The sequence below is a fragment of the Stenotrophomonas sp. Sm6012 genome (assembly GCF_030985895.1).
Lineage (GTDB): Bacteria > Pseudomonadota > Gammaproteobacteria > Xanthomonadales > Xanthomonadaceae > Stenotrophomonas > Stenotrophomonas forensis.
The window spans coordinates 1-40,432 of the sequence record NZ_JAPTFX010000026.1; the positions used below are offsets into that span (position 1 = coordinate 1).

The following is a 40,432-nucleotide window of genomic DNA, read 5'->3' on the forward strand; positions in this document are numbered from 1 at the left end:
CCCCCCCCCCCCCCCCCCCCACTACCGATAATGGAGTCCGCGTATTCATAATGGGCGGCAGGCAATAAAAAAGCCCGCTTGCAGCGAACTGCCAGCGGGCTCTGCTCCCTCCCCCACGTCGGGATGCAGGGCCATCGTGCGGGCTGCGAAAGCACTTTGCACGCTGCACTGCAAAACAAAACCGGCCGGTTCGGGTGACCCCGGTAGGGAAAAGCCATTCCACGAAGGTAGAACCCCCCGTACGGATGAGGATGGCCGATAATCGGGTTTCCCCCCAGAAACACTGTCGTCATGTCTGTTGATCGCATCGCCAACGCGCGTCTTCGTGACCGCGTGGTCTCCGCCGAGACCGCAGCCGCGCTGATCCAGCCCGGTGAAACCGTGGCCATGAGCGGCTTTACCGGCTCCGGGTATCCCAAGGCCGTTCCCGTCGAACTGGCGCGCCGCATCGAAGCGGTGCATGCCCAGGGCAATCCCTTCCAGATCAAGCTGATGACCGGCGCCTCCACCGCGCCGGAACTCGATGGCGCGCTGGCCAAGGCCGATGGCATCGCCATGCGCATGCCGTTCCAGAGCGACCCGGATGCGCGCAACCGCATCAACGAGGGCAAGCTGGATTACATCGACATCCACCTCAGCCACGTCGCCCAGCACGTGTGGTTCGGTTTCTACGGCGAGATCGATACCGCCGTGATCGAAGTGTCGGCCATCCGCGAGGACGGCTCGCTGGTGCCCTCCACCTCGGTCGGCAACAACAAGACCTGGCTGGACCTGGCGAAGAAGGTGATCGTCGAGGTCAACGAATGGCAGCCGGCCGGCGTCGACGGCATGCATGACATCTACTACGGCACCGCGCTGCCGCCGCACCGCAAGCCGATTCCGCTGGTGAACGCCAACGACCGCATCGGCGACACCGCGCTGCGCTGCGACCCGGACAAGATCGTGGCGGTGGTGCGCACCAACGGCCCGGACCGCAACAGCCCGTTCAGCCCGATCGATGCGACCAGCGAGCAGATCGCCGCGCACCTGATCGAGTTCCTCAAGCACGAAGTGAAGAAGGGCCGCCTGCCGCCGAACCTGCTGCCGCTGCAGTCGGGCGTGGGCAACATCCCCAACGCGGTGCTGGCTGGCCTGGCCAAGAGTGGTTTCCGCGACCTGGCCGCGTTCACCGAGGTGATCCAGGACGGCATGCTCGACCTGCTGCGCGATGGCGTGCTGAGCTACGCCTCGTGCACCGGCTTCGCACTGAGCCCGCAGGCCAACGAGACGTTCAAGGAGCACATCGATTTCTACCGCGAGCGCATCATCATGCGCACGCAGGAAATCTCCAACCACCCGGAACTGGTGCGCCGCCTCGGCTGCATCGGCATGAACGGCATGATCGAGGTCGACATCTACGGCAACGTCAATTCGACGCACGTGATGGGCACGCGGATCATGAACGGCATTGGCGGTTCGGGTGACTTTGCCCGCAATGGCTTCCTGTCCGCGTTCCTGAGCCCGTCCACCGCCAAGAACGGCACCATTTCGGCCATCGTGCCGATGGCCAGCCACGTCGACCACACCGAGCACGACGTCTCGGTGATCGTGACCGAACAGGGCCTGGCCGACCTGCGTGGGCTGACCCCGCGCAAGCGCGCGCAGGTGCTGATCGACAACTGTGCGCACCCGGATTTCCGCGCGCAGCTGCAGGACTACTTCGACCGTGCCAGCCGCGAGAGCTACGGCAAGCACACCCCGCACCTGCTGCCGGAAGCGCTGTCGTGGCACCAGCGCTGGCTGGATACCGGCACCATGAAGGGCTGAGGCCCGGGGACCGTGGTAGAGCCGGCCGCTGGCCGGCTCTACCTTCACGCGGTACGCAGCGCCGCCAGCGATTCGGCCTGCAGCCGCTCGTAGATCTCGAACTCGTCATTCACCGCCGCGCCCAGCGCCTGCTCGAAGGCCTCGCGGTTGGCGTGGGCGGCATAGGCGCGCTGTTCTTCGCCGCCCAGGTTCGACTGGAAGATGCCCGCGGCGCTGACCGGCAGGAAATCCTCGTAGACGATCGGGTCGGCAGTGGCCAGGCCGGTGGCCACCAGCACTTCGGCCGGCAGGTCGGCCACGCGTTCCGGCGCGGCGCGGCCGGCGTCGGTCAGCTGGTAGCGGTAGTAGCCCAGACCTTCCTGGCGCAGTGTGTCATGGTCATCCGGGAAGCTGGCGAACACCGCCTGCAGGCGCTGGCCATAGTCGCCACCGGTACTGCCTTCGCCACCGGCATCGCGTGCCTGCGACAGCAGCTGGTCGTACAGCGCGCGCCCCTTCGGGGTCAGCGCAAGCCCGCGCTGCTCGATCTCGCCGAAGCGCGCGGTATGCGTGCCGGCATCACCGCCTTCGCTGTCCGGGAAATGCACCGCTTCTTCCAGTGCCTTGAAGCTGGTCTGGCGCAGCAGGATCGGGCAGGCGCGGCGCGGCGGGCCTTCGATCACCGCCTTGGCGGCCATGCCGTGCTCGATCATCGCCGCCTGCGCCGCGTCGATATCCAGCGTGCGCGGGGTCAGGTGGTTGATGTGCGGGCCACGGAAGCTGACCACGTCGGCCACCAGCCGGTGCGCCTTGTTGAGGGCGTGGTAGGTCGGCAGGTCGACAGTGGCGTCGCCATGCCAGCGGAAGGTTTCCAGCGCTTCTTCGACAAAACGTTCGGCGTCTTCCTGCGACAGGCCACCGTCACGCTCGGCCTGGTCGATCAGTGCCAGCGCGCCCTCGGTGAAGATGCGGCGGCGTTCGAGGATGCGCGCAGATTCGGCACGCAGCGCTTCGTCTTCGATCAGTTCCAGGCGCAGCAGCGAGGTGAACACACGGAACGGATTCTGTGCCAGTGCGGCGCCGGTGAGCGGCCGGAACGCGGTGGAGTGCACCGGCACGCCGGCCACCGACAGGTCGTAGTAGCCGACCGGGAACATGCCCATCACCGCGAACAGGCGGCGCAGCGTCGCCAGTTCCTGCACGGTGCCGACGCGGATCGCACCGTGGCGCTCCTCGTCCAGGCGCGCGCGCTCGTCATTGCGCTGCAGCTGCGCGGCCAGCGCCGGGTCCTGCTCCAGCACCTGCGCGTTGATCCGCTCCACCAGTTCCACCAGCGTGCCGTACAGCGGCACTTCGGTGCGGTACATGCGGGACATGGCCTGGGCGAACAGGCGGCGGATCACATCAGGCGAAACGAAAGAGGCGCTCATCAGTCACTCGATTACGGGAACGGGGAACAGCTCGAACCCGTATTGTCGCCGGAGCGTGCGGCGGCGGCGATATGCAGAGCAACATGACCGCATGCGGGTAGTGCCGGCCGCTGGCCGGCAATTCCTGTCCTATGCTCCAGGCACCCTCTGGATGCCTGGAGCATAGGACAGGAATTGCCGGCCAGCGGCTGGCACTACCGCTTCAGCTGGCGCTTCAGCGTGGCATCCAGGGTAATCGGCCGGTCCCAGTGCTGGTAGCTGGCCACGATGGCATGGCGCACGGCGCGGTAATGCAGGTTGTCCGGCGTGCGCGGCATGCGCTTGACCACCGCCTCCCAGCCGCCCTCCGGATTCTGGCTGAAGGCGCGCACGCTGTCGCGGCAGGTCTGGCCGCTGGCCTTGGCCCAGAAACAGGCGAAATAGATATCCCCGGCCTGCCAGCCGTGGGTGGTGAACAAGGCGCTGATGTAGCCGCGCGGCACGCCGGCATAGCGCGATACCTCATCGAGGAAGGCGTCGGGGTAGCGTTCGGCGTAATGGTTGATGTCCTGCAGCTGGGCATCCACCCAACTGTCACCGGTTTCCACGGTGTAGGCCGCCGCGCGCGCGGCGGTCTGCTGGGCCAGCACGGTGGCCGGCGCCAGCAGCAGGGACAGCATCAGTGCGCGCAGTCGGACGTTCATGCCCCGATTCTGCCGCAGCCGCCCGCCCCTGTCAGGCCGCCGCAGCCGCCTTGGCCTCGATCGCGGCCAGCGCGGCCGGCCAATCGTGCGCGGTATCGGCAGTGACCATGCGCGGTTCGTCGTCGGCCACGCCGTGCTGGGTCTCGTGGGCCCAGGTCACCGCGTACGGGGTATGCACGCCCCAGCCGCCAAGGGTCACCACCGGCTCGATATCCGAACGCAGCGAGTTGCCGACCATCACGAAGCGCTGCATCGGCAGGTCGAATTCGGCCAGCACGCGCGCGTAGGTTTCCGGGTCCTTCTCCGAGACGATCTCGATGCGCGGGAACAGCTCGCGCAGGTTGGCCACCTTGATCTTGGCTTCCTGATGGAACATGCACGTCTTATATGTCGCTGATTTTGCAATCATTTTAGAGTACAGTTCCGTAATCGGGGCAAATCTGGGGCAATATCGTGGCACGTCCTTCCAAAGCCGTGATGGCCGCCAAGGCCAAGTCCAAGGCGCTACTGGCTTCTGACTGGCAGTCATCCGTTCCCGGCGTGTTCTTTATAGCGGTTGGCGAGCCCCGATGGGCTGCCCGCATCCGGTGGCAGAAGGACAATGCTGTCTATCGCGACAAGACTCATGTCTGGAAGCTGTCGATCAGCCCCAAGACCGGTGGCTATACCGAGAAGGATCTGCTCCATTGGCAGAAGCAGGCGGAAGCTTGGGCCGAAGCCGAATGGCTTGCGTTGGAGAAGTCCAAAAAGCAGTTCTCACGAAGCGCACAAGCCAGCTCATGGACGCTGGAAATGCTGCTGACGAAGTACCTGGAAGGCCTGGACGACGAGTCGATCAAGTATCGCTCGTGCGCCTCGGATCGCTCGCGCGTTCGCGTGCTGCTGGGGATCGCCGAGAAAGGCGCCAACGCCCACAACAAGGCGTTCGCTCCCGTGCTGGGTAAGACGATGGACGAGCTGGCGCCCACAGACTTCTATACGGAGCGTCCGAAATCCCATCCCCGGGCCATCCTGCTCCACTACAAGGGCCGCAACGGACAGCCTCCCAAGAACAACGCCTGCATCAAGCTCATTCAGACCATCCGCACGGTGATGGGCCACGCCATCCGTGAGTGGGGGCTGGACTTGGACCTGACCAAGGTGCCCTTGCCACCGATCGCCAAGGATCCTGGCCGGGACGAGACCCTGACCGAAGAAGAGTTCGGCTGGATCATGGACGAGATGAAAGAGTGCGACCAAGCCACGCGGGACGTGGTGGTGATGAACCGCCACTCGGCCATGCGTCGTAGTGAGGCGGTCAAGCTGGACTGGGAGCGCGTGACTGCGGACAACACTGCGGCGAAGCTCACGAACACCAAGAGCCGACGGGTCAAGGGCAAAGATCTGCTGCGTGAGCGCACAGTCCCTTTCGCCCCTGCCGTGGTCGAGATGCTGGCGCGTCGCCGAGAAGCCAGCGATACCCAGGCTGGCGCCGTGTTCCTGACGGCTGCCGGCAATCGCATCTGGCCAGACGCCGTCACGAAGGCCTGGGAGCGTGCTCGCCGACGCGCCGCCCGAAAGCACAACCGCCCGGACATGCTGAACAAGCGGCTGCACGATCTGCGGCACACCCGCATTACGGAGCTGGGCGAGGACATGCCCGCCGCAATGATCGCCAAGATGTCGGGCCACGACGACTTGGCCTCCTTCATGAGGTACTTCAACCCGAAACCGGAGGCCATCCGGCGCAAGATGGCGGAAGCCGACCGCAGGCGCCTGGCTTCGGGCGGTACGGGAGGTCCATCGGCGGTAGAGACCGCGGTGGCGGTGTTGTCGGAGCTGTCGCCAGAGGAAATGGCCCAGGTCATGGCCATGTTGTTCACCAAGAAGGCCGCGGCGTAGGCCCTACTTCTTGTCGATCCACTTCTCGATCAGTTCGCCAATCCGTGCCTGCTCTTTCGTGGGCAGGCGTCCCACCATCAGGATGATCTTGGCCAAGGGGTCGGATGTGGCATGGAAGTAGGCCACCGGCAGGCCTAGAGCCTCAGCGATCTTGGCCAACGTCTGCTGATCGGGCTCGTGTTTCCCGGTCTCATATCGGCTAACCCGAGGCGCCCCCGTATTCTGGTCGTCCAAGCCCAGCACCCTCCCCAAGTCCGCCTGTGTCAAACCAGCCGCCAGCCGTGCCGCCCGAAGGCGACGGCCGAATAGCGTGGCGGGAGACTTGGGCTGCATGGCTGGACTGCGGGAAACGACCACATAGCCTGACCCAGACCCCCGGTTTAGGTCATTTGCGATTATCGCAAATTGCATGCGACCATGCCCCCGAGCCACTACCACGGGGGTACCATGAAACCAGTCGCTCTTCCCATACTGTTGATCTGCGCCCTTTCCGCCTGCAGCAAATCAGGAACCACTGCTCCCGATACGGATGCAACGCCCGAACCAGCAGTGGACACGGCGCCATCCGCGCCCACTTCATCCAAGCCCAACCCGGAAACTCCCGCTGATCAGTTCGTGATCATGGACACCGCCTTGGACTGCTTGGGGATATACGCCAACCTCGCACCGGCCGAAGGTAAGGAGCGCGCGGTCATCGAGTACGCACGTAAAGAAGACCCGACGTTCCGCAACCTCGAGGGGTTCGCTCGCGCCGACAAGATCAAGGCGATAGACGGGGCATATGAAGCAGCGGTGGCTCCCATGAAGGGCAAGACGCTCTTCACCTTCACGCGCCAAACGCGGGACGACTACCGCGAATACAACATGGAGACGAAGGCATTCTTCGACTCCACTCATATGACATGGGCGAGCGACGACCCGATGATGGGTTCGTCCGAGCCCCCTGGCTTGACCTTCACCGATGGCGATGGCCATTGCGTTCTGCAGCTCGTGAACACCGAAAACTGGAAGGCCCAGTTCAAGGTAGAAGACGAAGCACAGGCCCGAGCAGCCGATGCCGCCCGACAAGCGGGCAATGGCCATGTGAAGTTCTACCTGCAAGCGGTACAGGCCGATGGCGGAGAACTGGATTGGCCGCGAGTACGCGCAGAAATCGTTCGCGTCGAACTCGTGGACAAAGCCGGAAACATGCTGGCTCGCGCGCAACCTTCACTCTGATCAGGAGCCGTCATGAAGAGCATCCTTTTCCTGGCCATGATGGCCATGAATGCCACCGCTTGGGCACAATCCAACGAACAACTGCAGCGTGAGAACGCAGAGTCGCGAGCGCAGCTGGCCCAGCAGGACGGCCAACAAGCGCAGCCACTGGCCTATTCCATCCAATCGGTTCGCAAGCAAGAAAAGCCCAATGGCGCTTCGCACTTGGTTATTACCGTCCAGGTGCGCAACCAGAGCCGCGAGCCGCTGGCATTGAACTACTTGTCCCGCTCGACCAACCTGGTCGACAACCACGGACTGTCGTATAGCCCCACGCAGAACTACGGCAAAATCCATGGCATCCCGGTGGCCAAGAACACAGCCGATCCGTCCGTTAATCTACCCGTAGGCGGCTCCCTTACCTTCGTCATTGACGCGACGAATTACTTGAAGAACGGAGAACGCATGGGCTCGGAGTTCGATCTTCATTTCACGTTGGGCCACTTCGGCCACGACGCCAAAAGGCAGATCGTCAAATTGCGTGACTTCCCCGCCTCGTTCACTCATGTGCCGATCCGATAAGGACTGCTTGACCAGAAAGCTTCGTTACGCACTCTGTTAGGGCGGCGGGCCCACCTCGCCCTCGCCGCAGGGTCTCTATGCGGCCCCACCCCCGGTTTGCCGGGGGTGTCTTGTTTTGGGGTTGCCAAAACGCGCGCGCCTTTTACCGTGAGGGAATGCCGACCTATTTTCGCGTTCCTTTCAACGACAAGAACCACGCCAAGGCACTAGGCGCACGCTGGTGCCTGGATCACGAACTCTGGTATGCGCCGGATGGCTTCCCTACCATCGATGCAGCGCTGGCCGAGCATTGGCCCCGGATCACGCCCTTGCCTCCCGTGGAACACTTTCCGGTCGAGGATCGGGCATTCGGATCCAACCCAAGGCTTGCGGTAGACCTCATCCCCACCACCTGTTGGTACACCAGCGTCCGGTCATGCGTGGAGCCCGACGACTGGAAGCGGATCAGTCTGGGCGTGAAGCTGCGGGCGGGTCGTAAGTGCGAGTTGTGCGGGACACCGGCTAACCGAGAGCAGGACATCCACCTGGAGGCGCATGAGCGGTTCGACTACGTGGACGGCACCCAGGTCTTGAAGCGACTGGTCTGCACTTGCAGCCGCTGCCACCACGCTATCCATTACGACCTCGCTGAGGCAATAGACGAAGAACAGGCCGCCCGCGAACACCTGCGCCTGACAAACGGCTGGGACGACGCGTCCCTGGACCAGCACCTGCGGAAAGCCAACGCGCTGTGGAAAGAGCGCTCAGGCCGGCAGTGGGAGCTGGACCTGTCCATCATCGAGAACGCCGGCATTACGGTACGGCTGCCTGAGGCCGACAAGCTAGCCGAAAGGGCCGTCCACTTCCACAGGGTGCGCTCACCCGGCTCCACGCTAGACGAGTTCCTGGCCGCTCTGGGCTTTCCCGAATGAGCCAGTGGGTGCGAAGAACCCACTTCCAGAAGCGCACCCGCCACCTCTACGCGCTGGTCTTCGACCAGGAGCGTGCCGTGTACATCGGCCAGACCATCAACTCCAAGCAACGCGCAAGCCAACATCGGGCTGCGGCAGGCGGTTGGCTGAGGCCACATCGAATGGTTCTATTGGAAGCGATCGAAGGCACCTATGCAGATGCCGAAGAGCGCGAGTACGTGTGGCGCTGGGTCGCCCACATCAAAGGCTGGAAGGTCTATGTCCAGCCGCCCAACTTGATGGTGGATTTGGGCCGACGCATGGGGCTACTACGCCGCCTGGAAGCATGGCGGACCCGTTGGATGGTGGGATGGCCGGTCAATCGCCCCTGATCGCCTTCTCGAAGAAGCTGGGTTCCGACTTCGAATTTGGCTTGGGCTGGCGTTCCTCCCAGGTCAAAGTGCATCCGAACCGTTTTGCGCAGTCGTGTTGGGCGTACTTGGCTTCGGCGCGGACTTTCGCCTCAGCACGATCCCTCATCGCGGTGCCGATATGTTCGATTTGAAATACGCGTGGCGGTTCTGGCAACTGGCAATAATGCAGCTCCAGGTCGAAGACGCCGTCGTTGCGATGCTGGATTACGGCTCGGCACATAACGCCCCCTTTGGCTTGGATCGGCAGAAAAAGAAGGGGGCCTTGCGGCCCCCATCCCCTGGTGTTGCCAGCCGTCAGAACATTCTGAGGACATTGAACACCGTCAGCAGAAGTCCGACAGGCAGACCGAGTTCCAGTGCAAATTTGCGACTGAATCCTCGACGGCTTTGCCAGCTGGCTGACACGCTCAATAGAACCATATAGGCCTCCTTGTGTCGTGCTGCCCCGGCCCATTGGACGCGCCTTATGGGGCTCAGCCAGTCGGTGAGATTTTGTCTTTAAACGGAGACAGGGCCTCACCAACCACGCGCCGTTGCCCATAGACTCTCACAACAGGATGGGTCGGGAAAGCCCTGCCCCGGGCTACCGCTGCATCCCCTGCTGGCGACGCAACACCTGGTCGTAATCCTGTTCCATTGTGGGTGGACGGACGTTGGCCCGCTCCTGCCACAGGCCTTCCTGCGTGGCGTTCTGCTTCAAGTGATCGACGCCCAGCTTGTTGTGGATCTGGTCCAGCTCAATCTCTGAACCGTACATACGGAAACGCCCTCCCTTGAGTCGGGTGAAGGCCACCAGCGCAGACTGGTTGTCCATCATCTTGGCGTTGGCGAACAGAAACACGTCATCGACACCTTGCCCCTGGGCGTCGTGGACGGTGCGGCAGTAGCCCGCAGCCAGATGGCTGTATTCAGCCGTATCCACCGCCACGGCGAAACTGGGCTGGCCGCTTCTGGCCACCCGAAGGTTCAGCGCCAGCGAGCCCTTCTCTGTGCGGCCAAGCCCCTCCACCGTGGCCAAGTCGCCGTTGTTCACGCCTAAGGCTTGGTCGTTCTTGGTGAAGCGCACACGCTCGCCCAGGGCCACGCTCATGTCGAACTCGCGATCGCCATGCCGCCCGAGGAACGTGTGATCGTCCCCGGCCAGCTCGTTGCGCGCGCGTAGCTCCTGGCGCACCCGGAGCGTCAACGCCTGAATGTCTGCGTGATCGGAGGCCATCAGAAGCTTGTTGTCGAAGGCGTAGTGGCTGTTCAACCAGTCGGACACGCAAGCGTCCATGGCCTGGTCGCGGGTGTCGAACCCATCGATGCAGCCGCGGTCTTCCAGCTTCTCGTAGATCGTTCTGCTCTTCTCGAACACCTCGCCCCTGGACTTCGGCCCGCGGTTATCCAGGATGACTCGGCCGCGTTCGTCCCGGTCGTAGAGCAGGAATGCGATATCGCGGTCTTCGGCGTTCTTCTGGCGCCGGATCTCGGTCAACTCGGCCTGGCCCAACTTCCCCGATAACAAGCTCATCCCGCTGCCGCAACCAATCGGTTGGAGTTGTCGGGTGTCTCCTTGGGCGAGTACCTTCCCTCCTAAAGAGTCTACATATCGCATCAGTTCGCGCACTTCCCATGTGGGCACCATGCCGGCCTCGTCCAGCACTACCACTGACTTGTTGGTGAGCGCCGGCATGGTGGCGGTCAGCGGCTTGCCGCTTTCCAGCCGGGACAACAGCTGCTTGATGTTGATGGACTCCATTCCAGACTCTTCTTGCAACTTGCTAGCGGCCTTGTTGGACACGCATACACCGATCAGTTGCTGGCCGTTGGCCTCGAATGCCCGCTTGTAGACATCGGATATCGTGGTCTTTCCGCTACCAGCCACACCGGCCAGAACCGCATGCCCGCCGGTTTCGGAACACAGGTGGTACAGCCCGTTGGTTTGCTCTTGCGACAGCGTGAAGCCCTTCTCCTTCTGATAGTCGGCAATCGTCTGGGCCAGGACGGCCTTGGGCACCCGAACGCTCTGGTCGTCCTTGCGCTCCTCTGCTCGACGCACCACTTCCTGTTCCCAGTCCACGACCTCCGACCATGCGAAGCGCGTTTCGGTGTAGCGACGCGAGAGCATCTCGCCCTGGTCCATGGCGTGCTGCCGCTCAGGCGCGATCTTGACCATGGTGTCCCGCAGCCGCTGCACGTCTTCCTGCATGGCTTGTGGGCCATCTCCAGCCCGCGCCCGGAAGACTTCCCACTGAATGTCCACGTCTCTGACAACCGCCTTGCTCTCGTGGAGCTTGGCCATGATCTGCTCATCGGTGCGGCGGGGTGCCTGAACGTCCATCCGGCCCAAGTAGTGCTGGATATCGACCTCCACACCTTGGCCCTTGATCGACTCCTGCCACTGGGCAAACAGCTGCTCGGGCTCTGGCTCATCCTTGGCCTTGCGGGTCTGGCGCCACGCCTGGTCATGGGACATACCTGTGGCCATGGCCTCATAAATCTGGCGCTGCCGCTCGGAGAACATCAGCTCGGTGTCGCGGCTCACACCAGCCACACGCCACGACCGAATGCCGGTGTCCTGCCCTTCCTTGTTCAACTGGGCGTCCTGCTCAATGCCAAATCCCAGCTTGCGCATGTTCTCAGCCAGATGGGACTGGTAGACAGCGTCAGCAGCTTTCTGGTGGCGATAAAGCTCGCTGCTCTCGAAGGTGGCCCATTTTCCGTCTTCGCCTTGGGCCACACCGAACAAAATATTGTGGGTGTGGAGATGGAACCCGTTCTCCCGCTCAGTTGTGTGGTCACACGACACCCAGATAGGGCCGTTCACGCCGATGTAGTTTTTGCTGCCCTTGCCGCGGCGCGTCTCCATGGCACCTGTCAGCACTTCCATGGCCTTGTCGTTGGCGTCGCGGTGTGCCGCAAGGATGGCGCCGCGCATCTCGGGATCGGAAATGGCGAACATCATGGACACGGACTTGTTCGGACTGAACTTGCAGTCGTACCCCACCTGGTGGCCACCTTCCCACTTCGTGATGGGCTGGCCGTTCTTGTCCAATCGGGGCTGACCGTTGCGATCGAGCTTGACCTTTTGCTCGGGTAGAACACCTGCGTTCTGGCACAGGGCAGTCTTCTGGCCGTCAGGGGAGTATCCAGCGGCCAGTTCCAGCATCTGATCCTTGGTCACCGCCTGGCCGGTCAGGTTGAAATACTCAGCGCCGTGGCCACCCCAGCGCAGAGTGCCCTTCTCCATGCCCTTCTGGCCCACGTAGTAGCTCGTCAGCCGCTTGGTCTTCCACGCATAGTCCAGCATGGCGTCGCCGTACTTGTTGTGGCCTTGCGAGTTCAGGTCTTTGACGTTGAGCATGACTTCCAGTGTCTCGGGAATGCGCGATTTGACAACTACATCCTCCGGGCTAACGCGCCAGACTGGCCGCTCGTTCGCACCACGACAGACCCAACCAACTGGGTGAGCCGGGAGCGGGCGTGGAAGACCAAGATGTTCAGCACCTCATTTAGGTCTTCGAAGTACCCCATGTGGTTGTCCAGACCCAGGCTGTCTTCGGCGATCTGGCGCCGCACATCGTCCACGGGTCGATACCCGTCGTGGTCGAACAGTTCGGGGTTGGCTCCGGCCGCCAGAAGCGCTCGTACCACTCGGTGGTGGCCGGTGACGGCTGCATAGTGAAGGGGCGTGCGGCCCCGTTCGTCGGGCAGGTCCAAGGCGCACCGCGCACGCAACAAGAACGCAGTCTTGTCGTCCACGGGCTTATGCCAGAACGATGAGCCACTCAACATGACTTCGTGCAGCACGGTGCGGCCAAACTTGTCCTGGGCACTGACGTTGGCCCCGCACTCCATCAACTGCTGCATAGCCCGGATGGAATGTGGGTCGGGGGCTCGGAGCGCATGGTGTAAGGGCGTTCGTCCGTCGATGTCCCCTGCATCCAGTGGAGCGCCCGCCTCGCACAACAATCCGATGGCCTCCAGGTTGGCCCGCTCGGCGGCGATGTGGAGCGCCGTTCTGCCTTGAAGGTCGGTAATGGCCAACCCTGTTCTGAGGTCGGCCAGCAGCGTGCGCAGGTATTCGGTTGACCGAAAAGAGACGGCAACAATCAGGGGTACGCGGCTGGATCGTTCCGAGCCATGGAAGATGTCGTTGGGGTCGGCACCTTGGGCCAGGCGTTCCCGAAACTTCGGGAGCGGCAGAAGATGGCCGGTGGGTTTGAACAGCGACATGGAAGGCCTTGGGGAAGAAGGACCCTTCCATGCAAGCAGGCAAGCCGATTTCGGCAACCCCTGATCTTGCGAACTCAATGGCGAAACAAGTTCTCGATCTCTTCGCCCGAGTACGTCTTGCCCATGGGCTTGTCTGCCCACGTGTTCATCATCTTGTCTTCGGGGCGCTCAGGCTCAAAGCCCGCCGGCCGCTGCGTCCACCAAGCGGGCACTTGGCCAGCCCGTCGGTCGGGCAACTTCTGTCCAGGGAAGTCCAGCATCAGCACATCGCCTCCCTGCTGAACCAAGGCGCGAATGATGAAACCTGGATCGTTCCGCTTGGCGGGAGAGAAGCGCCACCACCAGCGCTCGGTCTTGCGGAAACCCAGTTGGTCGGTGAACTGCGATGGGTACACCACAGGCTTGCCATCATTGGACAGGCGGGCGCCGGGGCCGTGGTCCATGCGGGCCACGTTGTTGCTCCCCATCAAGCGTGATAGCTCATCGCGCGTTTCACCCATCTGGATCTGGCAGATCACATGGGTGCCCACCATGCCTTGTAGCGCCTTGGTCAGGTGTTCGCCGTACAGCGACGGTGCGCGCAGCTGCGCCAGGTCCTGGGCGGCCAGCACGCACACGCAGCCCTTGGATCGCCCTTTGTCCACCAGTGGCTGGAAATTGATCTTGCCGATGGACGCCAGTTCATCGAGGAAGAAGCCCAGGAAGCGCCCTTCTTCGTTGTCGGGCAGCTGAGGCGAAATGATGGCAGGCACGGCCACGTTGACCATCGCTGCGATGTAAGCCGAAACCAGCCCCGCGTCGGGGCCGCTTTGCAGGATGACCTTCTTCGGGCCGTCGTATCCATCCATGGCCCAGTCGGTGATGGAGAACAGCCGCCGTCCCTTCAGCCATGCGGCGTTCCAGTCGGCTTCTTCCTTCTCTCCTGGCCATGGGGTCTCGGGCGTCAGGTCCTTGCCCACCTCGTAGTCCGGCCAGGCCCGCGCCAGATCGTCAATGACGCGCGTATAGCCCTGCAGGGTGGCCAGCACGTTGAAACTGGTCTGGGAAGTAGGATCGGAAATCAGCCCATGGGCCTTGCGGTAGTTCCTGTCCAGCACTGGAGCCATGTCCTTGGCCTTCATGGACACACGCTGCGCCAGATCCGTCCAGGTCCACCGCTGGGGCTTTTCGTTTTGCAACGACAGCACCACGCCGAGCAGGATTTGCCTGGCGGCCTGTGTCCAGAACTTGCCGCTCCCGCTATCTTCCGGGATCAGGCTGTCGGCGAACGCGGCGGCCTGGGTGGCGGTGCGTACATCGCGGGCCACCCACCACACCCGGCTACGACGGTCGAACGGCGAGCAAATCGATGCGGGAAACTTGCTCGTCAGATCGCCTTTGACATCGTAAATCAGGCACTTGGCCTCGTCGTGCCGGAAGACCTGGCGCAGGAGCGCCAGCAGGATTTGCGTCTTGCCGCTACCCACCGACCCGTACATCAGGATGTGGCGCGACAGCTGCTTCTTGGACAGCCACAGGTCGGGGTGCAGGTACATGCCGAACGTGTCTGTTTGGCGCTTAGTCTCGGAGGGTGAGCGTCGGCGCGCCTCGCGGACGGCCTCTTTCCCTTCCAGGAGCTTGGGGCCAGAGACTACCCACTGGTTGGCACGCGGGATAAGACCCGTCCACGCCAAGCCGCTTCCCGCCGCCAGGCCTACGGCGGTGGCCACAGCCAGCGTAGACCAGTCGGACAGCCACTGGGGGTTGTCGATCCGGGAGTAGAACGCAGGATCCAGCGTCAAGGCGCGGACGATATCGCGCACGCCCATCCCCCACCCCGCAACGGGGAGGAAACCTACCGCGCCGCCCAGCAGGCCATAGACCAGGCCCAGATCCCAGCGTCGAACTGGAACCGATGGGTCAATGTGCTTGCCGAGTGGGCCGAAAGCGTCGTAAACGGGAGGCTTCATCTACAACAGGATGAGCAGGATGGCTGTCCTGTCTAGGCCTGCGCGCACTACTATCGAGCTACCACGGGGAGGATTCGATTTGACCTTGATTTTGATAGGCCATGAAGTTGGCCGCACGGAAGTTCGCCAGCAGTTTCTGCTTCAACACGAAGAGCCCGGGCACCAGGGCCTGTTTGCCATTTCCGACAGCGCGCTGACGGCAAAAATGACGAGTGAAGAGGGCGGCGTGAACTACACAACGTTGTTCACGGGCATTCGGAAGGTCCATGAACTCAAGATCCAGGTGGGGCGACCTGACATTCTTCGCAATGGCCACTTCACCAACAACTTCTACGAAGCCTTCAGGGCCCCAGCCTTCCTGGCGTTTGCTGGCAACGCGAATGAAGCCCAACATGTGCTGGCCTTCATTCGTGAGGACCTGGAGAACCTCCAGTTGAGTTTCAGATTCGATCAGCAAACAGGCGAACCGAAGCGACACATCATCATTCCCAGACGTGCGGACAACCCGATGAACGAGAACGGATACGCGTGTTCGGAGGACACTTTTGATCCCGACCAGGTCCAGCACTTGTACACGGCAGACCTATTCGTCTCCATCGTGGCCCAGGCCATTCAGACCGCACTGCAGTCCTCAATTGAGTACAACCGCACCAACAATTACCCGCCAACCTTATCCACGTATGCTTTCGGCATTTGGTGTCCAGTCTCCCGGCAGCACAAGCTTTATCGGCTTATCCCACGTAGCAAGCTGGTCGATGGCAGATTGACCTTCGATGCCACCCCGGAAGTCGTCCCGGAAAACGAAGTTTTGGCGCTCGGCACGGAAATCGTAGTGAACGCTCTCCCTATCCAGGAAACCTACGACAAGGCCTTAGCAGATGGGGAGTCGCCAGCCAAAGCGATGGCCGCACTTTTAGATCAGGTAGTTGACAAGCAGTTTGCTGAGTTCAGTGGACGTCCCGTTGATCGACCCATAACCCGCTACCACCTCAAGGAAGACTTGTTCCGCGAGCTTCGTTAGTAGCACAGGGTCCAACGCTCGCCCGCAGCCTCGGCCAAGGACTGTTGTCATATCCGCCAGATCAGGCATGCCGTCAATTCATAGAAATCAGCCGATATCCGGCACACCATGGTTGAAATGGTTACGCGCCGAACTTGAGAAGACGCAGCTTCGGCGCTGGATCCGGCCTCTCAATCTTGTACATCTTGTTCAACTCGCTGGCATGCATATGCAACATGGCCTCGAAGTCGGCCATGGTGTACCCCAGATCCTCGGCATGAGCACGCAAGATGTCATTGAACGCCGTGGATTGTTCGGGAGCGAAATCGACTTCGACAGGCTCTTTCATTCGATACCCAAGCTTACTCATCTGCCGCCACAAGTAGGTGCTTTGCATGTCGGTGATGCAGCCCAGCGCCTTGGCACGCATAAGTAGCGCCCCCATGGAGACCTTCCAGATTGGCTTGAGGGCAGCGAGCCTCGGCAGGGTAATGCCATGCATCAAGTCACCGCGGATGTCCTGCGCGGGCATCAAGAGTTCGGAGGCGAACACATCCGCCTCGCGCTCCATGTCCGGGCTGGGCATGCGATGCATGATCGCGTGTGCCAGCTCATGCGCCAACGTGAATCGCTGGCGGTCGCCAGGCATGGCCTGGTTCAGAAAGATGCACGTCGGAAGACCCGGCGGCTGCAGCGTCAAACCGAACACGCCGATACTCTCGAACTCACACGGCAACACAATGCACCCGGCTCGCTCCACCAGGGCGGTCAAGTCGTGGAGCGGCCCGCTGGGGACTCCCCAATGGCGGCGCACCAACTGCGCCACACGAGCAGCATCGCCGTTGTAGTCATCGATATCGAAGCGCGGCAACGTGAGTTCCGGCTGATAGTCCATGGACGACAACAGCCGACGAAGATGGAGCAGGCGAAGATTGATCTCCGCCTCCAGCTTGTCAGTTGCCTTGGCACCCACGCTGGCGTTCTTCCGGTAGTTGATACTGACCGGCACGCCAAATACGGGGTCCGTCTCATAAAAGAGAGACGCAGGGAAGGTGAGCGCTCGGGCCAAGGATTCGATTAACTCGGCCCCCGGCTGCATAAGACCGGCCTCACATTTGGAAATGGCGGCCTGGGTAACCCCGGCCGCCTTCGCCAACTGGACCTGACTCATGCCCCTCGCCTGCCGTGCCACCTTTATCAAGGCTGCATTGGCAAGCGGAATAGTCATGTCTCGTTCTCTGTCTTCTTATCGCGCTCGGATTTTACGCGGATCTTGATCGTCTTCGGAGTAGGAGCAGGAGGCGTTGGGCCCGCCGGAGACGTGATCGACACCACATTCCCACCCTCATCCTTGCGCAGCAGCGAGCTACACCACAGCACCCTGCCCTGATCTCGAGCTACCAGCAGGATGTCCTGTACGGCAGTCTCCAACTTGTTCAGGACGTACGTCACTTCAAGTCGTTGCACAGGGGGGATACCCGGCAGGTCTTCCTGCTGATCGTGGTAATCCAAAGCTGTTTGGGTGGGGTAGTTGCTCGTGAGCCCGCTCGCGTCGCTTTTCTTGAGGCGGAAGACCAGACCATCGATGTGGAACCAGCAGCTCTGGTTCTTAGGAAGGATCTGGACACTCGGATCATTGGCGAAAGCCGTCTCCGCTCCACAAGCCAGCTCTTCCCAGATGTAGTTGGCCCGGCTACGCCTCCGCTTCCAGCGGCCGCTTTTGCCGCTAGCCATCCAGTCAGCCCATGCCCCCATCATGACCCGCACGATACGGGCCATGTAGGGTGTCAGTCGCGCTTCGACTTCGGTTTGGGTGAGCATGGCCGACCTTTACATTTGGACGGCGAAATATAACCACATCTATAACTTGTCATGCAAGTCCCCCGCGCGCGACGGCCTCGCAATCCTTCAACCCATTGTTTCTTAATGCCATTTTTCTAGCGGCCAGCGCCCGCCTGCCAAGCTGGCAAACAGAGGGGCCTCCTGGCTGAACCACACCAGGTCTGTTCGCACGGGGCAGAACCCCTCGGCTTGGATGTCGAACATCGGGTTCAAAGCCTCGGACGCCTCCGGCTTCCATTCCGGCTTGGCGGGCAACTTCGGCTGCCACGGCCAGCGGAAGCGGTGGCGAACCTTGCTGCCGGAGCAAGAGGCGATAGCCTCGTCCAGTCCAGCCTGGTCGCCCTCGATCCATAGCACTGCATTGTCCAGACCCCGTTCGTTCAACTGGTCCATCACCGCATAGGAGACGGCAGGACAACCCTCGGAATGTCCTGCCCAGCCGGAGCGAACATAGCTAGCCGGGTGAAGCACCACCGCCCGCTCTCGCGCCGCGTCGTTGAAGCCGACCATCAGGCCATCCAGCCGGCGGCGGGTGCTGCCGTCTCTCGTGTTCTGGTACGCCTCGGACACCGCGTACAGCCCCACGCTGGTCATCAGTGAGCCGGGTGTGTTCGAGAACACGGATGCCCGTCCTGAGCGGTCAGGATCAGAGCCACGGCCGTGCGCCACTTCCGTGCGCAACACCACTTCGGACATGCGCGGATCGATGGCCCACAAGCGTTGGGCCGAGCTGGGCAAGCGCATATCGGCGACGATCAGCAGTGTGGGGTCGCGCCCCAGCTTGCGGGAGCACTCCAACGCCTGCTCGGCATGTGCGCGTGTGGTGCGCGACATGCCTTCGATGTGCTGAGGTACCGCCGCCTGGGCGTGGCCTCCTACCATCAGCGCTGCAATCAACGCGGCCCGGGCGATCATTGCTGGTACGTCCGCCGCTGTGTTTCAACCTGGGCAGGCGCTTCCTGCCGTTGGCGACGTTCCTGCTGCTGTGCCTCCTGGACATAGGCGTGGTAAGCGTTCAAAGCCTCCACCCTGGGGGCGGCGTCTCCGGTTTTTCCCTTGCCCATGGCCTGGTGATCGGCCTCGGCCTGCTCTATCCGTTGCTTGACCTGTGCTTCGGGCAGCGGCGACATCTCCTTGTGCAGGTGCGCGATACCGTCTTCGGGGGTGGCGAAGTTAGTCAGCGAAAGACGCGTGCGACGGGGTGCGTCTGCTGGCGCGGCTTGCTCCTGGACGGGCTCGGGTGAGGCCTGCGGTGTTGGCTGAGCCGGCGCAGCCTGCTGCGCGAGGGGAGCTTGTTCTGTGGGCTGCTCCTGGACCTGCGTCTCCTTCAACTTCTGCTGCTGAGCCGCTTGGCGCTGCTCAATCTCCAGCCCGGCTCGGGTTTGCAGGTAGTCCTCCTTGGCCACCACGTTACTGCCAGCCTTGGCCGCCCAACCCTCATATTCCCCGCCGTACCGCTGCTCTGCGGCGTGGAAGAACTTCTGGGTGTTCTCCCCACGGCGCTGCTCCAACGACAGGTCGAACCACTTGTTGTGGGTCATGGCGTGCTGGCCGTAGGAGGGCTCACGGTCTATGCGCCACATGTCGGCCTGGTTGGCCTCCCACATGCGCTGCTCCTTCTCGGTGGGCCGCACCAAGGCGTCGTTCGGGTTTGACTTGTGGGCGTGGTAGGCCTCGCGATCGTTGCCGCGGAAAACTTCCAGACGCTTCCACTGCTGGTCGTCTTGGGGCGCCATTTCATCAAAGCGGCGAAAGGGGGTGTCTGGGTCGGCAGCGAACGCCAGGTTGTAAGCCCCTTCGTACTTCTTGTAGCGGCGGCCCAAAGACAGATCATTTTCGTGGTTGTTGGACATGGGGGATCCTTATGCGGTTACGGTGATTGCGGCTTCGGCCTTGGCGGCTCGGATGGATTTCATGCGACGACCGAACTCCTTGGTGCCGATGTATTCCATCTTGGCGAAGTCGATCCGGGGGTGGCCGGCGCGGTTGAGGCACAAGAGCGCCGTCCCCTCTTCCAGCAAGCTGGAAGTCATGTCCGTCATCTCGATGATCGGGCCTTCTTCGTACTTGCCGCTGGAGTACACGGGGAAGTAGTTCTGGTCCTGCTGCTCTTCCAAGGGAACACGCCGCGCCAGGCCCATGTAGTTCTTCATGCCTTCGATCACGACCTGCAAACGAGTGGATCCACGGCGTGCCATGTCGCGGAAGCGCCATGCCGATGGGTGATTTCGGTCGGTGTAGGCGGACGCATAGATCATGTCCAGCGTTCGGCTGGTATCCACGGTCTCCTGCACGCTGACAGTCAGCTTCTTCTTCATCGTCCGACCCGCATCCCGCTGGATGTAGTCGTAGGTCTTGGGTGAGGCCTCAAAGATGATCCGCGACCGGAAGTTGTACAGGAACGCACCCTTGGCATCGTCGCTGGGCAGGATGGTGTCCAAGCTCTCGTAGTTCTGGGTCGCGTACACCATCTGGACGCCCATGGAGCGGCCCACGGCGACCATGCGCACGTCGGCTGGGGACACCAAGTCCTGGCACTCGTCCTTGATCACAACGACATAAGACTGACCCGTCTTCTCCGGCCACTCATCGCCATACTTCTCGTTGCGCTCACGGGCTGCGTCGAACACACGCTTCTCGATCAGCTTCTGGATGACCTTGGCAGTCTTGCCGTAGCGGTCAGACAGGTTCAGGCCCACCTTCTTGCCGTACAGGCACTGCAGAACGTCTTCGCCCTCTTCTGTGTGCGACCAGGCCTCATCCCCACAGTCCACGCCCCCGATCGTGCTGCCGCGCAGCTCGTCGTTTTGCATGAAGCCTTGCAGGTCCTTGTCGATGTTCATGAGGAACGACTGGCGCTGCTCTTCGGTCTTGCCCTGGAACCAAGGCACGGTGAAGAAGTAGATCGCGTTGGACAGCACGCGGCTTTCGTCGGCCAAGTGGGGATGGATGGACTCGGGCTCCAGCTCCACGCGCTGGTTGAACAGCGCATCGTCCTCGCCTTCCTTCTTGACCCGGAAGCCCAAGTAGTCGAACAGGGCCAGGGCTTTGTCGCTTGGGCGCCAAACACCATCGGTGCCTTTCACGCCCGAGCCCAGCGTATTGATGATCTTGCTGTATGCGGCAGGCGCCCAGCGGTAGGTGCGCCCTGCTTTGAGCTTGCCCATCAAGGTCCGGGCTAAGGTGGCCTCGGCCTTCAAGCGAGCGGTGACGGCCGCAAGGTCGGCGTTGCTGCGCTCCAACAGAATTTTCTGGGCGACCAACCGCTCGATCCGCAGACCGATCGCGTCAAGCTCCCGCTCGTATGCCGCGCGGCGCACCTTCTCGTGCGCGACCAATGCTTCGAGGATGGCCGAACCGTAGCGGTGCGCTTGGCCTGCCACCTGGACCCAGATGGAGCCGGCGTCATCCATGGACTCGTTGTTCGCCTCGGCAAACGCCTGGGTGAGCGTGAGCGATGTCAGGCCCTGGAAGGGCGCGAACTTGATGCCTGGCTCGATGATCAGGTCGTACCAAGGACGGGTGTCGGCCACCAAGGCCCACTTGCCGTCGGCAACCAGCGCGCCGATGGGCATGCCGAGCGCAGCCAGTTCGAGCATGAGCTTGCGAATGGCTTGCGTCTTGCCTTTACCCGTCTTTCCGAACAAGAACATGTGGGTTGACTGATCGCCAACCGTATAGCCCATGACCTGGCCAGGGTCTGGGGCCAACGACAAGTTGTACCTCGCCTGGACGCCCAACGCGGTCCCCAGTGTCAGGAACGGGGTCTTGTCTCGGAACGCGCTCCGGATCTGCTGCATCCGGAAGGAGGAAGTCTTGCCCAGCAGGGTGGCTGAGCCGTGGACAGAGCCTGCACCGCGCTTGGTCATGAGGTCAAAGAACGCGGTCCTGGCGATGTGGTTTCCGGCGGTGTAGTACAGCGGGTAAGCACAAGCAACAACGAACCAGCTGAGGGGCTTGAGCCAGTTCAATGACGGAGGAAGCAGACCCAGGGCGTAGTTCATCCCGAACAGCGTGCCCACAACCATCAGAACGTGGGCGACCTTCCCGAAGAATGACGAAACCGCAGAAGTCTTTTCACTCGATGACAGCGCTTTGGCAAAGGCCACGATGGCACCGATGGTCACACCTCCGATAAGCATGGCCTTGCCGCCGACCTGGAAGGGCACATCTCCCGACAGGCCCGCAGCCATCAGCGGAATACCACCGGAGATAGCCAATACCTTGGTAAGCGTCCCCGCTCCTTCGGCCTGATACAAAGCGTAGGCGTGCAAGGCCAACAGCGGTCCGGTGACTGCCAGAGCTATGCCCGGCCCCACGACGGGGAACTGGGACATTGCGTAGCCACCCGCGAACAGCACAGGGAAGGCGGCCATGAGGAAGGACGTGGCCGTACTGTCGTTACCCCGCGTCACGTCCTCAGGGATGATGTAGCCGTTGGTGGGTCGCCCGTCTCGGGTCAAATGCCAGTTCAGATCCATCGACACCAGATCGGGTGGTGCCTTGGGGAACCAGGTCTTGAACACCCAGCGCTCGTCTTCTAGCAGCTTCGGCATGAAGAACTGGCCGTTCTTTTCGATTGCGCCAAGCTCGCGCAACTTCTCGTGGTGTTCCGGCTCGACATTGACCAGCGGCTCGCCCACGCGTACCGGGGCCAGGTTGATCAGGTCTTCGCCCTGGGTGATGTAGTCGAACCGTTCCTGTGCTCGGTCGTAGACCCAGGAGTTGCGCTTGGTCTTGCCGGCGATGACCGACTGGCGACGCAGGATCACGTCTCGAATGCCGTATGCCAGCTTATTGAACAGGTTCAGTGTGTCTTGGGGTATGGCAGGTGCTTGCATGGGGGGAATCCTTATTTCAGACGCTCTTTAAGCGCATTGCCGTAAGTGGGGTAGCAGTGGCCGCGGAAAATCAGCTCATCGACCCAGGTGTGAGTACCGCCGTCGGCAAGTACCTTGTTGAGCTGGACACCGGCCTTGGTGCAGTCGTCCAGCGACCAGGTCTTGGCCAGCTTCTCGATGTCGGCCCGCTTGTCCGCACAGGCCTGTTGCAGGGCCGTATAGCGGTCACGCTTCTGGTCGGTCTTGCGGTCACGCAGATCCGACACCTCGTCAATGCACTTCTTGGCGGAGTAGCCAGCGATGTCGGCAGCCCACTCCTTCATCAGCGTGTCTCGCTTGGCCGCGTACTCGCGGGCTTCCTCGGCTGCGGCTTCGGCCTTGTGCTTGGCCCACCTGGTTTCAATACCTGACGCCGCTTTGTTGACGCCTGCCCCCAACCCATACAGCACTAGGACCAGACAGACCGAGTAGAGAAACGCTCGAACTGCCGCCCACTTCTCTTCCTCGTCGCGCAACTGTGCGGCCTTCAACTGGCCCAACTCCCACTTCTCCAAGCGCCTTTCCGGAAGGCGGTCTTCGTTGTGGTTGAACCAGGTACCCACGATCCGCTCGCGCACTTCGATAGGCGCTTGCTTGGGAAGGTCATCCACTTTGGGTCCACCGATGCACAGTCGACCGTAGAAGGTCAGCAGATGGGAGGCAAAGAACTTGCCGGGTGTACTGCGCCGCAAATGAGGAAAGAGAAGTCGAAGGATCATGCGATGAAGGGAAGTTGGGGAATGATTTCAAGCTAATGCGGAGGCCGATTTCGGCAACACCTGAACTTGCGAGTTCATAGGCGCTTTTCCAAATCGTCCAACTTGTCCAATGCGTCGTCCTGCCACGTGGGCTTGGGCGCAGGCTGGACCGCGGGCTTCGTGCTCTGTGGCTTCTTCGCCACCGGTTTCGGGGAAGGCTTGGCTGGGGCGGCTGGCGTGGGCTCGGGTGCCGGTGCTGGCACTTCCTTGGTCTCTGCGATCGGTGCTTCTGGCATGGCCGGGGCGGCAGGGACTTCGACGGGTGCTGGCGCTTCCGGCTCCACCACCAAAGGAACAACCGGTGCTTCATCGGCCACTGGCTCCAGTGCCTGGGCGGGCACTGGCACCGGCGTGGGCAACGACTCCTGGTTACTAGAGCCGTACGCCAGCCATCCAATGACACTCACTGCCAACACGACTGCACCGCCTCCCCTGTACCAACGTCTGCCGGGAGCAGAACGAGAGCTAGCCTCAGGCAACGCTTCAACGGTGGGCGACGCAATCACCAGCGTGGATGCGAACGACGCCACCGGCTCAGGCCCGGACTGCAGTTCGGGTTCGGGCATTACTTCCGATGCAACATCAACATCAACATCAACCTCTACCTCCGGCTCCGGGGAAAGCTCGCCCGCAGCCATGACTTCTCCGTCGGTGAAGAGTTGGAACGCTTCCTCCGGTACCGCGGAAACGTACACATCCTCTACGGTGGGTTCGTACACAGGTACCGGCTCGGGCTCAAGTACAGCCTCCACCACCTCGTCGGCCTCGGGCTCTATGACAGAGTACGGCTCTGGATCTACCGACGGCGGGTGCGAAAGTAGACCAGCGCTACGCAAACCATCGGCCAGGTTCGGAACCGCTGGGCGTGCCGGCGGTGTGGGAGGAACCGGAAGGTCGTCCAGGTCGGAGAACAGGTCGTTCATGGCCGTTAGCGCTCCTCGCTCTCGCCACCCGCGAAGGTCGGATCGGCGGCCACGTCTGCAAAAGGAAGGTCCAGTTCCTCGGGCGTGTAGCCCTGGAACGGAGCTGGCTCGGCCGGCAACTGGAAGGGCTGCTCCAAGAAGAACGCCCGGATGTCTTCGGCAGTCAGGCCTTTGAAGGGGGCGGGATGAGCGGTGAGTTGGATGGTGGTGTTGCGCATGGGGAAGTCCTCGCGAAAGTGGCCGGTCTCGCTGCCGCAACCGGCCAGTGGTGGTCAGGTCAGGTCGGGCACTGGGGTGATGACCAGCTGCGGCTTGCCTTGCCCGCACTTGTCGATTGCCTTGGCCGGCGGGAAGGTGTCGCGGGCTGACAGTTCGGCCAGGGGGATCTGACAGGCGTGCTTGTCGCGGCCTTCGGCGCTGATCGTCAGCGGCTCCTTTGAGCGCTTGGCCAATGCAGAGATCTTGTCGAGCACGGCGACCGTCTGCGGATCACGGGCGGACATGCTGGACGGGTCGTAAGTGATAGACACGCTGTCCAGAGCCTCGACCTTCTCGCCCGACTGGGCGGTGGCCTCTTTGGTTGCGATGGTGGCCGTCATGCCGGCGGCTTGCGCCTGGGCGGCCAGTTCGCGGGCTTCGTCCATCTGCTTCTTGTAAGAAGCCACCGAGCCGATGGCAGCACCCACCGCACATGCTGCGATTGCTTTGTCCTTCTTTCCCGACAGCAAAGCGACGGCGCCGCCGGTCAGGCAGCCAAGCCCACCCGCTTTCCACAAGCGCTTCTTGTCGGCCTTGGGCTTGTCGGGCTTGGCCGTTTCGATTGGGGGTGAGGTTGCGTCTTGGGCTATGGCCGGAGCAACGGACGTTGCCAGAATGGCGACAACGGAGAGGGAGACGATCAGGTTCTTCATGTGGGCAGTTCCTTGGGGCGGGGGGAGATGGCTCAGCCAAGCGGCGGAGGTGGACTGGATCGGTATGAGGGTTTGGCGCCCATCGCTTGCATGGCTTCGGCCTGGCCGTGCTGCCGGCCGACCTCGACCGCGACTTTCACGGCGTTGATCTGCTGCTCGTTCAAGTCGTTGAGGAAGCGGTGGAACAGCCCGCGAATTTCTTCTTGGCGTTCGGCAATGAGAGCGACGGCCTCAGCGACCTTGGCCGCCTCACCTCGAAGGTCAGCGCGCAAGTCGGCGCGAAGTTCCGTGGCGAAGGCACGCAGCACGTCGCGTGGGTCGGGCGCGTCCATGGTTGCGTCAGCTGCGCGTTTCAGGAACGCGGCGATCGACAGGGCGCGTTCGTCGGCTGCGCCCTGGAAGCGTTCGGCCTCATCGCCCTTCAACCACACGGAGATTGTTTTTCCTGCCACGTTCGTTCGCTCACACAGTTGGATATCGACTCCATCCAAGCTATGAAGCAAACGCACGTTGGCAAGACCCCACTAATGGAACTGCGAACGCAACAGCAAAGCGGTTTCGCGCTGTTTTGCGCCAGAAACCTAATGGAAGACCATTAGGCGCCGAAAGGCTGGCGGCTCAACGGCTTGCACGGCCTTTCGGGGGCTCTTTCCATTAGGGTCGTCAAATCCGTGAGGAGCGTGTTGTCCATGGGCTGACCAGCTGCTTTGCGCTCGCGTCGTCGCTCTTTCGACCGCCACGCAAACAGTCGTCAGCCGCCCGCCTCTCGCCAATGAGTTCGCGCCGTTGCTTCTCGCGTCCAGCGCATCCCACGCACTCCACTCTCGCAATCGTCGTGTCGTTGCTCGTGCTGCCCTTGCCAACATCGCAAGCCGCGCCACACTCAATGCAGCGCCACTCTTCCCCCAACCAATGACGCCCGCCTGCCCTACCCTGACGCTCGCCGACTTCCAGAACGCCATCGACTCACTCGATGTTCCGCACAGTGCCACCCTGCCCCTCTACGCTCGCCACCGTGTCCTTGAAGCTGCAGGTGAACACTGCCCTCTGTGTCGCCAGCCCTACATCCGCGACGTGCCCCGCTCGTTCTCCGCGCCCGTCATTGCCACGTGCGTCCACCCCTTCCTGGGCGGGCCACTGACTGCCGAGAACGCCTTCGCGTGCTGCCGCCGCTGCCAGCAGTCCCGCGCGTCCTCCGACCTTCTGACCGTCCCTGAACTTCCTGAAGACCTGCGCGAGCAGCGCGCCCGCACCCTTCTGCTGTCGCACAACCACCTCGTGCCGCTGCCCTCTTCCGTGTCGCTGCCTGCTTATCGGGAAGCACTGCGAGCCCGCCACGCGATGCCGCGCTCGCGGGTCTACGCCGCCCAGACCGACGATGGAATTTGCATGCTGGGGGTGTCAGCGCGCTACGGCGACAAGCAGTCCAAGGGGCTGGCGAACCTGCTCGCCCGGCTGGCAGGCAAGTCCTTGGCACGCGAGAAGAGGCGGGCCGTCTACCTGCTGACTGACGACAGTTTCCGCCGCGTCGTGTGGCAACTCATCGACGCTAACGCTTGGGTGGTGGGTATGGGTCGCCGCACCGACCCGCGCGATTTCCTAGACCACTGGTGGCTGACATCGGCCAGCGTCAGTGAGCTGCGCCGGGGGAAGGCCGGTGGCGTGAGCGTGCCACCACCAGTGCTGGAAGCACGCCCCGTCAAGCCCAGCACCGAGCGTATGCGGCGACTGGCCGCACGAAGAAAAGCCGCCCAGGAGCGCGCAGAAGCCGAGCAGGAATACGAGGAAGCCAACGCTGTCATGGTGGCCATGCTGTCGGCCCGTCGCCAGCGGAAGGCCTTCCCGACTGACCCAGAGCTGGAAGCGGAAGCGCTGGCCAGGTATGGGCAGGCCAGCCGGCGGTTGAACGCGGCCCTGGGCTATTCCCCTGCCGGTATCCGATGAACGGTGGCCCGCCCCGTCCCAAGCCCCCGTTTTCCATGGTCGTGGGGACATTGTCTAAGAGAACACCGGAGGCGCGTCATGGCGTGGGTTCGTGGTGTAGCTGTGCTGTTCGCGCTCGGCCTTACTGTGGGGTGTGCGAATAAGCAGGTTCTTCGCAATCAGGCAGTGATGTCCAAGAAGCTAGGGGCGACAACGACAGGGCTCGAACAGCTTGCTGGATCAGCAGTTCGTGATCGTCGTGTTTCGGCACTCATGGCATTCACTCCCCCGGACGAAACAGCCAGGAATGAGTTCTTGGCATTCGCCTGCGACGGTGACATGGCCGAGTTCTCGGTTGGACAAGCTATTGGGACTTATCGTCGGCGGCTGACCGAGCTCGACAACCTGGCAACGGCACCTCCGGATACCAGCTTCTCAGCCTTGGTCGCGTCCATGAAGCGATCCAGTGCCGCGAGAAAAGATCTCCCGCAGGATCGCGCCCAGGCGATGACGGCCTTCGATGAGGCTCAGAAGAAGGCCAAGGTTGCATCGCATCTTTCTGTCCGCCGATGCAGAGCCATCGTCGCCCACGACCTTAGTAGTAGCGCGGATAGAATTCCCGGGGACAGAAGTTACCAATCCATGGGCATGGGTCTTGACACCTACCTCACGCTCATCAACTTTCTGCGCACAGGGATGACCTTGGCCGAACAGACGAAGCGCGCCTCAATTGTCAGGGATTACACACAGAAAGTGGCGCAGCCAGACTTCGAACTAGCCCACGCCTACCTTGCGACTGAGCCCAACCTGGATCCTATTGCCGAAACGATCGCCGGTAGAAACCCGCTGGCCGATGTTCCGCCGCAAGCGTGCCACGCTCAAAAGGCGTTCATGGACCCTGCTGGCAAGGACCCTGTCCCGCCTGCTACCGGTAAAAACCTGGCTAACCAGCTAGGGAACGACATGACACTCGGCTTTGGGCAACCGCACGGTCGACTTTCGCTGCTGACAGCTCAAGCCAGGGCCACGGCCGTTCGTCAGGCCTTCATCCACTACACGGCCGCCAAGCTTCTCCACCCTCAGGCTGGGGCCGGCGCACTTTCAGCTGTGCAGAATGAGGCCGTCTTGCGTTCCGCTGCCGATGCCGCAGATGCTATGGCCCGGGCGGATGGTCTAATTTCCATCGATGTTGATTGCGAGGTACTTCCCAAGCTGGCCTCGTCGCAGCAAGCATTGAGCAAGGCGGTGATTGAAGGAACGAGCTCAGCTGACGCTGCCGACGGCTTCGCGGACGCATTGACTAACCTGCAGTCCATCCTCGAGGCACTCGACAAGATGAAGAAGGCGGGATGGTAGAAGGGCGCCTGACTTAGCCCGCCCGGGCCAGCGCCGCGTCCGTGGCCACGACCAGCTGACGGATGAAATGGATGTGGCGGCGCAGGTCGTCGCGGGTGACTGCGTGCTTGCTAGGTGTGCCGTTCTGTGGCCGCACAGAGCGGTGAGCGATGTCCCCACGCTTCTTCGCCAGCCTGTTCAGTTCGTTGCGGGCGGCGGCCGGCTCCATCATGTTCCACTTCCAAGACTCGGTGATGTCCACGCCCAGATACTTCTGGAATAGCGGTCGAACACGATCGGTCGAGGGGGTGTGGAAATACTTCAGGTCGTTGGCCAGGCTATCACGCATGAACTGGGATAGCTGCCCGTCCCCCGTTCCTGTGACTGCTTCTACTGCCTCAACCAACCGGTCCTCGAAGTAGGTTTCGAGCGCGGCCAAGGCCATGACCAAGCTGGCTCGCTTGAGGACTTCATTCTCCGGTGGCGACGGGACGGCGTTGAGTTTGTCGAAGTGGTTGATCAGATCAACCGCGTCCTGGATGGCGTGGTCGAAGGTCAGGCTGGCTCTCGATGGCATGGCTGTTCAGGTTCCCCGATTGGCCAGATTGTGGCACCCAGCCAACGGAGCGGACAAATCAGGCGGCGACCGCCAGCCGTGAGTCCTGGCGCCGGGCTTCTCGCTGGAAGTGCCGGGGCTGCATGTGTTGCTGGACGCTGGGAGGAAGCGCCGACCAGCCCAGGGCTTCAATCAGGTTCTTGCCCCGGCCTCGGACATACACCGTCTTGCCGGTGTTTCGGTCTACGGCTCTGACTATCGGCCGACAGCCCTCCGCGCCCAAGCTTGCATCATGTTCCAGTAGCCACTGCGCGATGTTGTTCTGGACCAATGCACCCGCTCTGTCGCCCCGTTTTACCTCCTCTTGGTACAGCAGGCAGGCCAGCATGAGCGCGGTGATGTCGTCTTCGCCCCTGACGTCCACCACGACACTGTACGTATCCGGCAGCGAGTGCAAGTTGTACTCGATGTGCTGGCGCTGTTGGCCCGTGCGTTTCAGGTAGTCCTCATAGATGGAGGCCATGGCCTCTTCCAGTCGGGAAAGCGAGCCATGTTCGATGGCCTGCCGCAGGCAAGAGAAGTAGGTTGGATTGAAGTTCATTTCTGGCTCCGTGGAATGAGGGCGGTGGCGAGGCAATAGGCTTTTTGCTTGAACTCATCGACCCGCCTCACGTACCTGGGATGGTCTTTCCACTCTTCCAGGCAGTCGAACTCTTCGTAGATGGCAATGCCGGAGGTTCGCGAAACCGACCGAGTCGTGTTGACCTCCTGAACCCAGTTTGGGGAGATCGCCCGAATGAGGCGGTAGCGCAGCGTGGGCAGGGCAGTGTCGGCAACCGGGTTCACGATGACGGCGTAGGTGTGGCCGGAAACAGGATCGGTGTGGTGTTCAAGGATGCGCACAGGAGGCCTTACTTTGCGCGGGCGATGTGCTCTTCGGCCTGCCGCTTCCTGCGTTCCGCTTCGATGCGGGCTACCTCTGCCAGAACGGCTGGCTGCCGTTCCATGTCAGCCATTTGCTCGAAGTAGGTGGCGTTGGCCTCTACCTGGTCGAAGGCCTTGGCACCCAGCCAAATAATGGAGCCAGAGATGGCCAGGGCGATGCCGGCAACGAGGGACTGTTCAGTGATATTCATGGGGAAGTCTCGATTGGGGGGAGGAAGGGAAGTTTGTTGAGACGATGCCGGACAGGAATGGGTCAATCGATTTGGAAGCCCAGATGCCCGAAAGCCACCGTCAGCCGACTGTCGTAGGGAAGGCCAACGGCTCGGCAGAAGCAGGCCTGCCACAACTGCCCCAGATGGGTGTCGGATGCGTCAAGAAGGTTTACTTGAACGCTCAGGTGGTCGGAACTATCAGCGTCCCGTTGGATACCGTGGCGCGTGCAGAAGCGTGCGGCTGCCTTCTCAACAGCGGCTGCGTCTTCGTTGGAGAAAGGGCGGATAACTGAAATTGTCATGTGCGGTCTCCGATCAGGCGACGATGGCAGGCAGGATGGTGGCGGTCAGAACAGCCAGTCCGGTGAGGGCCATGGCCAACAAGCCATTGGTACGCAGGGCAATGAAGCTGTGTTCTTGGGAGTGGGCAATACGGTCAAAGATGCTCATGGCTTGGCTCCGGTTGTGATGGGTGGCCTTCTTTGCTTAAAACCCTCGGTTTATGGGGTTTGAATGCTTTCGATTGCCTATATCCAGTATGTGGAGAAAGCCGATTTCGGCAAGCTGTCAACCCCTCAGAACTGCGAAACGCTACGAACAACGCGAAAAGAAAAAGCCCCGTTCGGGGCTTGGTGTGGAGCGATTGTGTCCGTGGGCATTTCAGCACTTAAAAACCAAGTGCGGAGCAACGGCCAAGGCCCTAGTTCCAGATCTATGCTTTTGGTCTTGATATCCGTGGATATCAGTCGATATCGCGCGATATCACACGCCAACACTCTTGCCCGGACTCCAAACGGTCCAGCGCTTCTTCGATCAAGGCTTGCAGCGCCACGCTTCGATTGCCATTGACCACCCGTTCCAATCGGTCATGAAGCGCTTTGGACGTGCGCAACAGCATAGGCTTGGTATCCAAAGCTGCGCCGGCCTCCACGTAGATCTTCGGCGGGCCGGGCTCACGCTGGATGCGTACACCCTGGGCTTGCGTGGTGAACGAGACCTTGGCTAGGTCGTCGGCGTCTAGGTCATTCCAGCTCACGTGCGGCCTCCCCCACAGTGCGAATTGATCGGATCAGGATCAATACAAGTTCCAGCTCCCGGTGGTCGCGAATGGCCAGTGCCTGCTCTTCGGGAGTAGCGGTCCTCAGGTCGATTTCTTCCAGCTCGCCGTTTGAGCGGCAGATCAGGGCGCGAGTCATAGGATGGTTCCTTGCTGTCTGGCTCTCATTCATGGGGTTTGTTCGTCAGGGCGATTGCTGCATCCACTGCTGTCCGCAGTAGAGCGATTTCGTTCTGGGCTTTGGACAAATGGGGAATGCCCCGCGCGTCCACGGCCGTCAGGCCTCGGCCGTAGCAGGTCGGGTACACATCCCGGTCCTTCACCACGGGGCGGTCGAGAAAGTGAGCGGCCACCAGGTCGCGCTGTTGTTTGCGGTCCGATCGGTACCGGCAGGCCACAGGCACCACGACCAGCCCACGCTCTTCCAGGTGGCGTAGCCCCCGGCGGTGGATCAGGAAAGATGGCGGATCCAGCAGAGTCGGGACGACAGCAATGCGCGAGGGATAAGCTTCTTCCAGCCCGGGCGGGTGATCGTGGATGTACACGTCAAACCCACTCACTCGGGCGTTGGTGGGCACGAACGGCAGCTCAACCCCAGCCCGCTGCGCAATCTTGCCGAAGACCAACGCAGACCCCTGCGGGTCGTGATCGACTAGGCACGTGCGCAACCCGTCTCGGGCAAACGACGCGGCCAGCTGCAACGCCAGCATGGTTTTTCCCACTCCACCCTTGGGAGACACGACCGACAGGTGGACCATTAGTCCAGGCTCCGAGTGGACTCCTGGATGTAGCTGGTCTGGTTGTCCACGCCTCGCTGGGCCAGCGAGCCCACGTCCACGGAAGCAGCCAAGCCGAACAGCAGGCCCAGGAAGGAGTACAGGTACAAGTTGGCGTTTGTTTTCTTGGTTCGCATGGGGAAGTCCTTTGATATCGGGTGATATCAGCGGATATCACTTGATATCCATGCAATCAGCTAAGCCGATTTCGGCAACCCCTGTTGCTGCGAGCGGATACAGAAAAGCCGCCAGGCGGCGGCTTGTTGTTCAGTCCTCCAACGTCACTTCCTGGCGTGCCACTGTTTCATGACCTCCGAACGCGTGATGATCTGGGCATTGCCTGGACCGATGGGCTGGGCAGTGTTCAATGGCACCATGACCAGGTTGCCGCGAATGCGGTTGGGCCAATGCACTACCCATAGCGCCCACCACGTGGGAAGCGTAAACGCCCAGCCTCGTTTCAGCCTCAGATACCTGTTGCGCTGTATGCGATACACACCAGCCGGCGACGCCCGGTCTTCCATGATCCGGTTGCCTTGAATGCGATCTAGCTCTTCCAGCGTGCATCCATACCTCTGGTGCAGCTGCTCTTCGGTGAGCTGCAGCCGCTTCTTTCGATTGCTTGCTGGCTGAGGCGGATGAGGCAGTACGCCTCGCTCCATCAGCACGTTCCTGACCCTTTCCTTGGACAGGCCGACGCTTTCGGCAATCTCACGTAGCGATCTCTGCCGTTGCCGCATATCGACAATCCGCCGACTGGTCCGTGCATTAGTCATAGAAATGCTTGCGCATGTGAGCGTCTAGCCGTGCAATCTGCTGGGGCATGTGGGCCTTGGCCAGGTCATATGCCGTTCCATCGACATACACGGCGTCGTCGAAGACGATGGAGCCGTCGTGCTTCTTCAAGAACGACTGCAGCTTGCGTGGCTTGCCGGAGACAATCACTTCATGAAGTTTCTTGGTTCGTTCGCGGTCGTAGTCAGGGATGGCGAAGCGGGACATGGGCAGGTTCTCGGGGAGGTTCCTACCAACCTAGGCTCATGGCCGATTTCGGCAACCCCTGTGCCTGCGAGTGGATACAAGAAAGCCGCCTTGCGGCGGCTTCGCTCCGGTTAGTCCTCGCCAGAGAACATCAAGGTCAACACGGGTTCGCCGCCGTCGCCACCAGACACCATCAGCCGCAAGCGAACCGTCTCGGGAACGATGCCTTCTGCTTCGACCGGCACCACCAGCACATCGAAGTCCGCCACCGACGCGCAGGCCTTGGCCGCGCCGTTGGCTGCCAGTCGCGCCATCATCAACACATCGTGGACGCGGCCTTCGGTGGACTGTCCATTGCCGGGCTTGTGGCCGACCGGCCAATCCAGTGAGTGCCAGACCGTCTCCGTGCAGGCAAATGGGATCTTGAATCCGTACTTGCGGGCGGTTTCAGTGAGGTCTACCAGCACGCCGTCGGCCAGCGCCTGGGTGCGCGTGTAGATGGAAATGGGCTTTCCCCAGAACGCTTCCATCCGATTCTGGTCCAAGGACACAATCTTGTTCTCGTCGTCTTTGCTCATGATCTTTCAGTGCTTCGTGTTGTTGCCGGCGTGCATGGCCGGATGGGTGAACCGCTGGAAGTAGCCATCGAGCCAGCAACGCGCGGCGTGGTCGCCCGCATCAAAGCCGATACGATCGGCCCAGAAATTCACCGGCCAGTCCAAGCCGAACGGCACCTGCTGGGCGTACTGCCGGGCAAGGAACCGCAGCTGCTCCATGTCTGCTGTGGTGGAGCCGGTGAAGGGCATGACGCTGCAGGCCGTGGGGGACGTCCGGCGCACGTAGCCAGGTGAGACAGGACCTTTCCGGTGCCTCATGGGGTCACCTGCTTGGCTTCCATACGCTTGAACCACGCCAGCCCCAGTTCCTCGATAGGGTCAGCCACCACCTGGAAGTCCAGTGCGGGTTCGACGCGGTGCATGCCGTCCACCACCAGGTCATCGCCCCAGTAGCCATTGCCCCCGGGCGTCCAGACAGCTCCATCGCCGTCAGCGGCGCGTACCTGTTGGATCGCGTCGGCGATGTTGTCGGCCTCCACCTCGACGGTAGCGGTGTGGGGCACGATCCGGTCTAGCCGGAGATTGAAGCGATACGTGGCCATCAGTGGCACTCCTTCTTCCAGTACCAGAAACTCTCAACGAACCGCTCAACGGTTCGTGGCTCGATGGGGCCGCTTGCCAGTAGCGATCCCGCTACCGACTCGATCCGCAGTCGGTTCTTCTGCTCTTTGATCACCACGCCCAAGGTCTTCCCCTTGCGCACGATCCGCCCGTCGTCGGCCAAGTGGGCGTCGTAGGAAGTTAGTGCAGCTTTCCAGCTCATTGTTGGTTCCCACACGGGGACACGCCCCCGCGATGTTCCCGTATGGGGACCGGCCGCCGGCAGGCGGCGCGCTGTCAATGGAAGAAGCACCAGTGGCTGGCGCGGCCCGCAGACGCAGTCGAGGACACGGGTCGCTGGAGCGACCATTGACAGGACAAGCGCCGGCGGAAGGCATTCCCGCCTCGAAGAGCGATCAGAAGAATGGTGGGCCAGCGACCAAGCCCGCAGGGCCGATCCGTGATCGGTCGAAAGACGACGGGCGCGATCCGCAGGAGGCCCTATGCCATTTCCATTCCTGGCACGTGGATCAAGGAGGGAACCGACGCCTGTTCCAGTGCAGGGACTTCCACCGATCGAGGATCAACTTCTACCTCTGGTTCGTCCAGCAACGGCTCAAACCGGTAGCGTTCAAGCCCGACGAAGTCACACACCTTCTCTGCTACCGATGCGGCCGAGTAAAGGAAGTTCGGGTCTTCCTTCGCAATCTTGATCCAGTGATGGATGTACGCTGCGTGCTGACTAGGATCGTGCCCTATTCCCAACTCAACGCCCATGATGTGCGATGCGGTTTCAGCAATGACTTCCTCGCGAGCGTAGCTCTCTGACCCGAATGCGCCTGACAAGTCGCGATCCAGTCGGGATGGATGGCCAGTTGCATGGGCCAGTTCGTGCAGTGCTGTGCTGTAGAAGGCTTCCGGACTGACAAAGCGTTCCGGGTACGGCAATCCGATCTGGTCAGAACGCGGTGAGTAATGGGGCTGTGATGCTCCGTACACAATCGGAACGCCCGAGGCCTTCAGCAAGGCCTCGCACCTTTCGATCCGCTGCACCGGGGTTGTCTCCGGGCGCGGCGGAGGCGGTGGAAGACCCTCCACCTGGGAGGCATTGAAGACGTTGAAGAAGAACGTCTTGACCTTGTCGCTCTCGGGTCTGACAACAGGTACATTCCCGTGCTCGTGAACCGGCGAAGACCTGGCTCCCTTCTCGTCGGGATAGATCGTGTAACGCAACTGGATGGACTTCGATCCTTTCTTCACGAACGCGCCAAGCGCCTGCGCTTGCTTGAAGGTCACCCAGCGATTGTCTTCCCAGCCATTGACCATGCTGGCGATCCACAACATGACCCGGTTTCCGCCCCTGTACACCTTACCCGTTGTCGGGTTGTACGGCAGGTTGTTCACGGTGCGGGGATCGCCCGGCTTCAAGAACGGCAGGAAGGGCTTTCCTTGCGCCATCAGTTCAATCAGGAGTTGCGCCTGTTGCTGCGCCAGCTCCGCGTACTTCATTCGTCTTCGGAGCTTTCGTCTGTGATGACCAGATCTCCCCGCTCCAACGAGATTCGTACCTTCTCCACGGCCTGCTCGATATCCAGCAAGTAGTCATCGGCCGTTCCTGGCTGGATCACCACCCCGTCAGGAGTACGAACGACACGGTAGCGAAGCGCCGCGTCCAAGGCGTCGCTCAGTGAGATGGCGTCTTCCATGGGAGGACTCCGAGTGAAGGAACTCCCACATTAGGCAGCGCCGTGCCATCTGGAAGATGGCTCTCCGAAAAATGCGAAGCGAAGCGCAAACTACAAGTGGCGCTGCGGCTCGCACTGCCGCAACCCAGGTCGGACGACGGCTACAAGCCCCTCCCTTCGTTCCTTCGCCCGTAAGGCGCGATGGCGCTGCAAGATCGTGGCCAACTGCTCAGCGATTGCTTGCGTGGGCACACGGCTGGTGTAGTCGAACACATCCAGTCCAGCGTCGTCGTGAACGGCGTCGTCCGCCCCCAGCCCAAGCAGCTCGTCCACCATGTCCACGGCGCCGTACTGGATGTTGAACAGCAGCGGCGTCAGGCCGCTGACATCGCGATGTTCCAGATCAGCGCCAGCTTCATACAGCAGCGTCGGTACGCCCGGAACAGTGGCGAAGTACAGTGGCGTGCGGCCATGGCCGCCGTACCAGCGTGCGTCGGGGTCGGCACCTGCTGCCAACAGCAGCTGGACCACGCCATAGGACACGTCCGGCTGGTGAAGGATAGTTGAGCCTTCCAGGTCTGAGCTGTCCGGGTCTACGCCCCTCACTCCCAGGACGTGGGCCATGGCCCGCACATCTCCCCTGGCTCGCAGCAGCGCCGTGTAGTTGGGGTGCGTTGGCCCTGTGCGTTCTCGAACGAGATCCAGCAGGGCGCGATGTGCCTTGGTCATCGAATCATTGTGAAAGGGTTGCCGTTGCGGACAACCCCGTAGGGCTGGGTCAGACCCAGCCACGCGCAGCCAACGAGGTGTAGCCTTCGGCGGACACCACGAAGTGGTCCAGGAGACGAATGTCCACGAGGGCGAGCGCTTGCTTGCAGCGGGTGGTCACTGCGTTGTCGGCGGCGCTGGGTTCCAACGAGCCCGACGGATGGTTGTGAGCCATGATGATCGCTGCGGCGTTCAGCTCCAGGGCGCGTTTGGCGATTTCCCGCGTGTGGACTTCCGAACCGTCAAGGGTACCTGCGAAGAGGTCTTCCACCGCAATGACCTTGTGGCGTGTATTGAGGAAGGCGATCGAAAGCACTTCCCGGTCGTGGCTGGCCAGCCGGTAGCGGAACATCGAACCTGCGGTGGACGGATCAGAGAGTTGCATGTCATCGCTCCGGATACGGGAGCGCATGAGGGTTTCGGCTTGCTCGATCAGGCGGTTCTGCTCAGTCGTGAGCGGCTTGGGAACTCTCATTGGTGTTTCCTCTGGCGCGCCGGATTGGCGTGCGCAGGACCGCCGCCGGGGCCACCAGGCCGGGCCGCACCCGAGCGCTTGCGCTCGCGGGCGAAACACAGTGGAGCAGGCGCCAGCCTTGCGGCTTGGACCGACCCGGCAAAGTGTCCGTAGCCCGACCGCGCGCCAGAGATACGCATGTTCCACAAAAGGAAACGGCGCCTGAGCGCCGCTTCCCCCGTACAGAAGCCCCATGAAGGTTGTCGAGACCCAGCTTCCTACGGGAACCCGATCAATGCAGAACGTATCGCTCGCCTGGCGCTTGCCGCCACTGCCAAGACGACAGCCACGAGGGTGAGTGTGCGCCGACCTGACCGATGACGCAGTTGCGAAGATGCGTCTGGCCCAAGGCCACGCGACCCTCGAAGCGCACTGCGGGAACATCGCTCCCAGGAGCGTAGCAGGACACTCGATACGTACCATCCGAGCGTTTGCCAATGGCATGCCATCGACCCTTGCCGTTGGCCACGTGCCGCGTAATGCGACCGGTTTCGACATGCTCCACGAGCATGATTGCACCGGCCACCGGCAGGCCGTGAGAGTCCACGATCTTGCCGCGGAAGTCCGAAGACAGTTGACCCGCGTGAGATGCAAATGGCAGGAGTAGCAGGAGGGCGAGAAGGACGAATTTCATTAGCGACCTCCGATCCGAAGGCCAACACCGATGACGGCCTTGTTGCCACCGCCGAAGGAGGCACCTACAGCAATGCTGGCTCGTTCATTCAATCGGCGAGACCAGCCCACAGCAAGAGCCGTCTCACCGCCAGAGAAGCCCACACCGACAGTCATTCCTCCCTCGCCAGGGGTGGCGGCCATCATGCTCATGGCACCCATCTGTGCGCCCAAGCCGTTCAAGCGTTTGTCGATTTGGCCGAACCGGTTGTTGATATTCTCCCAGCGGTCGTTCCATAGGGTCTCGTCAAAGCTCGATCCGCCCAACCCTTGCAGGGCTTCCCACAACTGGCCGCCATTGATTGCATCGGTCGAACCTTGTGAGATTGAACCGTTGGCGACTTGCGTCACCTTGCGATTTCCCATGGCGACTTCGTTTGCTTGTGTGGTTCGAGTGTTGGCGCCAATGGCGACAGAGTTGGTATGACTTGCATTAGATCCATGTCCAAACGCAGAAGCATTCGCAGCAGATGCCGAGCTTGCAGAACCGTAGGCGTTAGCGCCGTCAGCGGAAGCACGTGCGTTGTTGCCGGTGGCGTTGGCGGCACGTCCCGAAGCGTTTGCCGTTGCACCCATGGCGCTGGAATAATCTCCGGTCGCCTCTGCCGCAACACCCGTAGCCGTGGCGCTGTTGCCAGAAGCATTGGTCTGTGTACCTGTTGCCGTGGAGTTCGATCCAGTTCCCTTGGCACCAAAGCCGGTGGCCGTGCTATTGACGCCCTTAGCCTCCGTTTCAGCCCCCGTAGCGGTAGCTCCCGACTCAGTTGCTTCGGCATAGTTGCCCGTGGCGGTCGTAGCCTGGTCGGTTGCTCTGGCTTGGTCACCATAAGCAGTCGATCCGTTCCCACTCGCTTCCGAGAACGGACCGCATGCCGTGGAACTGGATCCCGTGGCGCTTGCTCCATCACAAGCGTAGGACTCCAATTGCGGGTTAAAGGTTTGTGCATGAGCGGCACCGGCCATCAAGCCAAGCGCCAGGAGAAGTGCAATCATTTTCATGAGGAAGAGAATGTGGGGAGACCACACCCAACCTAGAAGCGATGCCGATTACGGCAACCCCTCCAAGACGAAGGGACGGTTGTTCCGCCCCTTGTCTGATCAAATCTGCGAACCCATTCGTCAGAATGGAATGTCGTTGGATTGCTCTCTGCCCTTCTCTTTCGCCTTGGATTGCGTGCGCTCTCGCTTCGGACGTGGCTCGCTGGCAGGCTTGACCGGCTGCTGCGCCATTTCCTTCCTGGGTACGTTCGCGTAAACCAGTGGCTCGATGCCGACTTCCTTCAAAGCCGCATAGGCGTCATCCAGCGCCCGCACTACCTCTTGCGGATGTGGTCGGTGCTCGATGAAGGGCTTCAACTCCTGGGCGAGTTCGGGTTCGACTTCTCGCGGCAGGCCCAAGCGTGCCTGGCCAGTCATGACCGCGCACTCGCGGCGCAGTACCATGCGGGCGTTGTCCTGCACGTCATCCTGCGCCGGAAACTTTTCGGCCATGACCTCCTTCAGCCGTGCGTTGTACTGATCCATGGTCGGCGTCTTCTTGCGCGGCGTGATCAAGGCATCAAGCCCAGCTTGTCGGGTGGCTTGCTGCTCGGATGTCAGTCCCTTCTGCTTGGGCAGGTTCAAGCCCTTGATCTGGTCAGCGTTGAACACTGTGGCCGGTACACGCTCGGATAGCTGGCCATCCTTGCGGATCCATTTCAGGATCTTCGTACCAACCTCCCCTTTGCGGATGTAGCCACCGGCCGCATTGGCCTGCTCGGTGGACAGCCAATAAGGGCTCTGAAAGCCCTGCGCCTTGGCGGCCATGGCCAGCTGCAGCGCGTTGTCAGCTTCGAAGCAGTAGCCAGACACACCGCGAGGCTCCCCGCCAATCTGCGGCAGTGGCGTGTCAGGGTCTTGCCATCGAAAGAACGGAGGGGCTATCCCTTCCCGCAGGTTGTCGTAGAAACTCCTGGCTTGCAGCCTCTGGTACTCGTGTCGATCCATCTTTCACCTTCCACTTGATGTGTACGTCATACCCTCGCTCGAACGCGGATCTGGCGTACTTGCAGCAAGTCTCGATGGTCGAGTGATGCTTTCCCGGCACGAACCATTCGTCAGCCAACTGCATGCGGGTTGCGTGCTTTTCGCACACAACCTCAAAGCGGTCGGCCGCCATCAGGATTTCGTCGTCGGTGAAGTTCGGATCAGACATGGGACGGGTTCCTCTATGCCCCGTCCAGTCTGCGGCAGGTTGACTGGCCCGCAAGTTGGGTCCTGCGAACTGGTACGGTCTTGCGCCAACGCAGTGGGCACGGTAACGGCGCTGTCGCGCCGTGGACGGTCGCCTGTGGCGGCCTGCGATCTGGGAAGGAGCGAAGGCCCTGGCGGCGCTGACGCGCCGCGGCTACGCCTTGGGCTGGGGGTGAAGCGTTGCGTGTTTTCCAGGCCGAAGGCAGGCCGCCTCTGGCGGCCATGGTCCTGGCCCCAGGCCAGTGGTCCGCGCCCA

Annotated in this window: 48 protein-coding genes and 1 pseudogene; 9 read left to right on the forward strand and 40 right to left on the reverse strand. The window is 61.7% G+C overall.

The genetic code is table 11. The features are described 5' to 3' along the window. The first annotated feature begins 291 nt into the window (after positions 1-291). A complete protein-coding gene (locus O0J73_RS07085) occupies positions 292-1,806 on the forward strand; it encodes an acetyl-CoA hydrolase/transferase family protein (protein WP_053448609.1) in 1,515 nt (504 codons plus the stop codon). 44 nt (positions 1,807-1,850) lie between these two features. Here the strand turns inward: O0J73_RS07085 and O0J73_RS07090 are convergent, their stop codons facing one another. The 3 genes and pseudogenes from O0J73_RS07090 to O0J73_RS07100 form a co-directional block, all read right to left on the reverse strand. After that, on the reverse strand, positions 1,851-3,215 hold the full coding sequence (locus O0J73_RS07090; protein ID WP_004153932.1) for a VOC family protein: 1,365 nt from the start codon (positions 3,213-3,215) through the stop codon (positions 1,851-1,853). 194 nt (positions 3,216-3,409) lie between these two features. Continuing rightward, positions 3,410-3,898 carry a hypothetical protein gene (locus O0J73_RS07095; RefSeq protein WP_308308322.1) on the reverse strand — a complete coding sequence of 163 codons (489 nt, stop codon included), beginning with the start codon at positions 3,896-3,898 and terminating at the stop codon, positions 3,410-3,412. Positions 3,899-3,929: 31 nt separating this feature from the next. Next, a pseudogene (locus O0J73_RS07100) lies at positions 3,930-4,274 on the reverse strand (HAD family hydrolase); the annotation flags it as partial. Positions 4,275-4,351: 77 nt separating this feature from the next. Here O0J73_RS07100 and O0J73_RS07105 point away from each other — a divergent pair. Further along, positions 4,352-5,779 (forward strand): site-specific integrase, encoded by a 1,428-nt coding sequence (locus tag O0J73_RS07105; RefSeq protein ID WP_308308323.1) that lies wholly within the window; start codon positions 4,352-4,354, stop codon positions 5,777-5,779. Between the two features lie 3 nt (positions 5,780-5,782). Here O0J73_RS07105 and O0J73_RS07110 read toward each other — a convergent pair whose 3' ends face one another. After that, positions 5,783-6,190 carry a helix-turn-helix transcriptional regulator gene (locus O0J73_RS07110; RefSeq protein WP_308308324.1) on the reverse strand — a complete coding sequence of 136 codons (408 nt, stop codon included), beginning with the start codon at positions 6,188-6,190 and terminating at the stop codon, positions 5,783-5,785. Between the two features lie 36 nt (positions 6,191-6,226). On the opposite strand from O0J73_RS07110, the gene O0J73_RS07115 reads away from it, so the two are divergent. The 4 genes from O0J73_RS07115 to O0J73_RS07130 all read left to right on the forward strand — a co-directional run bounded on the left by O0J73_RS07115 (position 6,227) and on the right by O0J73_RS07130 (position 8,840). Beyond that, positions 6,227-6,997 (forward strand): hypothetical protein, encoded by a 771-nt coding sequence (locus tag O0J73_RS07115; RefSeq protein WP_308308325.1) that lies wholly within the window; start codon positions 6,227-6,229, stop codon positions 6,995-6,997. A 12-nt stretch (positions 6,998-7,009) separates the two neighbouring features. Next, a complete protein-coding gene (locus O0J73_RS07120) occupies positions 7,010-7,558 on the forward strand; it encodes a hypothetical protein (protein WP_308308326.1) in 549 nt (182 codons plus the stop codon). A gap of 155 nt (positions 7,559-7,713) precedes the next feature. Next, positions 7,714-8,469 carry a DUF5710 domain-containing protein gene (locus O0J73_RS07125; protein ID WP_308308327.1) on the forward strand — a complete coding sequence of 252 codons (756 nt, stop codon included), beginning with the start codon at positions 7,714-7,716 and terminating at the stop codon, positions 8,467-8,469. After that, complete coding sequence (locus O0J73_RS07130) at positions 8,466-8,840, forward strand: GIY-YIG nuclease family protein (RefSeq protein WP_308308328.1); 375 nt, start codon at positions 8,466-8,468, stop codon at positions 8,838-8,840. Before O0J73_RS07125 ends, O0J73_RS07130 begins: the two co-directional genes overlap by 4 nt. Positions 8,841-9,465: 625 nt before the next feature. Here O0J73_RS07130 and mobF read toward each other — a convergent pair. The 3 genes from mobF to O0J73_RS07145 all read right to left on the reverse strand — a co-directional run bounded on the left by mobF (position 9,466) and on the right by O0J73_RS07145 (position 15,049). Further along, on the reverse strand, positions 9,466-12,228 hold the full coding sequence (gene mobF / locus O0J73_RS07135; protein ID WP_308308329.1) for a MobF family relaxase: 2,763 nt from the start codon (positions 12,226-12,228) through the stop codon (positions 9,466-9,468). Positions 12,229-12,263: 35 nt separating this feature from the next. Next, on the reverse strand, positions 12,264-13,100 hold the full coding sequence (locus O0J73_RS07140) for an ankyrin repeat domain-containing protein (RefSeq protein WP_308308330.1): 837 nt from the start codon (positions 13,098-13,100) through the stop codon (positions 12,264-12,266). A gap of 74 nt (positions 13,101-13,174) precedes the next feature. After that, positions 13,175-15,049, reverse strand: coding sequence for a type IV secretion system DNA-binding domain-containing protein (locus O0J73_RS07145; protein ID WP_308308332.1), 1,875 nt, complete (start codon positions 15,047-15,049; stop codon positions 13,175-13,177). A 19-nt stretch (positions 15,050-15,068) separates the two neighbouring features. Between O0J73_RS07145 and O0J73_RS07150 the strand changes: the two genes are divergently transcribed. After that, positions 15,069-16,070 (forward strand): hypothetical protein, encoded by a 1,002-nt coding sequence (locus O0J73_RS07150; protein WP_308308333.1) that lies wholly within the window; start codon positions 15,069-15,071, stop codon positions 16,068-16,070. A gap of 121 nt (positions 16,071-16,191) precedes the next feature. Here the strand turns inward: O0J73_RS07150 and O0J73_RS07155 are convergent, their stop codons facing one another. The 10 genes from O0J73_RS07155 to O0J73_RS07200 all read right to left on the reverse strand — a co-directional run bounded on the left by O0J73_RS07155 (position 16,192) and on the right by O0J73_RS07200 (position 25,794). Beyond that, positions 16,192-17,277 (reverse strand): XRE family transcriptional regulator, encoded by a 1,086-nt coding sequence (locus O0J73_RS07155; RefSeq protein WP_308308334.1) that lies wholly within the window; start codon positions 17,275-17,277, stop codon positions 16,192-16,194. Continuing rightward, positions 17,274-17,870 carry a hypothetical protein gene (locus O0J73_RS07160; protein ID WP_308308335.1) on the reverse strand — a complete coding sequence of 199 codons (597 nt, stop codon included), beginning with the start codon at positions 17,868-17,870 and terminating at the stop codon, positions 17,274-17,276. Before O0J73_RS07160 ends, O0J73_RS07155 begins: the two co-directional genes overlap by 4 nt. A 102-nt stretch (positions 17,871-17,972) precedes the next feature. Continuing rightward, positions 17,973-18,806, reverse strand: a complete 834-nt coding sequence (locus O0J73_RS07165; protein ID WP_308308337.1) for a murein L,D-transpeptidase catalytic domain-containing protein — start codon at positions 18,804-18,806, stop codon at positions 17,973-17,975. After that, entirely contained in the window at positions 18,803-19,744 is a 942-nt protein-coding gene (locus O0J73_RS07170) for a hypothetical protein (RefSeq protein ID WP_308308338.1), read from the reverse strand. The genes O0J73_RS07165 and O0J73_RS07170 overlap by 4 nt, the downstream gene beginning before the upstream one ends. Positions 19,745-19,753: 9 nt before the next feature. Continuing rightward, positions 19,754-22,732 (reverse strand): TraM recognition domain-containing protein, encoded by a 2,979-nt coding sequence (locus tag O0J73_RS07175; protein ID WP_308308339.1) that lies wholly within the window; start codon positions 22,730-22,732, stop codon positions 19,754-19,756. Between the two features lie 11 nt (positions 22,733-22,743). Further along, positions 22,744-23,490, reverse strand: coding sequence for a hypothetical protein (locus tag O0J73_RS07180; protein WP_308308340.1), 747 nt, complete (start codon positions 23,488-23,490; stop codon positions 22,744-22,746). A gap of 74 nt (positions 23,491-23,564) precedes the next feature. After that, on the reverse strand, positions 23,565-24,452 hold the full coding sequence (locus tag O0J73_RS07185; RefSeq protein WP_308308341.1) for a hypothetical protein: 888 nt from the start codon (positions 24,450-24,452) through the stop codon (positions 23,565-23,567). A gap of 5 nt (positions 24,453-24,457) precedes the next feature. Next, positions 24,458-24,670 carry a hypothetical protein gene (locus O0J73_RS07190; protein WP_308308342.1) on the reverse strand — a complete coding sequence of 71 codons (213 nt, stop codon included), beginning with the start codon at positions 24,668-24,670 and terminating at the stop codon, positions 24,458-24,460. A gap of 54 nt (positions 24,671-24,724) precedes the next feature. Next, a complete protein-coding gene (locus tag O0J73_RS07195) occupies positions 24,725-25,363 on the reverse strand; it encodes a hypothetical protein (protein WP_308308343.1) in 639 nt (212 codons plus the stop codon). A 32-nt stretch (positions 25,364-25,395) separates the two neighbouring features. After that, the gene (locus O0J73_RS07200; RefSeq protein WP_308308344.1) at positions 25,396-25,794 is read right to left on the reverse strand and encodes a hypothetical protein; all 399 of its coding nucleotides are present in this window, start codon (positions 25,792-25,794) and stop codon (positions 25,396-25,398) included. Between the two features lie 643 nt (positions 25,795-26,437). Here O0J73_RS07200 and O0J73_RS07205 point away from each other — a divergent pair. Continuing rightward, positions 26,438-27,307, forward strand: coding sequence for a hypothetical protein (locus tag O0J73_RS07205; RefSeq protein WP_308308345.1), 870 nt, complete (start codon positions 26,438-26,440; stop codon positions 27,305-27,307). A 78-nt stretch (positions 27,308-27,385) separates the two neighbouring features. Next, positions 27,386-28,642: a hypothetical protein gene (locus tag O0J73_RS07210; RefSeq protein WP_308308346.1), complete on the forward strand. Its 1,257-nt coding sequence runs from the start codon at positions 27,386-27,388 to the stop codon at positions 28,640-28,642. A gap of 13 nt (positions 28,643-28,655) precedes the next feature. On the opposite strand, the gene O0J73_RS07215 is transcribed toward O0J73_RS07210, so the two are convergent. The 23 genes from O0J73_RS07215 to O0J73_RS07325 all read right to left on the reverse strand — a co-directional run bounded on the left by O0J73_RS07215 (position 28,656) and on the right by O0J73_RS07325 (position 40,138). Further along, positions 28,656-29,198, reverse strand: a complete 543-nt coding sequence (locus O0J73_RS07215) for a HEPN domain-containing protein (RefSeq protein WP_308308347.1) — start codon at positions 29,196-29,198, stop codon at positions 28,656-28,658. Positions 29,199-29,256: 58 nt separating this feature from the next. Continuing rightward, positions 29,257-29,778 (reverse strand): hypothetical protein, encoded by a 522-nt coding sequence (locus tag O0J73_RS07220; protein ID WP_308308348.1) that lies wholly within the window; start codon positions 29,776-29,778, stop codon positions 29,257-29,259. Then, positions 29,775-30,080, reverse strand: a complete 306-nt coding sequence (locus tag O0J73_RS07225) for a hypothetical protein (protein WP_308308349.1) — start codon at positions 30,078-30,080, stop codon at positions 29,775-29,777. Before O0J73_RS07225 ends, O0J73_RS07220 begins: the two co-directional genes overlap by 4 nt. A gap of 8 nt (positions 30,081-30,088) precedes the next feature. Then, positions 30,089-30,313 carry a hypothetical protein gene (locus O0J73_RS07230; protein ID WP_308308350.1) on the reverse strand — a complete coding sequence of 75 codons (225 nt, stop codon included), beginning with the start codon at positions 30,311-30,313 and terminating at the stop codon, positions 30,089-30,091. Between the two features lie 62 nt (positions 30,314-30,375). After that, complete coding sequence (locus tag O0J73_RS07235) at positions 30,376-30,636, reverse strand: hypothetical protein (RefSeq protein ID WP_308308351.1); 261 nt, start codon at positions 30,634-30,636, stop codon at positions 30,376-30,378. 13 nt (positions 30,637-30,649) lie between these two features. Continuing rightward, the gene (locus O0J73_RS07240; protein WP_274381855.1) at positions 30,650-30,784 is read right to left on the reverse strand and encodes a hypothetical protein; all 135 of its coding nucleotides are present in this window, start codon (positions 30,782-30,784) and stop codon (positions 30,650-30,652) included. A 292-nt stretch (positions 30,785-31,076) separates the two neighbouring features. Further along, entirely contained in the window at positions 31,077-31,370 is a 294-nt protein-coding gene (locus O0J73_RS07245; RefSeq protein ID WP_308308352.1) for a hypothetical protein, read from the reverse strand. After that, a complete protein-coding gene (locus O0J73_RS07250) occupies positions 31,357-31,530 on the reverse strand; it encodes a hypothetical protein (RefSeq protein ID WP_162376397.1) in 174 nt (57 codons plus the stop codon). The genes O0J73_RS07245 and O0J73_RS07250 overlap by 14 nt, the downstream gene beginning before the upstream one ends. A 25-nt stretch (positions 31,531-31,555) precedes the next feature. Then, positions 31,556-32,149 carry a ParA family protein gene (locus O0J73_RS07255; RefSeq protein WP_308308353.1) on the reverse strand — a complete coding sequence of 198 codons (594 nt, stop codon included), beginning with the start codon at positions 32,147-32,149 and terminating at the stop codon, positions 31,556-31,558. Further along, positions 32,149-32,304 (reverse strand): hypothetical protein, encoded by a 156-nt coding sequence (locus O0J73_RS07260; RefSeq protein WP_308308354.1) that lies wholly within the window; start codon positions 32,302-32,304, stop codon positions 32,149-32,151. The genes O0J73_RS07255 and O0J73_RS07260 overlap by 1 nt, the downstream gene beginning before the upstream one ends. A gap of 144 nt (positions 32,305-32,448) precedes the next feature. Beyond that, positions 32,449-32,829, reverse strand: coding sequence for a hypothetical protein (locus O0J73_RS07265; RefSeq protein ID WP_308308355.1), 381 nt, complete (start codon positions 32,827-32,829; stop codon positions 32,449-32,451). Between the two features lie 106 nt (positions 32,830-32,935). After that, a complete protein-coding gene (locus O0J73_RS07270) occupies positions 32,936-33,169 on the reverse strand; it encodes a hypothetical protein (RefSeq protein ID WP_308308356.1) in 234 nt (77 codons plus the stop codon). A gap of 110 nt (positions 33,170-33,279) precedes the next feature. Continuing rightward, a complete protein-coding gene (locus O0J73_RS07275) occupies positions 33,280-33,726 on the reverse strand; it encodes a DUF6573 family protein (RefSeq protein WP_308308357.1) in 447 nt (148 codons plus the stop codon). Positions 33,727-33,732: 6 nt separating this feature from the next. Beyond that, positions 33,733-33,954, reverse strand: a complete 222-nt coding sequence (locus O0J73_RS07280; RefSeq protein ID WP_308308358.1) for a hypothetical protein — start codon at positions 33,952-33,954, stop codon at positions 33,733-33,735. Positions 33,955-34,019: 65 nt separating this feature from the next. Beyond that, positions 34,020-34,307: a hypothetical protein gene (locus tag O0J73_RS07285; protein ID WP_308308359.1), complete on the reverse strand. Its 288-nt coding sequence runs from the start codon at positions 34,305-34,307 to the stop codon at positions 34,020-34,022. After that, positions 34,307-34,528, reverse strand: a complete 222-nt coding sequence (locus O0J73_RS07290; RefSeq protein WP_308308360.1) for a hypothetical protein — start codon at positions 34,526-34,528, stop codon at positions 34,307-34,309. Before O0J73_RS07290 ends, O0J73_RS07285 begins: the two co-directional genes overlap by 1 nt. Positions 34,529-34,806: 278 nt before the next feature. Beyond that, positions 34,807-35,814 (reverse strand): zincin-like metallopeptidase domain-containing protein, encoded by a 1,008-nt coding sequence (locus O0J73_RS07295; protein ID WP_308308361.1) that lies wholly within the window; start codon positions 35,812-35,814, stop codon positions 34,807-34,809. Further along, positions 35,811-36,011 carry a hypothetical protein gene (locus O0J73_RS07300; protein WP_308308362.1) on the reverse strand — a complete coding sequence of 67 codons (201 nt, stop codon included), beginning with the start codon at positions 36,009-36,011 and terminating at the stop codon, positions 35,811-35,813. Before O0J73_RS07300 ends, O0J73_RS07295 begins: the two co-directional genes overlap by 4 nt. 90 nt (positions 36,012-36,101) lie before the next feature. Further along, a complete protein-coding gene (locus O0J73_RS07305) occupies positions 36,102-36,719 on the reverse strand; it encodes an ankyrin repeat domain-containing protein (RefSeq protein WP_308308363.1) in 618 nt (205 codons plus the stop codon). 49 nt (positions 36,720-36,768) lie between these two features. Next, positions 36,769-37,233 (reverse strand): JAB domain-containing protein, encoded by a 465-nt coding sequence (locus O0J73_RS07310; protein ID WP_308308364.1) that lies wholly within the window; start codon positions 37,231-37,233, stop codon positions 36,769-36,771. A gap of 672 nt (positions 37,234-37,905) precedes the next feature. Then, the gene (locus tag O0J73_RS07315; RefSeq protein ID WP_308308365.1) at positions 37,906-38,943 is read right to left on the reverse strand and encodes a YadA-like family protein; all 1,038 of its coding nucleotides are present in this window, start codon (positions 38,941-38,943) and stop codon (positions 37,906-37,908) included. A 120-nt stretch (positions 38,944-39,063) separates the two neighbouring features. Then, on the reverse strand, positions 39,064-39,930 hold the full coding sequence (locus O0J73_RS07320) for an ArdC-like ssDNA-binding domain-containing protein (RefSeq protein ID WP_308308366.1): 867 nt from the start codon (positions 39,928-39,930) through the stop codon (positions 39,064-39,066). Further along, the gene (locus O0J73_RS07325; protein WP_308308367.1) at positions 39,833-40,138 is read right to left on the reverse strand and encodes a hypothetical protein; all 306 of its coding nucleotides are present in this window, start codon (positions 40,136-40,138) and stop codon (positions 39,833-39,835) included. Before O0J73_RS07325 ends, O0J73_RS07320 begins: the two co-directional genes overlap by 98 nt. Positions 40,139-40,432: the final 294 nt, after the last annotated feature.

Excerpts from the sequence above, each read along its gene's own strand:
- O0J73_RS07150 (WP_308308333.1), top strand. The coding sequence starts at position 15,069 with ATGGCTGTCCTGTCTAGGCCTGCGCGCACTACTATCGAGCTACCACGG.
- O0J73_RS07305 (WP_308308363.1), bottom strand. The coding sequence starts at position 36,719 with ATGACCAAGGCACATCGCGCCCTGCTGGATCTCGTTCGAGAACGCACA.
- O0J73_RS07185 (WP_308308341.1), bottom strand. The coding sequence starts at position 24,452 with ATGAACGACCTGTTCTCCGACCTGGACGACCTTCCGGTTCCTCCCACA.
- O0J73_RS07310 (WP_308308364.1), bottom strand. The coding sequence starts at position 37,233 with ATGAGAGTTCCCAAGCCGCTCACGACTGAGCAGAACCGCCTGATCGAG.
- O0J73_RS07265 (WP_308308355.1), bottom strand. The coding sequence starts at position 32,829 with ATGGAGCGAGGCGTACTGCCTCATCCGCCTCAGCCAGCAAGCAATCGA.
- O0J73_RS07175 (WP_308308339.1), bottom strand. The coding sequence starts at position 22,732 with ATGCAAGCACCTGCCATACCCCAAGACACACTGAACCTGTTCAATAAG.
- O0J73_RS07160 (WP_308308335.1), bottom strand. The coding sequence starts at position 17,870 with ATGCTCACCCAAACCGAAGTCGAAGCGCGACTGACACCCTACATGGCC.
- O0J73_RS07085 (WP_053448609.1), top strand. The coding sequence starts at position 292 with ATGTCTGTTGATCGCATCGCCAACGCGCGTCTTCGTGACCGCGTGGTC.
- O0J73_RS07235 (WP_308308351.1), bottom strand. The coding sequence starts at position 30,636 with ATGACAATTTCAGTTATCCGCCCTTTCTCCAACGAAGACGCAGCCGCT.
- O0J73_RS07230 (WP_308308350.1), bottom strand. The coding sequence starts at position 30,313 with ATGAATATCACTGAACAGTCCCTCGTTGCCGGCATCGCCCTGGCCATC.
- O0J73_RS07110 (WP_308308324.1), bottom strand. The coding sequence starts at position 6,190 with ATGCAATTTGCGATAATCGCAAATGACCTAAACCGGGGGTCTGGGTCA.
- O0J73_RS07240 (WP_274381855.1), bottom strand. The coding sequence starts at position 30,784 with ATGAGCATCTTTGACCGTATTGCCCACTCCCAAGAACACAGCTTCATT.
- O0J73_RS07115 (WP_308308325.1), top strand. The coding sequence starts at position 6,227 with ATGAAACCAGTCGCTCTTCCCATACTGTTGATCTGCGCCCTTTCCGCC.
- O0J73_RS07120 (WP_308308326.1), top strand. The coding sequence starts at position 7,010 with ATGAAGAGCATCCTTTTCCTGGCCATGATGGCCATGAATGCCACCGCT.
- O0J73_RS07190 (WP_308308342.1), bottom strand. The coding sequence starts at position 24,670 with ATGCGCAACACCACCATCCAACTCACCGCTCATCCCGCCCCCTTCAAA.
- O0J73_RS07170 (WP_308308338.1), bottom strand. The coding sequence starts at position 19,744 with ATGTCCAACAACCACGAAAATGATCTGTCTTTGGGCCGCCGCTACAAG.
- O0J73_RS07290 (WP_308308360.1), bottom strand. The coding sequence starts at position 34,528 with ATGAGCTGGAAAGCTGCACTAACTTCCTACGACGCCCACTTGGCCGAC.
- O0J73_RS07140 (WP_308308330.1), bottom strand. The coding sequence starts at position 13,100 with ATGTCGCTGTTCAAACCCACCGGCCATCTTCTGCCGCTCCCGAAGTTT.
- O0J73_RS07300 (WP_308308362.1), bottom strand. The coding sequence starts at position 36,011 with ATGGAAGACGCCATCTCACTGAGCGACGCCTTGGACGCGGCGCTTCGC.
- O0J73_RS07285 (WP_308308359.1), bottom strand. The coding sequence starts at position 34,307 with ATGGCCACGTATCGCTTCAATCTCCGGCTAGACCGGATCGTGCCCCAC.
- O0J73_RS07280 (WP_308308358.1), bottom strand. The coding sequence starts at position 33,954 with ATGCCCTTCACCGGCTCCACCACAGCAGACATGGAGCAGCTGCGGTTC.
- O0J73_RS07295 (WP_308308361.1), bottom strand. The coding sequence starts at position 35,814 with ATGAAGTACGCGGAGCTGGCGCAGCAACAGGCGCAACTCCTGATTGAA.
- O0J73_RS07195 (WP_308308343.1), bottom strand. The coding sequence starts at position 25,363 with ATGAAGAACCTGATCGTCTCCCTCTCCGTTGTCGCCATTCTGGCAACG.
- O0J73_RS07320 (WP_308308366.1), bottom strand. The coding sequence starts at position 39,930 with ATGGATCGACACGAGTACCAGAGGCTGCAAGCCAGGAGTTTCTACGAC.
- O0J73_RS07180 (WP_308308340.1), bottom strand. The coding sequence starts at position 23,490 with ATGATCCTTCGACTTCTCTTTCCTCATTTGCGGCGCAGTACACCCGGC.
- mobF (WP_308308329.1), bottom strand. The coding sequence starts at position 12,228 with ATGCTCAACGTCAAAGACCTGAACTCGCAAGGCCACAACAAGTACGGC.
- O0J73_RS07155 (WP_308308334.1), bottom strand. The coding sequence starts at position 17,277 with ATGACTATTCCGCTTGCCAATGCAGCCTTGATAAAGGTGGCACGGCAG.
- O0J73_RS07270 (WP_308308356.1), bottom strand. The coding sequence starts at position 33,169 with ATGTCCCGCTTCGCCATCCCTGACTACGACCGCGAACGAACCAAGAAA.
- O0J73_RS07090 (WP_004153932.1), bottom strand. The coding sequence starts at position 3,215 with ATGAGCGCCTCTTTCGTTTCGCCTGATGTGATCCGCCGCCTGTTCGCC.
- O0J73_RS07130 (WP_308308328.1), top strand. The coding sequence starts at position 8,466 with ATGAGCCAGTGGGTGCGAAGAACCCACTTCCAGAAGCGCACCCGCCAC.
- O0J73_RS07165 (WP_308308337.1), bottom strand. The coding sequence starts at position 18,806 with ATGATCGCCCGGGCCGCGTTGATTGCAGCGCTGATGGTAGGAGGCCAC.
- O0J73_RS07145 (WP_308308332.1), bottom strand. The coding sequence starts at position 15,049 with ATGAAGCCTCCCGTTTACGACGCTTTCGGCCCACTCGGCAAGCACATT.
- O0J73_RS07210 (WP_308308346.1), top strand. The coding sequence starts at position 27,386 with ATGGCGTGGGTTCGTGGTGTAGCTGTGCTGTTCGCGCTCGGCCTTACT.
- O0J73_RS07275 (WP_308308357.1), bottom strand. The coding sequence starts at position 33,726 with ATGAGCAAAGACGACGAGAACAAGATTGTGTCCTTGGACCAGAATCGG.
- O0J73_RS07315 (WP_308308365.1), bottom strand. The coding sequence starts at position 38,943 with ATGAAAATGATTGCACTTCTCCTGGCGCTTGGCTTGATGGCCGGTGCC.
- O0J73_RS07125 (WP_308308327.1), top strand. The coding sequence starts at position 7,714 with ATGCCGACCTATTTTCGCGTTCCTTTCAACGACAAGAACCACGCCAAG.
- O0J73_RS07215 (WP_308308347.1), bottom strand. The coding sequence starts at position 29,198 with ATGCCATCGAGAGCCAGCCTGACCTTCGACCACGCCATCCAGGACGCG.
- O0J73_RS07250 (WP_162376397.1), bottom strand. The coding sequence starts at position 31,530 with ATGACTCGCGCCCTGATCTGCCGCTCAAACGGCGAGCTGGAAGAAATC.
- O0J73_RS07095 (WP_308308322.1), bottom strand. The coding sequence starts at position 3,898 with ATGAACGTCCGACTGCGCGCACTGATGCTGTCCCTGCTGCTGGCGCCG.
- O0J73_RS07255 (WP_308308353.1), bottom strand. The coding sequence starts at position 32,149 with ATGGTCCACCTGTCGGTCGTGTCTCCCAAGGGTGGAGTGGGAAAAACC.
- O0J73_RS07325 (WP_308308367.1), bottom strand. The coding sequence starts at position 40,138 with ATGTCTGATCCGAACTTCACCGACGACGAAATCCTGATGGCGGCCGAC.
- O0J73_RS07260 (WP_308308354.1), bottom strand. The coding sequence starts at position 32,304 with ATGCGAACCAAGAAAACAAACGCCAACTTGTACCTGTACTCCTTCCTG.
- O0J73_RS07220 (WP_308308348.1), bottom strand. The coding sequence starts at position 29,778 with ATGAACTTCAATCCAACCTACTTCTCTTGCCTGCGGCAGGCCATCGAA.